Source organism: Ruminiclostridium cellobioparum DSM 1351 = ATCC 15832 (assembly GCF_000621505.1).
Lineage (GTDB): Bacteria > Bacillota > Clostridia > Acetivibrionales > DSM-1351 > Ruminiclostridium > Ruminiclostridium cellobioparum.
Genome location: NZ_KK211290.1, coordinates 1 through 50587 on the forward strand (window position 1 = coordinate 1; position 50587 = coordinate 50587).

The 50587-nt window shown below is 42.9% G+C and carries 47 protein-coding genes and 1 riboswitch; of the genes, 27 read left to right on the top strand and 20 right to left on the bottom strand.

What is annotated here, in order from left to right; all coding sequences use genetic code 11:
- Window positions 1-805, top strand: an 805-nt coding sequence (locus T344_RS0120655; RefSeq protein ID WP_027629997.1) for an IS30 family transposase, incomplete at its 5' end; no start/stop codon positions are given.
- A gap of 421 nt (window positions 806-1226) precedes the next feature.
- Here T344_RS0120655 and T344_RS0120660 read toward each other — a convergent pair.
- Window positions 1227-1787, bottom strand: a complete 561-nt coding sequence (locus T344_RS0120660) for a hydrolase (RefSeq protein ID WP_027630264.1) — start codon at window positions 1785-1787, stop codon at window positions 1227-1229.
- 81 nt (window positions 1788-1868) lie between these two features.
- On the bottom strand, window positions 1869-3050 hold the full coding sequence (locus tag T344_RS0120665; protein ID WP_027630265.1) for a MalY/PatB family protein: 1182 nt from the start codon (window positions 3048-3050) through the stop codon (window positions 1869-1871).
- 291 nt (window positions 3051-3341) lie between these two features.
- On the opposite strand from T344_RS0120665, the gene cysK reads away from it, so the two are divergent.
- From cysK to hydE, 5 genes are all read left to right on the top strand, one after another.
- Window positions 3342-4274 (top strand): cysteine synthase A, encoded by a 933-nt coding sequence (cysK, locus tag T344_RS0120670; RefSeq protein WP_027630266.1) that lies wholly within the window; start codon window positions 3342-3344, stop codon window positions 4272-4274.
- 262 nt (window positions 4275-4536) lie between these two features.
- On the top strand, window positions 4537-5322 hold the full coding sequence (locus T344_RS0120675) for a phosphopantothenoylcysteine decarboxylase domain-containing protein (protein ID WP_027630267.1): 786 nt from the start codon (window positions 4537-4539) through the stop codon (window positions 5320-5322).
- Between the two features lie 52 nt (window positions 5323-5374).
- Window positions 5375-5917, top strand: coding sequence for a bifunctional phosphopantothenoylcysteine decarboxylase/phosphopantothenate--cysteine ligase CoaBC (gene coaBC, locus T344_RS0120680; RefSeq protein WP_027630268.1), 543 nt, complete (start codon window positions 5375-5377; stop codon window positions 5915-5917).
- Window positions 5917-6891, top strand: a complete 975-nt coding sequence (locus T344_RS0120685; protein WP_027630269.1) for a P1 family peptidase — start codon at window positions 5917-5919, stop codon at window positions 6889-6891. The genes coaBC and T344_RS0120685 overlap by 1 nt, the downstream gene beginning before the upstream one ends.
- Window positions 6892-7112: 221 nt before the next feature.
- Complete coding sequence (hydE, locus tag T344_RS0120690; RefSeq protein WP_027630270.1) at window positions 7113-8150, top strand: [FeFe] hydrogenase H-cluster radical SAM maturase HydE; 1038 nt, start codon at window positions 7113-7115, stop codon at window positions 8148-8150.
- Between the two features lie 155 nt (window positions 8151-8305).
- Here the strand turns inward: hydE and T344_RS0120695 are convergent, their stop codons facing one another.
- Both T344_RS0120695 and T344_RS0120700 read right to left on the bottom strand, forming a co-directional pair.
- Entirely contained in the window at window positions 8306-9406 is a 1101-nt protein-coding gene (locus tag T344_RS0120695) for a sugar kinase (RefSeq protein WP_027630271.1), read from the bottom strand.
- Between the two features lie 24 nt (window positions 9407-9430).
- Window positions 9431-10078 (bottom strand): bifunctional 2-keto-4-hydroxyglutarate aldolase/2-keto-3-deoxy-6-phosphogluconate aldolase, encoded by a 648-nt coding sequence (locus T344_RS0120700; RefSeq protein ID WP_027630272.1) that lies wholly within the window; start codon window positions 10076-10078, stop codon window positions 9431-9433.
- Between the two features lie 473 nt (window positions 10079-10551).
- On the opposite strand from T344_RS0120700, the gene T344_RS0120705 reads away from it, so the two are divergent.
- Complete coding sequence (locus T344_RS0120705) at window positions 10552-11223, top strand: GntR family transcriptional regulator (RefSeq protein WP_027630273.1); 672 nt, start codon at window positions 10552-10554, stop codon at window positions 11221-11223.
- Here T344_RS0120705 and T344_RS0120710 read toward each other — a convergent pair.
- The 5 genes from T344_RS0120710 to chvE all read right to left on the bottom strand — a co-directional run bounded on the left by T344_RS0120710 (window position 11144) and on the right by chvE (window position 19246).
- Window positions 11144-11944, bottom strand: coding sequence for a DUF2238 domain-containing protein (locus T344_RS0120710; protein ID WP_027630274.1), 801 nt, complete (start codon window positions 11942-11944; stop codon window positions 11144-11146). The genes T344_RS0120705 and T344_RS0120710 overlap by 80 nt on opposite strands.
- Before the next feature lie 279 nt (window positions 11945-12223).
- Entirely contained in the window at window positions 12224-14827 is a 2604-nt protein-coding gene (gene adhE, locus T344_RS0120715; RefSeq protein ID WP_027630275.1) for a bifunctional acetaldehyde-CoA/alcohol dehydrogenase, read from the bottom strand.
- Window positions 14828-15240: 413 nt separating this feature from the next.
- Complete coding sequence (gene mmsB / locus T344_RS0120720; RefSeq protein WP_027630276.1) at window positions 15241-16413, bottom strand: multiple monosaccharide ABC transporter permease; 1173 nt, start codon at window positions 16411-16413, stop codon at window positions 15241-15243.
- 67 nt (window positions 16414-16480) lie between these two features.
- Window positions 16481-18016: a multiple monosaccharide ABC transporter ATP-binding protein gene (gene mmsA / locus T344_RS0120725; protein ID WP_027630277.1), complete on the bottom strand. Its 1536-nt coding sequence runs from the start codon at window positions 18014-18016 to the stop codon at window positions 16481-16483.
- Between the two features lie 150 nt (window positions 18017-18166).
- Window positions 18167-19246 carry a multiple monosaccharide ABC transporter substrate-binding protein gene (gene chvE, locus T344_RS0120730; RefSeq protein WP_117407532.1) on the bottom strand — a complete coding sequence of 360 codons (1080 nt, stop codon included), beginning with the start codon at window positions 19244-19246 and terminating at the stop codon, window positions 18167-18169.
- Between the two features lie 437 nt (window positions 19247-19683).
- Between chvE and T344_RS0120735 the strand changes: the two genes are divergently transcribed.
- The 3 genes from T344_RS0120735 (at window position 19684) to T344_RS0120745 (ending at window position 22864) form a co-directional block, all read left to right on the top strand.
- On the top strand, window positions 19684-20466 hold the full coding sequence (locus tag T344_RS0120735) for a DeoR/GlpR family DNA-binding transcription regulator (protein ID WP_004631053.1): 783 nt from the start codon (window positions 19684-19686) through the stop codon (window positions 20464-20466).
- Window positions 20467-20489: 23 nt separating this feature from the next.
- Window positions 20490-22004, top strand: coding sequence for a sugar ABC transporter ATP-binding protein (locus T344_RS0120740; protein ID WP_027630279.1), 1515 nt, complete (start codon window positions 20490-20492; stop codon window positions 22002-22004).
- A gap of 221 nt (window positions 22005-22225) precedes the next feature.
- Window positions 22226-22864, top strand: a complete 639-nt coding sequence (locus T344_RS0120745; protein ID WP_027630280.1) for a corrinoid protein — start codon at window positions 22226-22228, stop codon at window positions 22862-22864.
- A 153-nt stretch (window positions 22865-23017) separates the two neighbouring features.
- On the opposite strand, the gene T344_RS0120750 is transcribed toward T344_RS0120745, so the two are convergent.
- Entirely contained in the window at window positions 23018-23251 is a 234-nt protein-coding gene (locus T344_RS0120750; protein WP_004631209.1) for an HPr family phosphocarrier protein, read from the bottom strand.
- Window positions 23252-23501: 250 nt separating this feature from the next.
- On the opposite strand from T344_RS0120750, the gene T344_RS0120755 reads away from it, so the two are divergent.
- Genes T344_RS0120755 through T344_RS0120765 form a run of 3 tightly spaced genes read left to right on the top strand, consistent with a single transcriptional unit; the run spans window position 23502 to window position 24782 of the window.
- Window positions 23502-23699 carry a helix-turn-helix transcriptional regulator gene (locus tag T344_RS0120755; RefSeq protein ID WP_027630281.1) on the top strand — a complete coding sequence of 66 codons (198 nt, stop codon included), beginning with the start codon at window positions 23502-23504 and terminating at the stop codon, window positions 23697-23699.
- Window positions 23700-23701: 2 nt separating this feature from the next.
- On the top strand, window positions 23702-24118 hold the full coding sequence (locus T344_RS0120760; RefSeq protein ID WP_027630282.1) for a hypothetical protein: 417 nt from the start codon (window positions 23702-23704) through the stop codon (window positions 24116-24118).
- Window positions 24119-24155: 37 nt separating this feature from the next.
- The gene (locus tag T344_RS0120765) at window positions 24156-24782 is read left to right on the top strand and encodes a hypothetical protein (protein WP_027630283.1); all 627 of its coding nucleotides are present in this window, start codon (window positions 24156-24158) and stop codon (window positions 24780-24782) included.
- A gap of 9 nt (window positions 24783-24791) precedes the next feature.
- On the opposite strand, the gene cobS is transcribed toward T344_RS0120765, so the two are convergent.
- The 6 genes from cobS to T344_RS0120800 all read right to left on the bottom strand — a co-directional run bounded on the left by cobS (window position 24792) and on the right by T344_RS0120800 (window position 31137).
- Window positions 24792-25541 carry an adenosylcobinamide-GDP ribazoletransferase gene (cobS, locus tag T344_RS0120770; protein WP_027630284.1) on the bottom strand — a complete coding sequence of 250 codons (750 nt, stop codon included), beginning with the start codon at window positions 25539-25541 and terminating at the stop codon, window positions 24792-24794.
- An 8-nt stretch (window positions 25542-25549) separates the two neighbouring features.
- On the bottom strand, window positions 25550-26110 hold the full coding sequence (gene cobU, locus T344_RS0120775; protein WP_027630285.1) for a bifunctional adenosylcobinamide kinase/adenosylcobinamide-phosphate guanylyltransferase: 561 nt from the start codon (window positions 26108-26110) through the stop codon (window positions 25550-25552).
- Window positions 26111-26178: 68 nt separating this feature from the next.
- Window positions 26179-27411: an ABC transporter ATP-binding protein gene (locus T344_RS0120780; RefSeq protein ID WP_034862572.1), complete on the bottom strand. Its 1233-nt coding sequence runs from the start codon at window positions 27409-27411 to the stop codon at window positions 26179-26181.
- Between the two features lies 1 nt (window position 27412).
- Window positions 27413-28450, bottom strand: a complete 1038-nt coding sequence (locus tag T344_RS0120785; protein WP_027630287.1) for a FecCD family ABC transporter permease — start codon at window positions 28448-28450, stop codon at window positions 27413-27415.
- 16 nt (window positions 28451-28466) lie between these two features.
- Window positions 28467-29513 (bottom strand): ABC transporter substrate-binding protein, encoded by a 1047-nt coding sequence (locus T344_RS0120790; protein ID WP_027630288.1) that lies wholly within the window; start codon window positions 29511-29513, stop codon window positions 28467-28469.
- A 129-nt stretch (window positions 29514-29642) separates the two neighbouring features.
- Window positions 29643-29835, bottom strand: a riboswitch (cobalamin riboswitch).
- A gap of 123 nt (window positions 29836-29958) precedes the next feature.
- A complete protein-coding gene (locus T344_RS0120800) occupies window positions 29959-31137 on the bottom strand; it encodes a phosphopentomutase (RefSeq protein ID WP_027630289.1) in 1179 nt (392 codons plus the stop codon).
- A 251-nt stretch (window positions 31138-31388) separates the two neighbouring features.
- Between T344_RS0120800 and T344_RS0120805 the strand changes: the two genes are divergently transcribed.
- Together T344_RS0120805 and T344_RS0120810 are read left to right on the top strand one after the other, a co-directional pair.
- Window positions 31389-32876, top strand: a complete 1488-nt coding sequence (locus T344_RS0120805) for a CapA family protein (RefSeq protein ID WP_027630290.1) — start codon at window positions 31389-31391, stop codon at window positions 32874-32876.
- Window positions 32877-32943: 67 nt separating this feature from the next.
- Window positions 32944-34764, top strand: a complete 1821-nt coding sequence (locus tag T344_RS0120810; protein WP_027630291.1) for an LTA synthase family protein — start codon at window positions 32944-32946, stop codon at window positions 34762-34764.
- 4 nt (window positions 34765-34768) lie between these two features.
- On the opposite strand, the gene T344_RS0120815 is transcribed toward T344_RS0120810, so the two are convergent.
- Complete coding sequence (locus tag T344_RS0120815; RefSeq protein WP_027630292.1) at window positions 34769-35782, bottom strand: nucleoid-associated protein; 1014 nt, start codon at window positions 35780-35782, stop codon at window positions 34769-34771.
- A gap of 241 nt (window positions 35783-36023) precedes the next feature.
- Here T344_RS0120815 and T344_RS0120820 point away from each other — a divergent pair, with 241 nt between their 5' ends.
- Window positions 36024-36728, top strand: a complete 705-nt coding sequence (locus tag T344_RS0120820) for a tetratricopeptide repeat protein (protein ID WP_027630293.1) — start codon at window positions 36024-36026, stop codon at window positions 36726-36728.
- 63 nt (window positions 36729-36791) lie between these two features.
- On the opposite strand, the gene T344_RS0120825 is transcribed toward T344_RS0120820, so the two are convergent.
- A complete protein-coding gene (locus T344_RS0120825; RefSeq protein ID WP_027630294.1) occupies window positions 36792-37484 on the bottom strand; it encodes an SGNH/GDSL hydrolase family protein in 693 nt (230 codons plus the stop codon).
- A 242-nt stretch (window positions 37485-37726) separates the two neighbouring features.
- Here T344_RS0120825 and T344_RS0120830 point away from each other — a divergent pair, with 242 nt between their 5' ends.
- From T344_RS0120830 to trpA, 10 genes are all read left to right on the top strand, one after another.
- Window positions 37727-38308, top strand: coding sequence for a DUF1836 domain-containing protein (locus tag T344_RS0120830; RefSeq protein ID WP_027630295.1), 582 nt, complete (start codon window positions 37727-37729; stop codon window positions 38306-38308).
- Between the two features lie 104 nt (window positions 38309-38412).
- Window positions 38413-39039 carry a sporulation membrane protein YtaF gene (ytaF, locus tag T344_RS0120835; RefSeq protein ID WP_027630296.1) on the top strand — a complete coding sequence of 209 codons (627 nt, stop codon included), beginning with the start codon at window positions 38413-38415 and terminating at the stop codon, window positions 39037-39039.
- Window positions 39040-39909: 870 nt separating this feature from the next.
- On the top strand, window positions 39910-40116 hold the full coding sequence (locus tag T344_RS0120840; RefSeq protein ID WP_154669465.1) for a hypothetical protein: 207 nt from the start codon (window positions 39910-39912) through the stop codon (window positions 40114-40116).
- Between the two features lie 559 nt (window positions 40117-40675).
- The gene (trpE, locus tag T344_RS0120845; RefSeq protein ID WP_027630298.1) at window positions 40676-42142 is read left to right on the top strand and encodes an anthranilate synthase component I; all 1467 of its coding nucleotides are present in this window, start codon (window positions 40676-40678) and stop codon (window positions 42140-42142) included.
- Window positions 42142-42735 carry an anthranilate synthase component II gene (locus tag T344_RS0120850; RefSeq protein WP_027630299.1) on the top strand — a complete coding sequence of 198 codons (594 nt, stop codon included), beginning with the start codon at window positions 42142-42144 and terminating at the stop codon, window positions 42733-42735. The genes trpE and T344_RS0120850 overlap by 1 nt, the downstream gene beginning before the upstream one ends.
- Window positions 42732-43748: an anthranilate phosphoribosyltransferase gene (trpD, locus tag T344_RS0120855; protein ID WP_027630300.1), complete on the top strand. Its 1017-nt coding sequence runs from the start codon at window positions 42732-42734 to the stop codon at window positions 43746-43748. Before T344_RS0120850 ends, trpD begins: the two co-directional genes overlap by 4 nt.
- A 15-nt stretch (window positions 43749-43763) precedes the next feature.
- On the top strand, window positions 43764-44561 hold the full coding sequence (trpC, locus tag T344_RS0120860; RefSeq protein WP_027630301.1) for an indole-3-glycerol phosphate synthase TrpC: 798 nt from the start codon (window positions 43764-43766) through the stop codon (window positions 44559-44561).
- A complete protein-coding gene (locus T344_RS0120865; protein WP_027630302.1) occupies window positions 44558-45193 on the top strand; it encodes a phosphoribosylanthranilate isomerase in 636 nt (211 codons plus the stop codon). Before trpC ends, T344_RS0120865 begins: the two co-directional genes overlap by 4 nt.
- On the top strand, window positions 45194-46378 hold the full coding sequence (gene trpB / locus T344_RS0120870) for a tryptophan synthase subunit beta (RefSeq protein WP_027630303.1): 1185 nt from the start codon (window positions 45194-45196) through the stop codon (window positions 46376-46378).
- Window positions 46371-47144 carry a tryptophan synthase subunit alpha gene (gene trpA / locus T344_RS0120875; RefSeq protein ID WP_027630304.1) on the top strand — a complete coding sequence of 258 codons (774 nt, stop codon included), beginning with the start codon at window positions 46371-46373 and terminating at the stop codon, window positions 47142-47144. The genes trpB and trpA overlap by 8 nt, the downstream gene beginning before the upstream one ends.
- 76 nt (window positions 47145-47220) lie before the next feature.
- Here trpA and T344_RS0120880 read toward each other — a convergent pair whose 3' ends face one another.
- Window positions 47221-48531 (bottom strand): nucleotide sugar dehydrogenase, encoded by a 1311-nt coding sequence (locus T344_RS0120880; RefSeq protein ID WP_034862580.1) that lies wholly within the window; start codon window positions 48529-48531, stop codon window positions 47221-47223.
- Window positions 48532-48670: 139 nt separating this feature from the next.
- Window positions 48671-49621 carry a glycosyltransferase family 4 protein gene (locus T344_RS28940; protein WP_034862683.1) on the bottom strand — a complete coding sequence of 317 codons (951 nt, stop codon included), beginning with the start codon at window positions 49619-49621 and terminating at the stop codon, window positions 48671-48673.
- A gap of 253 nt (window positions 49622-49874) precedes the next feature.
- On the opposite strand from T344_RS28940, the gene T344_RS28945 reads away from it, so the two are divergent.
- A partial coding sequence (locus tag T344_RS28945; protein WP_034862684.1) for an NTTRR-F1 domain occupies window positions 49875-50587 on the top strand: 713 nt, incomplete at its 3' end.

The following is a 50587-nucleotide window of genomic DNA, read 5'->3' on the forward strand; positions in this document are numbered from 1 at the left end:
TCCACTTGTTAGAAAGGGACAATCCATCCATCAGATATATGCAACTTATGTGGATGAGCTTATGTGTAGTGAAAAAACAATTTACAACTATATTGATGCCTGCCTTTTTGATGTAAGGAACATTGATCTCCCTCGTAAAGTGAAGTACCGTCCTCGCTATAAAAAGCCCGAATTCAAAGTAGATAAAGGTTGCCGGATTGGACGTAACTATGAGGATTTTCAGACATTCATTGAGAAACATCCAGATATCTCTGCCGTACAGATGGATTCAGTTATTGGAAGCAGGGGTGGTAAAGTTTTATTAACTATACATTTTGTTGAAACCTCCTTTATGCTGGCTTTTTTACGGGATGCAAATACTTCTCAATCCGTTATTGATATTTTCAGTAATATCAGAAAAATCATCGGAAAGGAAAATTTCCAAAAGCTGTTTCCGGTAATTCTGACGGATAACGGGAGCGAATTTTCCAATCCAAAAGCCATTGAATATGGTCCTGACGGACTTCTTCAAACGCGAATATTTTACTGTGACCCAAGCAGTCCTCACCAAAAAGGTGCTATCGAAGTAAACCACGAGTTAATTCGAAGAGTACTTCCCAAAGGAACATCATTTGATTGGCTTACGCAAACGGACATCATGTTGGTAATGAATCATGTAAATTCCTACAAAAGGAAAAAGCTAAACAACCTGAGTCCCTATCAGACGTTTAGCTTTTACTATGGAGAAGATTTGCTAAAACAGTTTGGATGTTCACCAGTAGCTGCTGAAGACATCATACTGAAACCAAAACTTCTCAAAAGATAACACATAAAAAAGTTAACGCCACCAGCGAGGTAAAGTTAATAGATTACACATAAGGGGTAGATTTTCCGATTACAAAAAAATCGACCGTAAGTTCACCTCTGGTCTTTATGCACTTTTTTATGTCTAAGCAACGTCATTATAGCCAATTTTCCTAAAAATATTACATAGAAGCTGGAATCCAATTTACAAAACGAGATTTTCAGCTTCAAAACGGGATTTTTGATTACAAAATCAGAAACTTCTTTTCAAATTGGGATTCTCGCAATGCAAATGGGAATCTGGTACTACAATTCACCTCCACACCTGAATTATACTCCAACTCATATCAAAAAACAACATTTAATTATCGTTTTTCAATAATTAAATGTTGTTTTTTAATAACCCTTCCTTAAAACTCGATTCACAGGCTCAATCAGCAAGCCTACTCCACAACCTCACATTCCCTCATTGCAAAAATAGTCTGCTCAATCAGGTAATCCAGCTCCCAGCCAAGCATTGCAGCTCCTCTCTCAATTACCTCACGGGAACAGCCTGCCGCAAAATTGGCAGTTTTGTACTTTTTCCTTACCGATTTTACCTCCAGATCCGATACACTCCTGGACGGCCTCATCAGTGCCACTGCCCCGATCAGTCCGGTCAGTTCATCAACGGCATACAACACCTTCTCCATTTCATGCTGCGGTTCAATATCCACAGTAAGCGCATAGCCATGGCTGGCAGTCGCACGGATGATTTTGGGGTCAATGCCCCTTTCCCGCATGATTTCCTGCTGCTTTATACAGTGCTGCTCAGGATAGAGCTCAAAGTCCAGATCATGGAGCAGGCCGACTATTCCCCAGAAATCCTCCTCATTTTCATAACCTAATTTCCTTGAAAAATACCGCATTGTACTTTCAACTATCAGGGCATGTTTCAGATGAAATTCCTCCCTGTTGTACTCCGTGAGCAACTCCCACGCCTCGCTTCTTGTCAGTTGACTCAAATTTGATCACCTCTTGATAATTAAAATTATATTAGTAGTCTGTAACATCTAAATTCATACACTGGAGCAGTATCCGGTATATCACTTCCGCAGTCTGCTGACTGCCGCCTCCAATTGTTCAAAGGCCCTCACCAGTATCTGTCTGGGGCAGGCGATATTTATCCGCTGGAAGCCCCTCCCCTCCTCACCGAACATCAAGCCGTTGTCCAGCCAGAGCCTGGCCTCATTTGCAACAAGGTCTTCCAGAGCGTTGTCCGACAGGCCCAGCTCATTGAAATCCAGCCAGATAAGGTAGGTGCCCTGGGGTTCTACAAGTTTTATTTCGGGAAGCCTTTCAGTCAAAAAGCTTCTCACAAAGGAAAGATTTCCGGCAAGATAGGTTTTGAGCTGTGAAAGCCATTCTGCTCCATATTCATAAGCAGCATGACATGCAGCCAGTCCCATTGTATTCAGCTGGCTATAACCGCTTTTCACTATCTCCTGCTCAAACCGGAATTTCATATTGGCATTTTGAATAAATATGTTTGAAACCTGAAGGCCCGCAAGATTGAAAGTTTTACTGGGTGCGGTACAGGTTATTGTCATGTTTGCGAATTCAGGCTTCAGTGCAGCAAATATCAGATGTTTATACCCCTCAAAAATGAAGTCCGCATGAATTTCATCGGATACTACCATCACACCATGTTTTAAGCATATTTCCCCCAGCCTTATCAATTCCTCCCCGGTCCATACCCTGCCCACGGGATTGTGGGGATTACACAAAATGAATACCTTCACATTACCCGAAACTATTTTTTCCTCGAAGTCTTCAAAATCTATTTTATAAACACCCCCGTCATAAACAAGAGGACTATTTACAAGCACTCTTTTATTGGCTAATATGGCCTCCGAAAACGGATAATAGACAGGCTGCTGGATTATGACACCGTCTCCCTTTTGGGTAAAGGCTCTGATTGCCATAGCAATGGCAAAAACAATTCCGGGAGTTTTGACCAGCCATTGGGGCCGGATATTCCATCCAAAGTTATCGGAATACCACTTATATAATGTAGAAAAGTATTCCTCTCTTACTTCGGAATACCCAAAGATACCATGCCGGCTGATTTTAACCAGTGCATCGGTCACCTGCGGAAGTGTTTTGAAATCCATATCTGCCACCCAGAGAGGAATTGCATCTTCAGGCTTTCCCCTCTGCTTTGCAAAATCATATTTTATTGAATTTGTATTCCTTCTGTCGATTATTTCATCAAAATCATATGTCATATGCATTCTCCTTGTGATAGCAGCAGCGCTTATTTTAATTATGGACTTGCAAAAATATATCCAACCGCCAATTAAAATTTTTTATTATCCATTATATTACTCTGTTAAAAAAGTAAAGTCAATATCATACTAAACATATATTAATAATATATGTTTATATTTATTGTTGACATTTCATATGAGTTGTTTTATAATCAAATCATAGTAATTATATATGAAATATAGGAAATGTATTAAACTGTATAAAAAGAAAATATAATAAAATAATTAATTATAAAGGAGAGTATTGATATGTCCAAAATTTATAAAAGCCTCACTGATTTAATAGGTAAAACACCTTTATTGGAACTTTCGAATTATGAAAACAAGCATGACCTCAAGGCCAAAATAGTAGCCAAGCTGGAATATTTTAATCCGGCAGGAAGTGTTAAGGACAGAATAGCCAAAGCTATGATAGATGATGCAGAAGCAAAGGGAGTATTAAAACCCGGAGCGGTAATTATTGAACCTACCAGCGGTAACACAGGAATCGGCCTTGCATCCGTTGCTGCTGCGAGAGGCTATAGAATAATTCTCACAATGCCTGAAACAATGAGTATAGAACGCAGAAACCTTTTAAAGGCCTACGGTGCCGAACTGGTGCTTACCGAAGGTGCAAAAGGAATGAAGGGTGCCATTGCCAAGGCTGAGGAACTTGCACAGGAAACACCGAACAGCTTTATCCCGGGACAGTTTGTCAACCCTGCAAATCCGGCTGTTCATAAAGCTACAACAGGTCCTGAAATATGGGAAGATACCGACGGAAAAGTTGACATTTTTGTGGCAGGTATCGGAACCGGCGGAACTATCAGCGGTGCAGGAGAATACTTAAAGTCAAAGAACCCCGACGTAAAAGTAATAGCTGTAGAACCTGCCAGCTCTCCGGTGCTTTCAAAAGGAACTCCGGGACCGCACAAAATTCAGGGAATCGGAGCAGGTTTTGTTCCGGACACTCTCAATACTAAAATTTATGATGAAATTATAACTGTTGAAAATGATGATGCATTTGCTTCGGGCAGAGAAATATCCAAAGTTGAAGGCTTGCTGGTGGGTATTTCATCGGGTGCCGCTCTCTGGGCAGCCGTGCAGTTGGCAAAACGTCCCGAAAATGCAGGTAAGACAATTGTTGTTTTACTTCCTGACACCGGTGAAAGATATCTCTCCACTCCATTATTCTCGGAATAAAACTATATTGTTTAAAAAACAGGCAGCAGCAAGACTTGATCAACTTGCTGCCGCCTGTTTTTTTCTTGCCCGTTTGTTAAGAATAAGTAATAAAAGCTCCAAAAAAGTACTAAAAAGCTGAGCACTGCAAAATTTCTTATGTTAAAATATATACTAATAGTCTGTACCGTCTGAAACCTGAATTGTCCGGCGGGGAAAGTTTTCTCAGGGCCGGGCGGATGCTGCTACAGACTCCAGCAGTTTTTAAAAAGGAGCGCTGACTTTGAATATATTAATAACAGCCGGTGGTACAAGTGAAAAAATTGATAACGTCAGGACCATAACCAACAGCTCTACCGGAAAACTGGGCTCGGCAATAGCCCTGGCATTTGCTGAAACCTATACTCAGCCCACCGATAGGATATATTACCTTTGCGGACAAAATGCGGTTATACCCGAAGCAGACCGTATCGGTATAATCAGGATCGGAAGCGTAAATGACCTTATGGAAAAATTGACCGGGATACTGACAACCGAAAGAATTGATGCAGTGATCCATTCCATGGCCGTCAGCGACTATACCGTTGACACACTGACCACCAAAAGCAGTATTGCCTCTTCCATAGCCGATTTTATAAGCCAAAACGGACCGTCAGCCGCCCTGGAGCCGGAGGAGCTCACTGCGCAGCTTATTGAGAAAGCCTTCTCCGGGACAGACACCCTGGGTTCTGAAAATAAAATCAGTTCCGACATAGAAGACATGGTTATTGTAATGAAAAAAACTCCAAAGGTTATCGGCATGATAAAAAAGCTTCAGCCTGCAGTTCTTCTGGTTGGTTTCAAACTGTTAAGCAATGTATCTCTGGAAACCCTGATCGATACAGGGTATAATCTTTTATTAAAGAATAACTGCGATTTGGTGCTGGCAAATGATCTGTCCGGAATAAACGAATTAGGACACAGGGGCTTCCTGATTTCCCCCGATAAAACCTATGAAACCTTTGAAACCAAGACCCAGATCGCCAAGGGCATAGTAAAGCGCGTACATGCAATACTAAATAATCAGTAATATTTAAATCATATAAAATCAAATATAAAATGATGTAAAGGAAGCAGTTTTTATGAAAAATATTATTTTAGGAGTTACGGGCAGTGTTGCCGCCTATAAGGCAGCCGACATTGCAAACAATCTTACAAAAAAGGGCTACAACGTGGAGGTCATAATGACCGGAAGTGCCCGGGAATTTATAACTCCCCTCACCTTTCAGTCTCTGACTAAAAACAAGGTATATTATGACATGTTTGAAGAAATCACTCCAAAGGATATCAAACATATATCCCTGGCCAGGAAGGCCGATCTATGCCTTATAGCACCCGCATCGGCAAATATCATAGGAAAGCTTGCAAACGGCATAGCCGATGATATGCTCTCAACGGTGGTCATGGCTATGAACAATGTCCCGGTATATATCTGTCCTGCAATGAATACCAATATGTACATCAACCCTATAGTTCAGCGGAATATCAAGACTCTTACGGAATTCGGATATCATTTCATAGAACCCAGGGAATCGGTACTGGCCTGCGGAGATCTGGGCACAGGGGCCCTGGCCGATGTAGATAAAATCGTCAACACCGTGGAAGCCCACCAATGGAGGGCATAATGGAAAAAATAGATATAACCCGGCTGCAGGGCATACATATCGGACATGCCCAGAATACAGGGGCAGGGACCGGCTGTACCGTTATCTTATGCCCCGAGGGCGCTGTCTGCGGCGTCGACGTCCGCGGCGGTTCGCCCGGCACAAGAGATACCGATGCACTGAATCCGGTCAACAATAGGAAAAGTGTTCACGGCATACTGCTGGCGGGCGGAAGTTCCTTCGGGCTTGACGCCGCCGGCGGGGTCATGCAGTTTCTGGAGGAGCGCGGCATTGGAAGGGACGTTGGTAAAACCATGATTCCCAACGTGTGTGCCGCCATACTGTTCGACTTGAAGTGCGGAGACCACAGGGTGCGTCCCGACAAGGAAATGGGGTACAGCGCCTGTGCCGACGCCTTTCTCCAGCACAGCTTCAAAAGCGGCAGCGTAGGTGCCGGAACAGGTGCGGTTCTCGGAAAGGTCAGGGGCAGCACTCATGCAATGAAGGGCGGTGTGGGAAGTGCCGCTTTCAGTTATGGAGAGCTTATGGTGGGAGCAGTTATAGCTGTAAACTGTGTGGGCGACGTATATGATTCCAGAGCGGGTAAAATAATAGCAGGTGTGCTTTCGGATGACCTGAGCAGCCTGGCTTCCTCCGAAGAACTTATGCTTCGGGAATATGACAGCCACAGGGATTTCTTCAGTGAAAATACCGTTATCGGCTGTGTTATGACAAACGCCATGTTAACCAAAGCACAGGCCACAAAGCTTGCGGCACTGGGCCAGAATGGGATCGCACGTACAGTGAGGCCCGCCCATTCCATATTTGACGGAGATACCATATTTGCCCTTTGCACCGGGCAGGTAGACGCAACTTTTGATTCGGTGGGCATTCTGGCTGCAAGAGCAGTCGAAGCGGCAATAATTGATGCTGTGGTAAGTGCCGAATCACTGCATGGTTTCATTTCCTACAGGGAGCTGAATGGAAAAATTTAGATCTGTCTCTTGACAAGTATACTTTTTTACAGGCATATTTTGCCGGTATTTTTTTCGTTATAATATTAACAATCTTGTTACAAAGTATGGTTCAGGCATCCTTTCGGTGGTATAATGTAATTATTAAGCGTGCCGGCATGCCGGCCGGAATTGGTACAATATTCTGCATATTGTACCAATTGCCTGCTGTTTGAATATTCCTGAGAGGTTACGATAATTATATGAAACATTTAATTGATAAACTGTATGAAACACATCAATTGTCACAGGATGAATATATATATATTCTCAATGGCATTGATGCCTCAGCAAATGAATATCTTTTCGAAAGGGCCAGAGAAGTTACCCGCAATAATTTTGGTAACGCAATTTATACAAGGGGTTTGATTGAATTTACAAATTACTGTAAAAACAATTGCTATTATTGCGGAATAGGTTCGGGCAATACCCGCGCAGACCGGTACAGACTCACTCTGGAGGATATACTGTCCTGCTGCGGTACGGGGCATGAGCTGGGGTTCCGTACCTTTGTGCTCCAGGGAGGTGAGGATAACCACTATTCCGATGAGGATATGGTTGATATAATCACTGCAATAAAGCAGAACTATCCTGACTGTGCCATAACCCTGTCAATCGGAGAAAAGAGCTATGACTCCTACAAGAAGTATTATGAGGCCGGAGCCGACCGCTACCTTCTCCGCCACGAAACAGCTAACGAGGAGCATTATAAAAAGCTTCACCCGCAGAATTTATCTTTGGCCAACAGAAAACAGTGTCTGTACAATCTGAAAGAAATAGGCTTTCAGGTTGGAACAGGTTTTATGGTTGGTTCTCCTCATCAGACCACCGAAAACCTTGCCGAGGATCTGCTTTTTCTTAAGGAATTCAACCCACATATGGTAGGTATCGGCCCTTTCATACCTCACAGCGAGACCAGGTATGCCCGTGAAACTGCAGGCAGCCTTGATTTAACGCTGGTTCTGATCGGCCTGATCCGCCTGCTGCTTCCAAAAGCACTTATTCCTGCAACCACAGCGTTAGGCACTATTAATTCCCTGGGCCGTGAAAAAGGTATTCTGGCCGGTGCCAATGTCGTCATGCCAAATTTATCGCCGGTAGCCGTACGCAAAAAATACTCCCTGTACGACAATAAGATTTGCACCGGCGAAGAGGCTGCCGAATGCAGATTCTGCCTTTCCAACAGAATGAAGAATATAGGCTACGAGCTGGTGGTGGACAGAGGCGATTACATTGGATAAACAACAGACGTGTCGCAAAACTAACATTATTTAAATACTTGTAATACATTTAATAGTGCTCCCGTACCAACATCAAAAAATGAAAAGCTTACAAAGTACGCTATTATCATTTGTCCTGTTTTCAGACAGCCCCCTGCCATTGTCACATGCTGTGCTTATCTGACAACCCTTGCCCCCAGCCCCTTCATTACACCTTCAACTTCTTTCAGGCTGGCCATGGAAGTGTCACCGGGAGTGGTCATGGCCAACGCTCCATGTGCTACCCCGTAGTTTACAGCCTTCTGTGCATCATCAGCAGTCATCAGCCCGTAAACCAGGCCCGATGCAAAACTGTCTCCACCGCCCACTCTGTCATATATCTCAAGTGCCGGGAACTCGATTGATCTGTATATATTGCCCCCGGCCCAGCAAATGGCGCTCCAGTCGTTTACCGTTGCAGTCTTAACCCCTCTGAGTGTGGTTGCTACCACCTTCATATTGGGATATTCCTTTACAACCCTGTCGATCATTTTTTTGTAGCCTTCAATATCCAGCTCCTTCAGATTGGAATCATTTCCTTCCACCTCAAAGCCCAGACATTGAGTAAAATCTTCTTCATTTCCTATCATAACATCAATATACTTTGCTATTTCCCTGTTGACTTCCTGAGCCTTTTTGTTCCCGCCTATGTAGTTCCACAGGGAAGGCCTGTAATTGAGGTCGTAGGAAACAATGGTATTATATTTTTTAGCGGCCTTGACGGCTTCAATTACCACCTCCGGAGTGGTTTCCGACAATGCGGCGAAAATACCTCCGGTGTGGAACCATCTTGCTCCCAGATTTCCAAATACATATTCCCAGTCTATGTCCCCTGCCTTCAACTGCGATGCAGCCGTATTGGCCCTGTCGGAAACCCCCAGGGCAGCTCTTATGCCAAAGCCTTTTTCTGTAAAATTCAGACCGTTTCTGACGGCACGTCCTATTCCGTCAAAAGGCATCCACTTGACTAAAGAGGTATCCACCCCGCCCTGCAGTATCAAATCCTCGATCAGTTTGCCGATATCATTATCTGCAAATGCCGTCACAACGGCACAATTCATTCCGAAGCACTTGCGGAGTCCTCTGGAAACATTGTATTCTCCTCCGCCCTCCCAGGCTTTGAATTCTCTGGTGTTCTTAATTCTGCCGTCTCCGGGATCAAGCCTCAGCATTACTTCTCCCAGGGATATGCAATCATATTTATAACTTCCTTTTTGTTTTAAGTTAAGAATTGACATAACCGACCTCCTAAGATTTATCTGTTACTTTGAAGCTCTTGCCTGCTTTACTTTTTCAACAAACTGCCTTCCTATGGTAACTATGGATTCATAATCACCCTTTTTAGCGCCGGCTGTCAGATTCCCTCCAACGCCAACCGCAACACTGCCCGCTTTGATCCATTCGCCCACGTTATCCAGATTTACACCGCCTGTAGGCATAAGCTTTATGTATGGCAAAGGTCCTTTGAAAGCCTTTATGATCGCCGGCCCGAATAACTCTCCCGGAAATACCTTTATAATATCCGCACCTGCTTCCAGACCTTCTACGGCTTCCTTCACCGTCATTGCCCCCGGCATGCAGGCAACCTGGTATCTGTTGCAAACCTTAACCACTTCGGTATTCAGGCATGGACTTACAATAAACTGCGCTCCTGCCAGTATTGCTGCTCTCGCGGTTTCAGGATCAAGAATTGTTCCTGCGCCGATAAGGATTTTTCCGTCCTTGTTGGATTCAGCAAGTTTTTTAATGACCTCCAGGGCACCATCTACGGTAAAAGTTATCTCAATAGCACATATTCCGGCTTCAACGCAGGAATCAGCTATTTTCATGGCCTGATCGGCACTTTCTGCCCTGACAACGGCCACTACTCCACAGTCACAGATCTTTTGCAAAACATCGTTTTTGTTCATAACCTGGCTCCTTTTCCCAAACGGGTGATTTTATTTATTCTATTGAAAGTTATTGATAAATCATCTCTTATATATTAATATACTAGTATACAAGTTAGGTGTCAACCACAATAAAAATACTTAACAGAAAAAAACATGAAGAATACAAAGTATTTCATATGGAAATTTTCGCAGTTACTCAATTTTATGTAATTGTAAAATCAGTTATGTTAAAATAGAAAGTGCTATGTAATAATACAAACAGGGAGTTTGCTTGAAAGACTTCTCTAATGCTCGTCTTCCAAGCCAACCATTGAATTTATGGCCGCGCGACATATTCAAAGTATTAATGGCATATTTTTGAAATAATTAATTTGACAAAATACTTTGAAAGCGCGCATGGCCAATTAACCTCCTTTATTCGCCACATTGCGATAAAGGATACTAACTTACATTACAATTTGTGACCACAAATGTGGCTCATGGAGGTTAATATGAACAGAATGGAACGGAATGTGCTTCCCTTGAAGGAAGTAATTTATCAGGAGCTAAAAAATAAAATACTTAATCTTGAATATAAACCCGGTCAGATGATCAGCGAAACCGAGATATCAGATCTGCTGAAGGTCAGCAGAACACCCGTCAGGGAGGTTTTTATCAGGCTGTCCCATGAAAAGCTGATAAATATATACCCGCAGAAGGGCACCTTTGTGTCCTTGATAGACCTTTCCTATGTCAGCGAAAGCGTCTTCATGCGGAATCTTCTGGAAAATCAAATTGTACGTGAGATAATGGAAAAGGGTGCCGAACTGCCCCCGGAGATAAGGAAAAATCTGCGCCAGCAAAAGGAAGTAGTTGAGGAGGCCGGCACGGTGCAGGAATTTCTTGATCTTGATAACGAATATCACAGAATGATATTCAAAGCCGCAGATCATGCTGTCTCCTGGGATATTTTGAGCACAACCCGGATTCATTACAATAGATACAGGGTTTTGACCATGTATTTGCCTGAAATGCTGGGAAAGGTTTATAATGAGCACTGCCAGCTGGTTGAGCTTATCCGGGACCGGGATACCGCCTGCTATTCTATTTTAAAACGGCATCATTATTCCGGTCTGGATCATCCGAAAGCTCTGAAGGAGAAGTATCCTGACTATTTTCTTTAGGAAAATACCGGGTAACCTCGAACTTATCAAGCCAGCCCTTTTTGAATTTAAGGGAAATATAGCCCATTATGCTTGTACCCAGGGCGCCCAGTGCATCGACGATCAAATCCTTCATGGTGTCCGACAGGGCGTCCCTGCCCATTCTGAGAGTGCCATCCTCATAGGCGAACTTCTGCATGTTCAGACCTAAAAGTTTGTCAAAGGAAAATTCGTAGACCTCCCAGAGCGCTCCAATAGCCAATGCAAAAGAAAAGGCAAAAACGGCAACAAACAGGGGACTTAAATTGATATCCACTTTTTCAGAATCATTTAACAGCCTGACAACCGAAAACCCCAGCGCTCCTATCATAGCACCGCTGAAGGTATGTAACACGGTATCCCAGTGCGGTATGTGGTAGTAAAAGCTCCTCACTTCCCCCAAATATATGGCAGCGTAAAGGAATATGACAAAAACAATATGCATGAAGCCCGGTACGTTTATCTTCCATCTTCTTTCGAGCATTGAAGGCAGGAACATAATGATCATACCCATTATGCATTGGATGAGCATGAGAACATAATCGGTCTTGAGCTTTTGAAATTTTACGTGCTGGACGGCACCCGAAGGTGACAGGATAACGTTTATAAGAGAGAATATCGTTGAGGCCACAAGAGTTGAAAACACAAACCAAAAAGTTATTTTCTCCCAATTAGCATTTCTTAAACTAAATTTTTTCTTCATATATCTATTGGTTTTCCTTATCAATTTAATATAAACAAATAAACAAATCTATTTTTTATATTATAGCATTTATTCATTTGTTATGAAAACAGAAATAACTGCTATAAAAATAACTGCTGGAATCTGACCCCATGTGTAAAAATAACCGCCTGCCGGTTTGAATGGTCAAACTCTGCAAGCGGTTATTTTTTAATGCTGTTAAAGGAGATTGTGAAATTGGCAACAATGAAGAAAGCATTTCAGTTTGTCCTGCCAACGGATATCGGCTAAATTACTTAACTACTTACCATAATACGCTCTCAAGTACATTTCCTTTAATTCGCTCATTAACGGATATCTGGGATTTGCACCTGTGCACTGGTCGTCAAAGGCCTGCTCAACCATTTCATCAAGGGTCTCGAGGAATTTGGCTTCGTCAACTCCGGCAGCTTTGATTGTAGCAGGAACTCCGATCTTTGCCTTTAATTCATCTATTTTTACAAGCAGCTTATTGAACTTATCTTCATCGCTTGTACCGTTTATTCCCACAAAAGATGCTATTTCAGCATATCTCTTCAATATTTCGGGGTATTTGTACTGCGAGAAGGTACCCATTTTAACAGGGGCTTCGGCAATATTAAACTTCATGACTTCATTGATGAGAAGTGCATTTGCAATACCATGGGGCAGGTGATGGAAGGCACCCAGCTTGTGGGCCATGGAGTGGCAGATTCCCAGGAAGGCATTTGCAAATGCCATACCGGCCATGGTTGAAGCATCAGCCATCTTCTCTCTTGCCACAGGGTCCTTTGCGCCGTTTTCATATGCTGAAGGCAGGTATGCAAATATACTCTTTAAGGCTTGCAGAGCCAGTCCATTTGTATAATCTGTAGCCAGCATGGATGCGTATGCTTCAACCGCATGGGTCAGGGCATCAATACCCGAAGCAGCGGTCAAGCCCTTTGGCATGTTCATCATTAAATCAACATCAACTACAGCCATTTTAGGCATTAATTCATAATCGGCAAGAGGATATTTTACACCTGTCTGTTCATCGGTGATAACTGCAAAGGGAGTTACCTCGGAACCTGTACCTGCCGATGTTGGGATGGCCACAAAGTAAGCCTTTTCACCCAGCCGGGGGAATGTATAAACTCTTTTTCTGATGTCCATAAATCTCATGGCAAGATCCTGGAAATCAACTTCCGGATGCTCATACAAGGTCCACATGATCTTTCCTGCGTCCATTGCAGAGCCGCCGCCGAGGGCTATGATAACATCCGGCTTGAACTCCCTCATAGCTTCGGCACCCAGCTTTGCACATGCAAGAGTAGGATCGGGAGCCACATCGAAGAAGGTGTGATGCTTGATGTCCATGGCATCCAACAGGTCTGTAACAGGCTTTGTGTAACCGTTATTAAAGAGGAAGGAGTCGGTAACTATAAATGCTCTCTTTTTATTCATAACGTCTTTAAGTTCTCTTAAAGCAACTCCCAGGCAGCCTTTTTTGAAATATACCTTTTCAGGGCTTCTAAACCAAAGCATATTTTCTCTCCTTTCAGCAACAGTCTTAATATTGATAAGGTGCTTAACTCCTACGTTTTCAGATACGGAGTTTCCACCCCATGAGCCGCAGCCAAGAGTAAGTGAAGGAGCCAGTTTGAAGTTGTAGAGATCTCCTATTCCGCCATGTGAGGACGGAGTGTTTACAAGAATTCTGCAGGTCTTCATTGCAGCTGAGAATTTATCTATTTTTGCTTTTTCATTGACAGCATCAACATATAATGAGGATGTATGACCGAAACCTCCGTCGGCAACCAGCTTTTCAGCCTTTGCTACAGCTTCGTCAAAAGTCCTGGCTTTATACATGGCAAGTACCGGAGATAGTTTTTCGTGTGCAAAGGCTTCAGACAATTCTACCGATTCAACCTCGCCCACCAGTATCTTTGTTTCAACAGGAACGTCAAAACCTGCCAATTTGGCAATGGTGTGGGCAGTCTGACCGACTATCTTTGCATTAAGGGCACCGTTTATCAGCAGTACTTCCCTTGTCTTCTGAGTTTCCTCCTTATTGAGGAAGTAAGCGCCTCTGACCGTAAATTCCTTTTTAACTTCGTTATATACCTTATCCAAAACTATTACTGACTGTTCGGAAGCACATATCATACCGTTGTCAAAGGTCTTTGATACAAGTATGGAGCTTACGGCAGTTTTCACATCGGCGGTGTCATCAATGATTGCAGGTGTGTTTCCCGCTCCCACTCCGATGGCGGGTTTTCCTGAAGAATAGGCCGCTTTTACCATTCCGGGTCCGCCCGTAGCCAGTATTATATTTGCCTCTTTCATTACTCTTTCGGAAAGCTCTATGGTAGGCTCATCGATCCAGCCTATGATTCCCTTTGGTGCTCCTGCGGCAACTGCTGCCTCAAGTATTATATTTGCTGCTTCTATTGTTGATTTTTTCGCCCTTGGATGCGGGGAAAAGATGATTCCGTTTCTTGTTTTAAGAGCCAGCAGGGCCTTAAATATAGCAGTCGAAGTTGGATTGGTGGTCGGTACGATTGCCGCTATAACGCCTAAAGGTTCGGCGATTTTGGTTATTCCGAAAGCTTCGTCTCTTTCAAGAACACCGCAGGTCCTTGTATCTTTGTATGCATTATAGATATACTCTGCCGCATAATGATTCTTTATGACTTTATCTTCTACAACACCCATGCCGGTTTCAACCTGTGCCATTTTTGCCAGAGGAATTCTTTTTTTGTTTGCAGCCAGAGCAGCAGCTGTAAATATTTTGTCAACCTGTTCCTGTGAATATGTGGCAAACACTTCCTGCGCCTGTTTTATTTCAGTAATTTTTTCCAAAAGAGTGTCAACGCTGTTTACTATCAAATTCTTCTTAGCCATAATATTCAACCTCCATTTAAATTTTGTGTTATCGTTATTTTTTTAACAATCACTTTTAAAAAATTAAGCCACTAATATTTTTTCATACATGGCTTAACAGAGTTAAAGCTTCAAGTTGTTATGCCGTATAGTGTTAATTATTTAACAATGTTTTATGATATTATTTTAGCTCTTTGTTAATTATTTGTCAATATCATTTTTAATATTTTTTCTTATTTTTTTATGTAACCATATTATAGATAAGGTTGAATATTATGGCATATTACAGCTGTCTTGCAGCACTATGCCACCCGCGTTGGAGGAATTAAAAAAGGCATGGTGCAGAAAGCTTTAATTCTGAACCGTGCCTTGAATTTTATATTGCATGCTATTGTAAAAAACTTTAAACTGCCGGGTTCCCGGAACACAGGATATCAGTCAGCGTTGGACTTTGATTTCGTGTATACGTCAAATGCCACAGCTGCAAGGAGAACCAGGCCCTTGATTGCCTGCTGCCAGTCTATGCCCACACCCATGATTGACATACCATTGTTCAATACACCCATTACAAGCGCACCGATTATTGCTCCTATTATTGTACCGATACCGCCCGAAGCTGAAGCTCCGCCTATGAAGCAGGCTGCGATGGCATCCAGCTCAAAGTTGGTGCCGGCCTTCGGTGTGGCAGCGTTCAAACGTCCCGCAACCACCAGCCCTGCAAGTGCGGCAAGCAGTCCCATGTTTACATATACCCAGAACATAACTCTCTTGGTTTTGATACCCGAAAGCTTGGCTGCCTTTTCATTTCCGCCCAGTGCGTAGATATGACGTCCTGCAATGGTCTTCTGTGTAATGAAAGTATATATGGCAATAAGTGCAACTATCAGAATAAGAACTATTGGGATACCCTTGTAAGCGGCAAGGCTTACCGTCAAAAGGTTTATTGCAGCTACTATGACTGCTGTCTTGCCTATGGTTATGGGGAGAGGAAGTGTTTCAAAATTATATTTCTTCATGCTTTGAATATTTTTATATTCAAGGAATATGAATACCAGGGACAGTATAATACCTGTTATCACGGCTATCATGTTCAAACCGCCCACCTTGAATACATCTGAAAGGAAAAAGCCGTTTGCCATGGCCTGGAAGGATTCTGCATAAGGTGATATGGTTTGGCCCTTGAGAAGCACCATTGTCAAGCCCCTGAATACCAGCATGCCTGCAAGAGTTACAATAAATGCCGGAATCCGGATATATGCTATCCAGAAGCCCTGCCATGCCCCCACCAGCGCACCGATAATCAGACAAAGGATAACTGCGATCACCACAGGCATGTGCATCTGAACCATAAATATTGCGGATATGGCCCCTATAAAAGCGGCTACTGATCCAACAGACAGATCCACATTGCCTGTCAGTATTACCAGAAGCATACCTATTCCAAGAATAAGTACATAGCTGTTCTGCAATATAAGGTTGGTGATATTCAACGGTTTAAAGAGTATTCCTCCGGTCAGTATCTGGAATAGTACCATAATAACAACAAGAGCCAACGCCATGGCATACTGGCGTATGTTATTTTTAATAAAAGATTTAAAATTTGTCATTTATAACCTCCACGTGACGCAAGAGCACGTCACTTACATATAAAGTAAAGATTGAATATACACCTGCTCACGCTGTTCCTTTGGCGTGGTTCATTATACATTTCATAATGCTTTCCTGGGTAGCCTCCGAACGGGGAAGCTCTCCGGCAATTTCGCCTTCGTTCACAACGTATATTCTATCGCATAAGCCAAGTAATTCAGGCATCTCGGAGGATATTACAACTATCGATTTTCCGCTGTCTGCCAGTTGGTTTATTATGGTATATATTTCATACTTTGCGCCGACGTCTATACCTCGCGTAGGTTCATCAAGAATCAGGACATCAGGATCGGTAAAAATCCATTTGCTCAATACCACCTTTTGCTGGTTGCCCCCGCTGAGATTGCCGGCCTTCTGCATTATGCTGGAGGATTTGATGTTGAATTTTTTACGGAAATCTTCAGCAACCACATTCTCATCATGTTCTCCAACAACTGAATTTTTGCTTACCTTCCTGAGATTAGCCATTGTAATATTATTCTTTATATTATCTATAAGAACAAGACCATAATTCTTTCTGTCTTCGGTCACATAAGCTATACCCGACTCTATTGCCTTACTCACACTCGACAGCTCCACAGGCTTTCCCTTCAGCTTGATGGTTCCGGTAATTTTGCTGCCGTAGCTCCTGCCGAATATGCTCATGGCCAACTCGGTGCGCCCTGCTCCCATCAGTCCGGCAAGCCCTATTATCTCGCCGCTTCTCACCTTCAGATTAACATTGTTTATTACCTTCCGGTCATGTATCGGATGGGTAACATTCCAATCAATGACTTCCAATATGGTATCCCCGATTTTCGGCTCTCTGTGCGGGAACCGGTGGGACATGTCGCGGCCGACCATTCCTTTGATGATCCGGTCCTCGGTAATCTGATCCTTGCCTTTTTCAAGGGTTTCAATGGTCCTGCCGTCTCTGATGACGGTTATCCGGTCGGAAACCTTTTCTACCTCATTAAGCTTATGGGATATCAATATGGATGTAATTCCCTTTGCCTTCAGGTCGGTAAGCAGCTCCAGAAGCTTGTTGCTCTCTTCATCGTTCAATGCCGCCGTGGGTTCATCAAGAATGAGCAGCTTGACATCCTTGGCCAGGGCTCTTGCGATTTCCACCAACTGCTGTTTACCCACACCTATATTGGTTATAAGTGTGTTGGGACTTTCATGCAGACCCACAAGTGATAATAATTCATTAGTTCTTGTAGTCGTTTCATTCCAATCTATGACACCGGTCTTTGCCTGCTCATTTCCTAAAAATACGTTTTCAGCTATGGACAAATAGGGAATTAAGGCAAGTTCCTGATGAATTATAACAATACCAAGTTTTTCGCTGTCTTTTATTTCTTTAAAGTGACACACATTGGAATCAAATATTATGTCTCCCGAATATGTTCCATAGGGATAGATACCACTTAAAACATTCATGAGGGTCGACTTTCCGGCACCGTTTTCACCAACCAAAGCATGTATTTCTCCGCTTCTTACCGTCAGGTTAACATTGTCCAATGCTTTGATGCTAGAAAACGTCTTGGTAATATCTTTCATTTCGAGTAATAGTTTAGACATTTTCTCAGCTCCCTATCCTTTATAAATTTTGTAAACTATCCTGCTGCTTATTACAGAGAGCGCCATCTCACCAACTGAAGCTCTTTATGGATCAGTTACCGCAAAATGGCGACTCTGCAATCTATAAAAATTATTTTTTAGGGGATGCTGTTATTTTAAATCTGCTTCCTTGTAATATCCGCTGTCAATCAATGTCTGCTTGTAGTTTGACTTGTCAACCGGTACCGGCTCACAAAGGTATGATGGAACAACCTTCTTACCGTTATCGTAAGTCTTTGTATCATTAACCTCAGGTTCCGAACCGCTGAGAACTGCATCCACCATCTTAACGGCTTTTTCAGCAAGAGTTCTTGTGTCCTTGAAGATTGTTGAATACTGTTCACCTGCAATTATTGATTTTACGGATGCTACTTCTGCATCCTGTCCGGTTACTATTGGCATTTCCTTATCACCTTTGCCGTAGCCGACACTCTTAAGGGCTGAAAGTATGCCTATTGAAATACCGTCATATGGTGATAAAACGCCATCAACCTTTTCAGTTGTGTAATTTGCACTTAGGATGTTCTCCATACGGGACTGGGCTGTGGCTGCATCCCAGCGGAGAGTTGAAACCTTATCCATACCCATCTGGCCGCTCTTTACCACCAGAACGCCTTTATCGATTAACGGCTGTAATACCGACATTGCACCGTCATAGAAGAAGAAGGCATTGTTGTCATCGGGTGAACCTCCGAACAATTCGATATTGAACGGGCCCGGCTTGGTGTCGGCTTCCAATCCCTTTACCAGGGAAGTAGCCTGCTGAACACCAACCTTGTAGTTGTCAAAGGTAGCATAGTAGCTTACATTTTCGGAATTTCTGATCAAACGGTCATAAGCTATAACCTTTACATCTGCATCTGCTGCCTTTTTAAGCACGTCTGTGAGAGCAGAACCGTCGATGGAAGCAACAACCAAAACCTTTGCTCCCTTTGAAATCATGTTTTCAATCTGTGCAACCTGGTTATCGATATTGTCTTCACCATATTGAAGATCAACTGTGTAACCCTTGGCTTCGAGCTGCTTTTTCATGTTGTCACCATCCTGGATCCATCTCTGGGAGGATTTTGTCGGCATTGCAACTCCAACCAGTTTGCTGTTGTCCTTGGTTCCGCAGGCTGTAAAGCCTAAAGCCACTGAAAGAGTCATAACCATGGAAAGAGTACCTGCAATAATCTTTCTCAATTTCATTTAAACACTCTCCTTTTCCCGCAAACGCTTTCTTTTATGATCGTTTGCTTTCGTTTTGTAAATACATGTTATCACCAGCATGTATAATTGTCAATAAAATTGTGCATAATTTATAGTTTACATATTTTTATATAAGCTGTTTTGTGCATCATTACCACATTTTATTAATTTAGCTTACGAAAAGTATTGTTTTTGAGCGTTTGTGAATGTTTCCACAATGATTTAAAACGTATCCGGCACTGAAAACCGTTAAAATCATAACATAACTTATAATTTCAACAATGTTATTTATTGATTTTAGTTGGGATATGCTTTATACTCAAAATAACTCCTTTCGATAGGTTTCATTTTATTATTGTAATCACTCAATCCGGTAGTCTGTAACAGTTCTTTAAATAGATGAAACTGATAATATTATTGTTAATAAGGAAGAATATATGTTTGCTATTGAGAGAATAAGAATAATTAAAAACTATCTGCTGGAAAATAAACAGGTTGAAGTAAATCAGCTCAGCCAGATGCTGGGAGTATCAGAGGTTACAATACGCCGGGATCTTGAGAAGCTGGAGGGTGAGGAGTTTCTTACGCGGACTCATGGCGGCGCGGTTCTGGGCAGCATAAAGGACGCTGTCTCGGAGAATATGGAAGCCGGGTCCTTCCAGGATTATTTTGAAATCTCAAAAATTGCCATCCGCATGATTAACGACGGCGATGTAATAATGCTCACCAACGGAGCCATTAACCTGGAAATTGCAAAACAGCTGAATTCCAAAAACCGGGTCACCGTCCTCACAAACGACCTGAATATAGCGTTTCACATAATGGAAGCACAATCTGCAAAAGTAGTCCTCCTGGGAGGGGATATTGATTATAATACCAAAGCCGTTTTCGGAACACTTACTGTAAACAATCTCAACAATTTTTTTGTAAACCGCCTTTTCATAGAAATAGACGGCATATCAAACAACCTTGAACTGACTGTATCCAATATCGACATGGCAACTTTCATTAAAGAAGCTGCCAAAAGTGCAAATGAAAAAATAATCGTCTGCACATCCTCGGCCTTTGAGAGGAACTCTTTTTACAGAGCCGGATTAATAAAAGATTTATGTGACAAACTAATAACCAATCATACATTATCGGATCAGCATAAAAATAATATTTTTAATGCAAACATACAGTTATTTACCTCTATAGATTTGTTTGAAGGTAGAGTTTAATCTTCTTTTGGAGGTTGTCGACCATGAGAATTCCCAAACTGGAAGTCAGGAATATAAGTAAACACATCAGTGACGCTTTTTCTCTGCACAATGTCTCATTGGATCTATGTTCCGGTGAGGTGCACGCCTTCATAGGTGAAAACGGCTCAGGTAAATCCACTGTCATCAAGATCATAAGCGGTGTCGTCAAACAGGACAGCGGCGAAGTTTTGATCGACAATGAGCCGGTCGTCATAGAAAGTGTGGCAGAGGCAAAGCGCCACGGAATATATTGCGTATGGCAGGACATTAACCTGTATCCCAATCTGTCTGTTGCTGAGAACATTTACATGGATCATCCCAAAAGTCAGAACAGCTTTTTGGCCCGCAACAAGTTCAGAATGTTCCGGGACTGCACCGATATATTCGATGAATTCGGCATTAATATCGATATCCGCACCAATGCCGGAGAATTGGGTTTTGCACAAAGGCAGCTTGTGGAAATGGTGAGGGCCTATGTTTCCAATGCCCAGATTGTCATATTCGATGAGCCTTCAGCTGCCTTCACCTCCAAGGAGAAGGACATATTGTACAGGATAATCCGGGCATTGAAGGAAAAGAACACAGCCATCCTGTATATAACACATCTGTTGGATGAAATCGAGCTGATAGCCGACCGGGTTTCAGTTATCCACCAGGGCAGGATGATTGGAACCCAGACAGTCAACACTACCTCCAAGGATGATATTATCAGGATGCTGGCTGTTCCGGCAGAGAAGAACCGCTATCCCAAACTGAATATTTCGGTTGGAAAGGTGATAATGTCTGTTAAAGATCTCAGTGCGGCCAACATTCTGAACTCAATCACCTTTGACCTCAAAAAATCTGAAATTCTGGGAGTTACGGGGCTTATGGGCTCGGGGAGGTCCCTCCTGGCGCAGTGTCTTTTTGGCATTACTCCCATCAAAAGCGGAAGTATAGAAATCAATGGCCAAAAGGTAAAATTATCGTCACCGGAGGATGCCATCAGGAACGGAATAGCCCTGCTGCCCGAAGACCGTGCCTCAAGCTCAATTTTTGGCTGCCTCAATCTTGAAAATAATGTGACTCTTTCATCCCTCAAGAGATTTGAACAGTATAAATATCTGCATAACAAGATTATGACCGATGTTACGGATACATATATAAAAAAGCTGAGTATCCGGCCGGGCAATCTTCATGATCTGCTGGAAACTTACAGCGGCGGTAACCAGCAGAAAGCTGCCGTAGCCCGGTGGATGATGAGCCGTTCAAAAATATTTATTCTTGATGAACCTACCAGGGGTGTTGATGTCGCATCAAAGACAGATATATATAACTGTATCCTGGATCTGGTATCCAAGGGTGCTTCAGTCATACTCATCTCCTCCGATATTGAAGAAATACTCGGGATGTGCGACAGGGTGCTGGTATTGTCCGAAGGTGAGATATCAGGTGAATTCCGGCGCAGCGAAGCCACCAAGGAAGCTATAATGTACAAGGCAACCATAAAAACAGCCGGCAGTTTAAATCAAAAGTAATAAAATGTTTATACAAATATTCAAATTTGTATTACAATATATATCAAACTTATATTACAATGTATATATGTATAATAGCATTAATGTACTAAAGCGACTTAAGACGAATGTATTTTAACACAAATGTATAGAGCATTGATCGTACCTCTCACGCAGCAAAATCCGCAAAGCGGCTTTTCACTACTATTTGTGTACGGCTATGCACGCAGATGGGAGACAATATGAGTATACTTAACGAAATTTCGCAAAATCTTCAGATAGGTAAGGCAAAAGTTGTAAAAGAGCTTGTACAAAAAGCCCTCGATGAGGGTTACAAGCCTCAGGAGATACTGAATGAAGGGCTCCTTCCCGGAATGGCCGTTATCGGAGAAAAGTTTAAAAATGATGAAATTTATGTCCCGGAGGTCATGATTGCGGCAAGAGCCATGAATATGGGAACAGAGCTGCTCAAGCCCCTGTTGGCCTCAAGCGGTGTCAAGGCCGCAGGAAAGGTTGTCATCGGCACTGTTGCGGGAGATCTGCATGATATAGGAAAAAATCTTGTTAAAATGATGATGGAAGGCAGAGGCCTGGAGGTAGTTGATTTAGGAGTTGACGTATCTGCCGGCCGTTTTGTTGAAACAGCCATAAATGAAAATGCCCGGATAATTGCATGTTCCACCCTGCTCACCACCACAATGGCGGAGATGGAAAATGTGGTAAAGGCGGCCGAAGAAGCCGGGATTAGGAATAAAATATCCATAATGATAGGCGGAGCGCCTGTGACCCAAAACTTCTGTGAGACAATTTCGGCAGATTTTTATACCGCCGACGCAGCTTCTGCTGCCGACGTGGCGGCAAAAATCTGCGAAAACCCGTAGCAGGCACCCGTACATGCTGTTTATTACTCACCCCAAGGCTGTAACCAAAGGCTGTAAAGTATACTGAAAATTACTTTTACAGCCTAATTTAACCTGTTGTGCTACTTGAAATCCTGTATTGCTTTACAGAAAGATTTAATCAGCAACTGGTAACTAATAAATGTGCATGTACTCGTCCAGTTCCTTAAACAGCTTGCCGGTATCCTCATCATCAGGTACTACAATTGACAGCGGCTCATCCAGCTTGAGGATGAACATTCCCAGTATAGACTTTGCATCAGCCATACCGCTTTTTCCATGAATCCAGATGTCAAAGGGATACCGGCTGACAATCCTGTTGATATTCTCAATGTCCTCTATTCTTTTGATTTTAATTGGTCTTACCATTTTAAACTCCTTTCTGCCTGTTCAAAATCAGGTCTTTCAGCGTAAAATGTAAGTATTATTGTATGCATAATCCTTATGTATTATGAATTGCTTATTATTTACCCGTTAACACGGAAGATGAAACACCGTGCCAAGATTAAAAATTCAAATTTAAATTTGCGTATGGAAAGTTTACTTGACATGAAATAGCTATTATGTTATTTTATTTATGGAAAGCATGCTTTCCATTTTGCATTATAAAGAGGTATATATGAAGAACAGACTCGAAAAAATACGTAAGCAGCGCGGAATCAAACAAGAGGACCTGGCATCAGCACTGGAGGTATCCAGACAAACTATAGGCTCTCTGGAAAACGGGAGGTACAACCCGTCTATTACTTTAGCTTTTAAAATTGCCCGTTATTTTGGCATGAGCATTGAAGAAATTTTTATCTACGAGGAGGAATAACAGTGAAAAAGAAATTTCCCTTTGGTATTTTACAGCTGATTACAGGTATTTGCCTCATAATACTCAGCTTCCTGTTAAAAGCTGAAATTGCAAAGCCCATATGCGGTGTTTTTATTGGTGTTGGAGGAGGTCTTTCGGGACTGGGAATAATCAGGCTGATTACATATCATATTGAAAGCAGTAACCCCGCAATTAAAAGGGCGAAGGAAATTGAAAATAATGATGAAAGAAACACAATGATCCGAAACCGTGCAAAAGCTAAAGCCGGTGACATCACCCAGTGGCTCATTATTGCAATCACTTATGTTACCATACTGATTTCGGCGCCTTTATGGGTGTCATCCTTTGTAGTAGCCGTATATGTACTTTACAATCTGATAGTTGTTTTTCTGATTAATAAATATCAAAAAGAGATGTAAATGCAAATATCCTGGAATCCAAAGGAGGAAATTATTAATGGGTTTTTTACGGAAAAAGCTAAGCAGCGGAAGTTTGAAAGAGAGAATACTGTTTTGTTATTTGGTTTTTTTTGTTTTATTTTTCGGAATAACAATAATTAGCTATTATTTTCTGCCGGAAGGTATTCTTAAAAATAAAAATCCATTACAGGATTGGGAAACCTCAAAAAACACTTTTATCTCGACTTTACAGATTTTCTTTTATAATCAGCTATCTGTCATTGTTGTTATTTTCGGAAGCTTGTTTGGCAAGAAGAAGAAGAAGAAGGATATTAACTATTTTTCTATAGGATACCTTGCATTTTTTACACAGATTTGCATTAACGGCGTCGTTTTGGGAACATGGTCTTTTTCTATGGGAACCGAAGCTGTTCCGCTTATATCAAGAATTACCCGTACTTTTGATCTTTTGCATAGAGCAGGCCTTTGGGAAATGTCGGGACAATTGCTCATCACTTGTGCGGCTGCCCATATCTCAACGGTCCTGACCAATGGAAAAAACACAATTACAAAAAGCTTCAAAGACATACAACTTTCAAAAGCAGAAAAACTCGTTCTTTTTACAGGCTTGGTTCTTATGCTGACCGGTGCTGTTGTCGAGAGCATTGCCATAAATGCTTTATAGAACAGTATTCTAAAGTAATATCCCGCATGCCGCCACCAGAAATATGCACTGGTTCAGTTCACATACCGCTCCAAGTATATCTCCTGTGGCACCGCCTACCTTGCTGCTGAAATATTTTACCGTTAAAAGAGCTGTCAGCGGCGGAAGCAGCAATATAATCCACAGTTTGAGATCAAAAGTCAGTAAACTGATCACAGAATATATGATTAATCCCCATATCAGCTCCTTTTTGCCGCAGAAATCTATAAAGGATTTTCCAAGGCCCTCCCCCAGTCTGGCATAGCCCGAAACGGCAGCTCCGACAAGAGAACCTGCTCTCCCGGCCATTGGCATGAGCAATATTATTCTCAAAAAGTATTCTTCATTTATTTGAGTCAGCGCAGTAAAGTCCAGCAGCAATACACTGGCAACGGCAAGGACAGCATTGGTGCCCACCCTGCTGTCCCTCATTATCTCCAGAATCCTTTCCTTGGGACGGTTGGAGAATATACCGTCAAAGGTGTCACCCAGACCGTCAAGGTGAAGTCCCCCGGTTATTGCCATATAAAGCACAAGTACAAGTGCCGAGACCATTACCCTGGGAAAAATAAAAAGCAAACCGTAGGCGGCAATTGTCAGCACAGCCCCTATCACAAGTCCCACAAAAGGCGCAAATACAAGGCCTTTTCCAAAATCCGAACTATTGGCGGTTATTTGTATGTTTATAGGTATTCTCGTAAAGAACTGCAGCATCAATACCAGTCTTTTTAAAGCTTTCATTTTAACCCCTATCCCTTGATCTTCACAGGTATGCCCGAGACACAGAAATAAACCTCGTCGGCTGTTCCGGCAAGAAGCTGGTTCATCCTTCCGGCTATATCCCTGAAGTCCCTTCCCATTGAATATGCCGGCACAATTCCCATACCCACTTCATTTGTTACCAGAATGAAAGGCATCTCATTCATTTTCACAAGACTTACAAGTCTTTCCAGCTGGTGAAGTATTGTATCCTCAATCTCATCCGCCCTGTCCCTTGTGAGGCTGTCCCAATCACAGCTCCCATCCAGCATGAGATTTGATACCATAATTGTTATGCAATCCAGAAGAACGGCACTTCTGCCTTTCAGCAATCCCTCAAGGGCCATGTCCAGATTTTTATAGCCTTCATAGGTCTCCCATTCAGCAGGTCTTCTTTCCCTATGTCTGGCTATTCTCTGTTCCATTTCCTCGTCTGTACGTTTTGCGGTTGCCACATACAGCACATTGTTTCCCTGCTCTGCCGCTTTTTTTTCGGCAAAAGTACTTTTACCGCTGCGGGCGCCGCCTGTCACCAGGATCAATTTTCCCATATATCCATATATCCTCCGAAAATTCTGCAAAGTAATATTTTGGGGCTTGCAAACTTATCAAATAAATTCTATAGAACTTCATGCAACTGGGCTGATGTGATAACCGCAGCAGCAGTTTCTTTTAACCGCTTGTAAAGCGCAGTTGCCTTTCCGTCCGTAAAATCCCTTATTTCGGGCAGTTCATCCTCAATAATGACCAGTTTGTTTGCATTCAGTGCCGCTTCAAGGTTTCTGAAATTTTGAAAACCAAAGGGCATATTGCACAGGATAGTAATTTCAGAATCTTTAATATATGAAATATTTCTGGCATGAATTTCATCCGATATTTCGGTAAAAGGCTTTTCCATCAGGTGTTCCATCCCGAATACCTCGGCGCTGCCAATATCACTGTCCCCCTGGGAGAAAACTCCTGCCGTGGCACGGTAACCCTGCTGGTATAACTGTCTCAAAACTCCCGCGGCAGAGCCTCCTCCGCCTATAACATGTACCAGTTCGGATTTCTTGCCGGCAGTATCCCTGTTGATATAGAGATCCAGCAGTCCAGTTATCCTGTTTTTATAAACCAGTGCATTTATGCCGTAAACACGGGAGAGATTTTCCGAGGTAAGCACCTCCTGGGGCAAACCGTCGGCAACAATTTCTCCGCAATTCATCAGGACCAGCCTTGTACAGTATCTGGCAGCGATCTTCAGATCGTGTATTGCCGCAACAACAGTGGTTCCCGTTGATGACAGCTCCCGCGAATATTCAAATATCTGCTCCTGATAGGTGATATCCAGGCTGGCGGTGGGCTCGTCCAACAGAATTATATCCGTTTCCTGGGTGAGGGTTTTTGCAAACAGCACCCTCTGCCTTTCTCCGCCCGACATTTCAGTCACAGGGCTTTCTTCAAGACTGCCGGTATGGGTATAGTCCATATTCCTTCTTGCTATGGTGTAATCCTCTTTTGACTCGGCCCTGAACCTCTTAATATAAGGATACCTTCCCATAAGGACAATATCAAGTGCCGGGAACGGAAACCCGACGGTGGTATTCTGCTGCATCAACGCGACCTCTTTTGCCAGCAGCCTCTCAGTGTACTTATTGATATCAATGCCCTTGATTTTTATATGGCCTCCGGCTTTGTTCAAACCGTTGATGCACTTTAACAGCGTTGTTTTACCTGCGCCGTTGGGCCCAATCAAACCGATGAAATCCCCTGCCTTTATATTCAGGTCGATACCTTTTAATATTTCCTTGTTGTTTATTGAATAATTAAGATCGTTTATTTCAATGATACTGTCCGCATTATAACTATCCATATTATATCAGAGCCCCTCCCTCTTTTTTGGATCTGAGAAGAAGATAGAGGAAGTAGGGCGCTCCAAGCAAAGCTGTGATTATACCCACACCCAGTTCGTAAGGTACCGCCACCACTCTTGATATCAGGTCGCAGGCAACAAGGAATATGGCACCGCCTATTGAACTTGCGGGCAGAAGTATCTTGTGGTCAGGTCCCACAAGCAGCCTCATAATATGGGGCACTATCAGCCCCACAAAGCTTATTGCTCCTGTCACGCATACGCTGCTTGCAGTTGCTGCCGAAACAAGTACCAGTAATATGGTTCTGAGTCTGTCGGTGTTGAGTCCCACCGATCTGGCCTCCTCCTCACCCATGAGCAGAACATTCAGATCCCTGGAAAACAAGTGCATAAGCACTACACTGACCAGCACAGGAATGACAATCAGCTGAAAATGTTCCCACCTTCTGCCTTCAAGCCCACCTGTGGACCAGAACAAAAATTCCTTGACCTGGTAATCATAGGACAGGGTCAGTACGATATTTGTTATTGCTCCGAGGAAAGTGCTGACTGCAATACCTGATAGTATCAGGGTCAGAACGGGAACCTTTCCCTTTCGGTAGGATAATATGTATATTGCCATTATTGCCAAAAAAGCTCCGGTAAATGCCGAAAGGGGCAATACAAATATGCTGGCTGCCGCCAGTCCAAGCTTAATGGACAGCACCGCACCCAGACCTGCACCGCTGGATATTCCAAGTATTCCGGGATCTGCCATGGGATTTCTGAACATCCCCTGCATCACGGCACCCGAAGTGCCAAGGGCTGTGCCGGCAAGGGCAGCCACTGCCACCCGCGGAAATCTCACCAGAAAGATTATGGGTTCCTGCCCCTGGACAAAGGTTGCATCCGGCAGGAATCCAAGGTTTTTAAGTATTATCCTGAAGGTGTCAAAAAACGGCACATATACGGCACCGACTGCAGTACCTGCTATCATCACAGCAAGCAATACCATAAGCATTACCGGTATTATTCCAATTTTTAATCCTGCCCTTTTCACATGATCCTCCACCTATCTATTTAAACAAGTCCGGATATGCGGCTTTTGCCATATCCTCAACAGCCAGCACGGAATAGTGCGACGTAGCACTTAAATGGTTGTAAGGCACTGAAATAATCCTGTTGTTTTTTACCGCTTTCACACCCGCTAAAGATTTATCTTCCCTGATGGATTTGGTCAGGCTTTCAGGTGTTGCCTTGCTTGTATCATAAAACCATGAGGGTACGCTGATAATATCGGGATCATATTTAACTATCATTTCCTTTGAAAGCTGCGGCCAGCCTGTCAGGCCTTCTTTCGACACAGGGTTTGTCAAGCCTGCTCTTGTAACTATATCGTCAAAGTTTGTATCCTTGCCGCTTGTGCTGCCCATCTCACTGTAATCTATAATGCTGAGCTTCTCTTCCTCCTTTAGTACAGACAGCCTGTCCGAAACCGACTTAAGCTTTTGGTCCATCCAGTTTGTCAATTCTTCGGCCTTACCGGCATTATCGGTTATATCGCCCAACAGCTTCAGCATTTCCTTCTCCTGGTCTATATTGGAAGGGGTTTTTAAAACAAAGACATTAATGTTCGAATCCCTCAGCAGCTTTATTATATTGGCATCCGACCAGGCATCGGCCAGAACCAGGTCAGGCTGCAGCGCCAGTATCTTTTCAGCATTGAAATCCATCCTCTGCCCTACTCCCCTGGCAGCATCGGTGATATTTGATACTCCCTGGTCCTCCACAAAATATGTCATTGCAGCTATCTGGCTCTTATCTGTCAATGAGATCAGCATTTCACAGACCCCCAGGGGAAAAGCGGCAATCTTGGCAGGCTTTGCTGCTATAGTTACTGAAGTTCCGCCGGCATCCTTCAGGGTCAGGGGATACCGGACAGCCTTTGAATCTATCCCGGTACTATCGGCTGCCGCACCCGGTGCGGCTGTTGTTGATAGTGCTGCCGATTGGGCGGCGGTACCGGCTGATGAGTTTCCGGAAATATCAGCCTGGCCGCAGCCTGCAAACAGCCCTGCTGCCAAAACAAAAACCATAAAAAGTGACAATATTTTTATCTTCATTTTATTTTCCTCCATTTAAAAAACCCCGTAAACACAAGGTGTTCAGGGGCTTAGATACTTTATTTGCAAAGTTATCAGCTATTACACCTTCCCTATCTCTCGTAGAGTTGCAGTGTCAGGAAATGGCGAACCACTCCCCGGCTGCAGACAGGTATTCTGACTCAGGCTTCATCACTCTCCAAGCCTTCCCGGCTGTTAACCAGTGGCAAATCATGGAGAACTCCTCCAACACAGCGGCGGGACCGTGCAGGGCTCAAACCTGCTTCCCATATCTGCATCCGTGTATTCAATTTAAGGGTTTACCAGAATTTAACGTAACGCGTTGTTCCGGTTAACTTTGGTAAATACATGCTACACTATTATAATAGTACATATAAATACTATTGGCAAATTTTAATTATTCAACCTCTTGCTTAGCTCAGATCATTGCAAATATCCCAACCGTTTACTTTGCTATCAGGCCATGGAAGCTTTCACCCGGAAATTCATTTTTGATTCCGAAAGCTTCGGCAATTGTACTGGCAAGGTCGGCAAAAGTTTTTCTGGTTCCCAGATTTACATCCTGCTTTATATTCTTTCCGTATAGGAGCAGCGGCACGTGTTCTCTGGAGTGGTCGGTGCTGGGAGTTGTGGGATCGCAGCCATGATCGGCGGTTATTATCAACAGGTCATCGTCCCTCATGGCCCCAACTATCTCAGGAAGCCGTGCGTCAAACTCTTCCAAAGCCTGCCTGTATCCCTCTGCATTGTTTCTATGTCCAAAAAGCATATCAAAATCAACAAGGTTTGTAAAAATAATACCCTTATTGTTTTCCTTCATATATTTCAAAGTGACGTCAACACCATTCATGTTGCTCTTGGTGTGTTCAGCCACTGTAATACCCTTCCCTGAAAAAATATCTTCTATTTTTCCCACTGCAATTACGTCCAGCCCTTTTTGCTGCAGCTTGTCAAGGATGGTATCCGCTGTGGGCTCAGCCGAAAAATCCCTCCTGTTCGTTGTACGGGAAAAGTCCCCGGGCCGGCCGGTAAACGGGCGGGCAATGACACGTCCTACCATGTTTTCCCCCTGCAGCATATCTCTTGCTATCCGGCAAATCCTGTACAGCTCTTCCACCGGAACAATCTCTTCATGTGCAGCTATCTGGAATACGCTGTCTGCCGAAGTGTAGACAATGAGCTTTCCCGTCCTCATGTGCTCTTCACCGTATTCTTTGATTATCTCTGTGCCTGACGCCACACAATTTGCCAGGACGCCCCTTCCTGAGAGCCTTTCAAATTTTTCAAGGATTTCCTTTGAGAAGCCGTTGGGATAAGTGGGAAAGGGATACTCCAGCTGCAGCCCGGCAAGCTCCCAGTGGCCGGTAATGGTATCCTTGCCTTTCGACACCTCGGCCATCCTGCCATAGCATCCGGTTATACTCCGGGGCACCGGAAGATAATCAATGCCGTCAACCTTTCCCAGTCCCATATTTTCCATATTCGGCAGCTTTATTCCGCCGCAGCTTTTTGCTATATTTCCCAGAGTATTGCTTCCCGTATCACCGTAATCCGGTGCATCCGGAAGTTCACCAACTCCTACGCTGTCCAATACAATCAGAATTGCTCTGTTAATGTTCTCCATATATAAAAACCTCCATAACCAGTTAATCTACAATATTTCCAATCATTTTATTAATACCAATCTATCACAATTTTAAACCAAAATACAATAAAAATACGTCTTCAAATTTGTTTTTTTAAATTATTTAAAGGTTATTGCTCAATTTTTAACATTTAAATACCAATTTGTGATATAGTCTTATTGTTGATTAATTATTTGTTAATTTATTAAATTTATATAATTTTTTTGTTTTTCAGGAAGGTACATAACAAATGAATACCAAAATACGTCTTTTTAAGTATACTTTTATTGTTTTAAGTATAATGTGCTGCATTATGCTGGGAAGTACTCTTATTATTAACGCTTTGGGCGATATAAATGCCTTTGGAGTTTCGTCCGGGCGGACAGTGGCCGAAAAGCAGTCTGATTCAACAGTTACAGCCTCTACAGGCACACCTGCTAAAGCATCGGCAGCCCCCGCACCCAACGTCTCAACTGATACTGCTGCAGCCGCACAGACCAATGCCGCAATTGACACGGAAACTTCAACCACGGCCCAACCCCCGGTACAAGTCCCTGTACAACCCCCTGTAAAGTCGCCGGCTGTTACCGAGGAAAGTCAGAAACAAAATAGCAGCACTCCCCCTGCCGATAATACCCAGGCACCTGAAAATGAGGCTGCGCCGCCCCCTGACGACAAACCGGTGCAGGAGCCGGCTCCCGCCTCTGTTACCATATCGGCGGTGGGAGATATAATGGCACATCAGAGCAACCTGAACAATGCTTACTCGCCCAAGACAGGTACATATGATTTCACGGGCTTTCTGGAATATGTAAAGCCATATCTCACAGAAGCGGATCTGACCATAGGTAATTTCGAAACCGTAACGGCCGGACCGAAAACAGGCTATACAAGCTATCCGAGTTTCAACACGCCCGATGCCATACTTCCTGCATTGGCAGGAGCAGGGTTCGATATATTGTCAACAGCCAACAATCACTGTCTGGACAGAGGAATCAGCGGTTTGACCCGTACAATTCAAATGATAAATAAAAATAAGATGCTGAATATAGGCAGTTCGACAAATGGGAAGAATAAATATGTAATCAAGGACATTAACGGCATAAAATTGGGGATACTGTCTTACTCCGGAATGTATAACGGACTGGACAAAAAACTCAGTGCGGCGCAAAAAGCCACTTACCTGAGTCCAATAAATGAGTTGCAGATACAAAAGGATATCAAGGCTGCCAAAGCGGATAAAGCGGATGCAGTAATAGTTATTGTCCACTGGGGAACAGAATACAAGCGGACACCGGATAATTCACAGACTGCGCTGGCTAAAAAAATGCTTTCCTGGGGAGCCGATATTATTCTCGGGTCGCATCCCCATGTTATTCAAAAGTCTGAGATTGTAAAAGTAAATGGAAAGGATAAATTCATAATCTACTCCATGGGAAATTTTATTTCAGGCTACAGGCGTGTGGATAAGGCCAACAGGCCCAATAAGATTTATACCGAAGATGGAATAATTGTAAATCTCAAGCTGGAGAAGGATGCATCAAACGGTATTGTAATAAAAAGTGTGGATTATGTACCCACCTGGGTGGACAAATACTATGTTAATAATAGACCTGTATTCAAAATCATTCCCATACCGGATGAAAATATATCCGGAAAATACATAACAGATTATAACAGGCCGTTTATAAAGCAATCTTATAAAAACACCATGGGAATCATGGCAAAAATGAAATAAATAAGGAATCAAAGATTTCAAGATTAAAACAATCAAAAAATCAGAAAGGAACATTGGCAAGTTGTTAATGCTTAAGAATTTTTTTGTTGAAAACTTCAGTAAAGTTAAGAATTCTTTTAAAGATAAACCTTATAGAAATGCATTTACTGTAATTGTTCTCTTTATATTAATAAATGCTTTAAAACTCAGCTTATACAACTATTTTCTGATACCGCAGGCTACCAGGGAAGTATTTGTCTATAAATTCTGGTTTACTTTGCTGTGCAGTATTATAGTATTTACTATTATATTCAGCTTTAAATCAAGATACCTTTTTTTAATTGTAATGGTTGCACAGGGTATTTACTGCTTTACAAATATATCCTATTTCCTTTATTATCACAGCTATCTTCATTTTCTGCAGTGGATTTCCCTCTTCAAGGAGGCATTGATTTCGGCTACCCATCTGGCTAATCCAAAGAGCATGCAGCTGCTGGTAGTTTTTATTGACGCACCCCTGGCTTTGTATATTTTCTTCAAATACTTTAAAAAGGATGTCAGAAAGTTCTCACTGCCATTAATGAAGTATACCTTACTCATCGCTTCTCTCGTAATTCTTTTAGTTGTGGAAATCAACAACTACCATGCTCAAAAGTCCATTGTACAGTATATGGACGACAGGTACACCGGGGAAACGGAAATTGTCGCAAGATATGGCACGCTTGTAAACAGTGCTGTAAACATTATTAAAAATAATAGTGAAACAAAGCTGATAGGTCAGCTCAACTATGGAAGGAAGCAAACAAACAGCGACATAGTCGGTGCGGAAAAAGATCCCAACAAACCATTTTTAAATTCCAAAAATCCCAATTTTGTAATAATTCAGGTTGAATCCATGGATGCCAATATAGTCAGGCAAAAGTACAAGGATTCTTTTGTAATGCCCTACCTGAATTCGTTGACAGCTAACAGCATATATTATCCGTATACTTTAAGCTACCACCAGGGCGGAGGTACCTCCGACACCGAGTTTTCGGTTATAAACAGTGTGGAACCGCTGGATTCCTTCCCTGCCATAAAGCTTACCTCTTACGGTTACCCCAACTCTTTTGTTTCAAAACTGGCCAAGGCCTCCTATGATACCATGGCCTTTCACGGTAATGTCGGAACTTTTTATAATAGAAACATTGCTCTTTCAAAAATGGGCTTTAAGAAGTTTTTTGACATCGGCTCCATGAATTATGAGGACGAGGGCTGGGGTGCTCCCGATGACAAAGTATTTTCGTTTGCTTACGACAAAATGGTAAAAGCCAGGGAGCCCTTTGTTTCATATGTTATTACAATGACCAGCCACGGTCCTTTTGAAAGTGCACGGAATTACTATAATAATCCCCTGTACGACGATATTGAAAACGAAATAGTCAAAAACTATTTTAACTCCTTCAGCTATGTGGATGAATCCATAAAGGACTATGTAACCGCCGTTCAGAAAAAGTTCCCCAACAGTTATATAATAATTTACGGGGATCACACTCCGAACATAAATTCGGAGGATTTTGCGCAGGCTTCCTTTATTGATGGAGACAAATACTTTGAGTTTGTTCCGTTGTTTATTATTACACCTGATGGGCAGAAACACAGAGAAAACTCGGAAGTGGCCTCCTTCCTTGATATTTCACCCACATTGCTGGCAGCCTCTGGCATACCCTACTCTGTGTATTCGGATGGTTCAAATCTCCTTAAAAATAATATAAATTATTTGAATATCCCTTTAAAGGGCTCATCCTTTGACAGAGCCTGGCTGTATAATAAAATATCAACTTACAAATTCACCGAAGATGAGCCTTTGTGGAAAAAATATCTGCCTTCCTTTATCTCTTCAAATCTGATTGAGAAGCACAGGAAGTGAGGCATCACTTATTGGTAATTTTACTTACGTTCTTGATTATTATGGAAATTGAACCGTCAGGGTTGTTGAAGAACTCGATCATATCCCTGTCGTCATAATAGCTCAGCGGAAAGTTTATTTCTATTCCGGTATCGGTTTTTATTTTATGTGTTTTAAATTTCTTCTCCGCAATTTTTTCAGGGATCTCGATGGTTTCATCCTTGAGTCCGGCCTTCTGGATCTCCTGAATGTATTCTTCCCTCACTGCCAGATTTGTTTCAAATATTTCTTCAGCAATGGCATCCACTCTTATTTCCTTGTTTTCATCGAGACTGTCCGAAACCACCTTTTTAAGCTTTGCAACCTTGTCGAAATCCTCATCATAATACTTTTTGTTGATTTTTTGTGTTACTTTATCTATGATTTTAAGCTTTTGGTTCTGGGACAGGTCTGTAGAGCAATTGAAAATGTATTGGGACAGATAAAATTCCTTTGCCCCGTTTATTTCGTAAAGCCTCTCCAACAGCTTCAGTTGGCCTGTTTCCATACTTATTAAAACGGCCTCCTCCACCTTTTGCCCGTCGGAAGGGAGTAAGGTTTTATGCCTTATTATGGAATTGCTGGCCCCCTCCTCCAACTGATTTACATAGTGGGTATATCCGGTTTTATAGTTTAATTTCAAAATACCCAGGTATTGTTCATTATTTATGTAGAACAGACAGCATATCAGGTCTGCCGGCGTAATATCAACATTTTTAAGCATCATGTCGAATATCATGCCTCCCAGTGCATTGCTGGCTTCCAGAAAGCAGCCTTCATCATCTTTAACTGCGGCACAAACATCTCTTGCCGGATTAGTCTCTCCAACAAATTGCGCCTTCTTTAGATTTGTATCGTCTAATATTTTAGCTAAATGTTTTTCAAGAAATTCCGAAATCTCACCATCAAGCTCCAGCTCGCTGTTTGAAAATACCGGAAAATTAATACTTGTGTCCAAAATATGCAGTACTGCCTTTTTTATATGAATATCATACTCCATTTTGAGAAATCCACCTCACCCATTATTTAAACCCGCCGGTTTTATAATTCAATATAACTTAAGCTGGCGGCCAATCCCTATTATAACACATATGTTCAGATAAATTTTTTCGGCTGTAGAAAAAATTTATCTGAACATATGTGTTTCAACAAGGCAAAATACCTGTACATTTAGACACCATTTGATATAATTAAAATCAAAAAAACATAAAAAATGCAGGTTGCGGATTTGTGGAGGAAATATGTTATTCGGAAAACTCAAGTGCACATATTATATCTTAAAAGCCAACAGAGCATATACCGCCGATAATGCGGAGGGTACCATAAAATGGATGCAGATGGCTTATAATACTGGAGCTGCCAAGTCAAATACGGTTACCACCTATGGGTATCTCCTGTTAAAGAACGGCAGGCTGGAAGAAGCCATGAAAGTATTCGAGGATCAGTTAAACTCGTCAAAAACAACAAACAATGAGCTTTATAATATAAAATCCAACTATGCCCTAGGTCTCTGGAAACAGGGAAAGCTTGATGAAGCCATAGAAACATTTGAAAATATCATACCAAACTATAAAACCACCAATGTTTACGGAAGCCTTGGCTACCTTTACAATTTGAAAGGGGATCTTGAAAAGGCTCTGGCATTTAACCTGGAAGCCCTGAACTATAACAGTACCGGTACTGTCATACTTGATAACCTGGGTCAAACCTATTATCTAATGGGAGAACAGGAAAAGGCCCTGGAGATTTTCAACAAGCTTATGGCACTGAATCCCAAATTTCCGGAAGCCTTTTATGATTATTCACTGATTCTGGAAAAGCTGGGTGACCGCGAAAAAAGTATCGAAATGCTCAGAAATGCTCAAAATTACAAAATAAATTATCTGTCGGCCGTAACAAAAGAGGATATTGATTCAAAGCTGGCAGAACTTGAAGCTCAACAATAAGGATAAAATCACGGGACCCGGGATAATGGCTGTTACAGCCGCTCTCCCGGGTCCCGAGTTTAATTAAAATGCAAAATTCAGGAGTGAATCCAGTATTTTGTTGTGTCCTTTTTCATTGGGATGTATTCCGTCGGCACAAAAATGGGAACTGTAGTTTTTGCTTATTAAAAAGCTTTCCCGTACATTTATAAGCCTGCAGCCGTTTTGCAGTGCCGCCCACTCCACCGCAGTGTTGTAAGCTTCCTGCCAGCGGTATATCTTGGCAACATCGCCAAGCCAGCGGAGTATATTATCCTTGTTTAAACCTCTGGAAAGCCAGTTGAAATATTTCTCGGGCTCCAACGGAGGAAGGTTCATTAGAATGGGATTTACGCCCTTTTCCTTGAACAGGGTTATCATATTCTGAAGTGAATTTTTAAAGGCAGCAATGGTTGTCCTGGGAAGATGTTCGTCTTCAGGTGAGTTTGAAATCTCTGTCCAATTGAAATCACAGTCATTACCGCCAAATTCCAGTATAACAATATCCTTATTGTCTATAGGCTGTTTATCTATGGAATTTGCTATTTTGTTCAGTGCTTTGGTTGAGGTCATCCCAAAATAAGCATTGTTCTTCAGGGAGCAGCCGGTTATTTCAGCAAAATTGTTTACACTGCTGTTTTTCAATACCTTGTATCTGCCGTCCTGTTCATCCAGTACTACCCCTTTTAAAATTGAATCCCCCCATATTGTAATATTCCTGTTACTTAATTCCAGCATGCAATCACCTTCCGTTTCCGCAATTCTTTTTATGTATATTTATTGTTCCCCTTTACAAAGTCGGTTATTAATATAATTTTTAACAACTCGGCCTGCAATGTTACGCCATATATAAAATTCATCTAGTTTTGATTACTATGTTACCCGCTTATCATTTGAATGTCAAGGGCTTTTATCAACCAGATTGTAAAAATAATTTGATATGATATACTTATCATAGCGATTATTCGGAGGTTTTAAGCTTGAAAACAGACAAAATAAATTCAATCAAACAGGAATTATCAGATTTTTCACATACTTTAAGCTCTTTTACAACCGAGAGCTGGAGCCAATTTCCCGGTATAGACCTGTATATGGATCAGGTGGTCACATATCTTGAGCGGCTTTTGAAGCTTTTTGATACCGATGCTTCCGGAAAAGTAATAACCTCAAGTATGGTCAACAACTACGTTAAAGAGGGCTATCTCAAACGCCCTGTCAACAAGAAATATGACAGGGTACACCTGGTAACTCTATATATTATGTCCATGTTGAAGCCCATTTTACCCATACCTCTTATAGCCGGGTCCTTAAGCAATCTAACTGATGAGCAGAAATACCAGAGTTTTTTTGAAGAGCTCACAAAGCTTCAGGACGAAGCCTTCGCCAATATATCAGGGAAATTGTCCGCTACTCTCGAGCAATTATCCGCGGAGGATTACGAAACCACTTTGCGTTTATTTGCATTGCAGCTTACCAGTGAAGCAAATGCCCGGAAAATTGTAGCAGAAAAAATACTTCTTGCCCTTAGCAAAGACACCGGGAAAGCTGCCGAAAAAAAATAAAAGGCGGGTATTGTCCATATATCAATCATATGGCAGCAATTTTCCCCGGGACAGACACTATCACCTCATAATGTCAATATACTGACCAGTGAGGTGATTTTTACGTGGTTTATTTTCTATCGATATTTTTACTATGTTTAGCACCAAATCTCGATAATATGGTCATCGGCCTTGCTTACGGAGCCAGAAAAATTAATGTCCCATTCAGATCAAATTTTGCAATTGCTTTATTTTCAGGTATAGCGACTTTACTCTCAAGCCTGCTGGGCAGTGCACTGGCAAATTACATACCAAGCTATACGGGAAATATCATAGGTGGTTCCATAGTAGGTATTATGGGCTTGTACACAATAATCGGCCATTTGATAAAAAATAAAAAAAACACCGGGAATGAGTACCAGAACGGGAACCAATATATCGTGGAACTGCGTCATGTAATGGATGATCCCGGCATCGCCGACAAGGATTACTCGGGAGATATTTCTCTGAAGGAATCAATATTATTAGGCATAGCACTGGCTGTAAACTGCCTTGGAACCGGATTCGGTGCAGGAATGACCGGAGTAAATATTGCAGTTCTTACAACTGCGGTAATAATATTCAGTCTCACGACAATTTCTCTCGGAGCGGTGATAGGAAGGCGATGGGCGGCAAAATTCCTGGGTGATCAGGCAACAATTCTATCGGGACTGCTCCTGTTGGCAGTCGGAATATATCAGATTTTATTTTAATTTTAATATTTAGTTGTTATATTTACGCTGCTTTTTACTTAATAATTAGTGGATGTGGCTTGCGGAGCTACTACTGTACTCCTGCAGCGAGCTCTACAAATACGAGCTGCTGCTTTGTGTGCAAAGTAAAACGACCGAAGCATGTGCCAAGTACTCATAACCCTTAACAAGTACTATAATGAAGTATCATAAAATTCTCTCACTTATAAATTTATGATGCCTCAATATAAAGGATTTATTTGTACGCGAGTACAGCTTTGGGACAATGTTTGCACGGTTAAAAGCAGGTGCCGTATTTGTTGGCGAGGCACAGGCAGATTCTTTGCTTGCATAGTAAATCGACCGAAGCATGTGCCAAGTACGCATAGCCCTTAACAAGTATCATAATATATTTTCTAAAATGTTAAATTTATGATACCTCAATATAAAGGATTTATTTGGTACGTGAGTACAGCTTTGGGACAATGGTTGTACGGTTAAAAGCAACTGCCGTATTTGTTAGTGAGACGTAGGCAGATGCTTTGCTTGCATAGTAAATCGACCGAAGCATGTGCCAAGTATGCATAACCCTTAACAAGTATCATAATATACTTTCTAAAATGTTAAATTTATGATGCCTCAATATAAAGGATTTATTTGTACGTGAGTACAGCTTTGGGACAATGGTTGCACGGTTAAAAGCAACTGCCGTATTTGTTGGCGAGGCACAGGGCAGATGCTTTGCTTGCATAGTAAATCGACCGAAGCATGTGCCAAGTATGCATAACCCTTAACAAGTACTATAATGAAGTATCATAAAATTCTCTCACTTATAAATTTATGATACCTCATATAAAGGATTTATTTGTACGCGAGTACAGCTTTGGGACAATGATTGCATGGTTAAAAGCAACTGCCGTATTTGTTGGCGAGGCACAGGCAGGTATGGCCGGCAAAGCGGCAGGACGCCGCTTTGAGCCCAAGAGACACACGAGGTGGCTTGTTGGGCGACGGCTTTACGCCTGTGACGAGCCTTACAAATACGAGCAGCTGCTTTGTGTGCAATCCATTGGCCCAAAACTGTACGGAAGTACATAAATATAATTTTTCTACAGGTATCATAAATCTTTAATCTATGAACTTTATGATACTTATGGAAATTTATTTGTATGTCTGCACTGCTTCGACAAATTTACTTAAATTTCCTTATTGACAAAAATTTATAACCGAGTTACTCTATTATTAATTAAATATCTGCCCTTTAAACCGTTGAAGTGGAGATAACGGTGTTGGAATTTTAAATATTCCGGACGTGCACTTACAGAGAGCGGGGGAAGCTGAGAGCCCCGCAGAACGCAGTACATCAAATGGACCACTGAGGGCGCAGTCAAATGAAGAGCTTATTCTTCAAAGTATTCTGCGACGCAGCACATGCGTTATATGTGGGAAATATGCTGGTATTTCTGTAAAGCGTGTAAGGTTTATTTAACTTACAAAACAAGGTGGCACCGCGGGTGAATTATTATACACTCGTCCTTGACTATATTTCAGTCATGGGCGGGTGTTTTTATTTGCATCAGTGTTGCCGCAGCGTTGGTTGCTGTCTAACAGCAATTAACCAGGTCAAGTTAAATAAATCTTATAAAGGAGTGGTAGAATGTATAAACCAGGTCTGGAAGAGGCAAGGAATTTATCTGAAGGCTATACCGTAATACCGGTCAGCCGCGAAATTTTTGCCGATATCAAAACCCCTATTGCAGTATTGCAGAATATCAAAGCCATAAGCAGCCGGTATTACCTGCTGGAAAGCGTCGAGAGCGGCGAAAAATGGGGCCGTTACTCATTTCTGGGTTTCAATCCTGTTGTGGAATTAAAATGCAAGGACGGTTTGCTGGAGATTAGAGGCTATACGACAGTAAATATTGAAACAAATGATCCAAACAGCTATATCAGAGAAATATTAAAGGAGTATAAAAGTCCGAAACTTGACTTTCTGCCCCCATTCACCGGCGGTTTCGTAGGTTATTTTGCCTATGACTATATTAAATACAGTGAGCCTGTTCTGAAGCTGGACGGAATTGATGATGCCAGATTCAATGATGTGGATCTAATGCTGTTTGACCGGGTTATTGCCTTTGATCACTTCAGGCAGAAGATCATCCTTATGATAAATATTAAAACAGATAACCTTGAGGCCAATTATGCAGAGGCTGTAAATGAACTGGACAATATGACGGCTTTGATCAAAGCCTCTGTGCCTGCCTCTTCCTCCCCTTCAGGACTGAGGTCACCCTTCAGGTCTGTATTCAGCAAGGAAGAATACTGCGGGATTGTAAATAAAGTCAAATCACATATCTTTGAGGGTGACATTTTTCAGGCAGTCCCCTCAAACAGGAGATATGCCCGGTTTGAAGGAAGTATTTTTGACGCATACAGAGTTCTCAGAACCACAAATCCTTCCCCATATATGTTCTTTTTGAAATTTGACGAACTTGAAATAGCAGGCACATCTCCAGAGACCCTTATCAGGCTTCAGAATGGAAATTTATCCACCTTTCCCATTGCAGGTACCAAGCCCAGAGGAAAATGCGACTCTGAGGATGCTCAAATAATTAAAGAACTTCTCAGTGATGAAAAGGAGCTGGCAGAACATAATATGCTGGTGGATCTGGGGCGCAATGACCTTGGACGCATAAGCGAATTCGGAACTGTGGAGGTCAGGGATCATCTCAGCATAAGGAAATTTTCACATGTAATCCATATAGAATCAAAGGTGGCAGGAAAACTCCGCAAGGATCTGGATCAGCTGGACGCAATAACAGCGCTTCTGCCGGCAGGAACCCTGTCGGGGGCTCCCAAGATACGTGCCTGCCAGATAATAAATGAAGTAGAAGGGCACAAAAGGGGAATATATGGCGGAGCCATAGGCTACATTGATTTTACCGGAAACATGGACACCTGCATAGCCATCCGTTTTGCCGTACTGAAGGACAATACGGTATATGTCCAGTCAGGCGGCGGTGTTGTGGCCGACAGTGTACCCGAAACGGAATTTACCGAGACGGCAAACAAGGCCCGGGCAATCATCAATGCGCTTGAGCTGTCGGGAAAGGAGCTGGACTGATGATTTTATTGATTGATAACTATGATAGCTTTTCCTACAACCTGTATCAGCTTGTGGGAGTCATAAACAACGATATAAAGGTAATAAGGAATGATGAGCTCACCCTTCAGGAAATTGAAGAGCTTAAGCCCTCTCATATAATTCTTTCCCCGGGGCCGGGACGGCCCGGGGATGCTGGTATATGTGAAGATGTCATACGCCGTTTCACGGGAAAGGTTCCCATTCTGGGCGTCTGCCTGGGACACCAGGCCATCTGCGAGGTATTCGGAGCAACGGTATCCTATGCCAAAGAGCTTATGCACGGCAAAAAAAGTTCAATTCACATAGCAAACGGCAGTGAGCTTTTCAAAGGCCTCCCTCCCATCATCGAAGGAGCCAGATACCACTCACTTGCCATGGTCCGGCAGACACTTCCCGACCAACTGCTGATAATAGCCGAAGACTCCTCAGGTGAGGTTATGGGAGTCAAGCACAGAGATACCGATGTTTATGGAGTTCAGTTCCATCCTGAATCCATATTGACCCCAAGAGGCAAAACAATACTTGAGAATTTTCTTAATATGGGCATTTCGGACAGGAGGTTTGCATTATGATTCAGGAAGCTATATATCAGGTGATAAACAAACAGGACTTAAGTCTTGACCAGACAAAAACCGTCATGGAAGAAATAATGGAGGGGCGCGCCACAAATGCTCAAATCGGCTCCTTCCTCACCGCAATGCGCATGAAGGGGGAAACAATTGAGGAAATCACGGCCTGCGCCACTGTTATGAGGGATAAATGTACAAAAATACAGCCTGACAAGGATGTTCTGGATATAGTGGGAACGGGCGGGGACGAAGCCAATACCTTCAACATTTCCACTGTTTCCTCCTTTGTTGTGTCGGCAGGCGGTGTTCCGGTGGCCAAACACGGGAACAGGTCGGTATCCAGCAAATGCGGAAGTGCCGACCTGCTGGAGGCCCTGGGAATAAATATTGCCCTGACGGCAGAGCAGAGCGCGCGAATACTTGAAAGTATAGGGATATGCTTCATGTTTGCTCCCACCTACCATGCCTCAATGAAATACGCCGCACCGGTCCGCAAGGAATTATCGGTCCGGACTATTTTCAACATACTGGGTCCGCTGGCAAATCCCGCCGGGGCAAACATGCAGCTGCTGGGAGTTTATGATGAAAATCTCGTGGAGCCTCTGGCCAGAGTGCTTGCAAACCTTGGAGTAAAACGTGCCATGGTAGTCCACGGTCATGACGGGCTTGATGAAGTGACCCTCTGCGACACAACCACCATCTGTGAGGTCAATAACGGCAAGCTGAACAGTTTTTTTCTCAGTCCCGAACAGCTTGGACTTGAAAGGTGCCGGTCAACAGATCTGGCAGGCGGCGATCCCGCGGAAAACGCAGGGATAGCTCTGGATATCCTCAATGGAGCCAAAAACCCCAAAAGGGATGTTGTTGTTCTGAATTCGGCACTGTGCCTTTACATGTCCCATAACCAGATAACATTGAGGGAATGCGTGAAGATGGCGGAGGAACTGATTGATTCGGGAAGAGCCCGTGCCCGGATGGAAAATTTCATTGAACTGTCCAATTCTTTTAAGCACTAATATGGAGGTCCTCAAATGATACTTGATAAAATAGTAGCTGAAACCCGCATAAGAATAGAGGAATTAAAAGCAGTAAAATCTTATGCAGCAGTAAAACAGGAAGCCCTGGCTGCCCCGGTCAATTCCCCTTTTTCCTTTGAAAATGCCTTGAAAACAGATGACATGTCTTTTATTTGCGAGGTAAAAAAAGCCTCTCCTTCCAAAGGCATAATTTCAGAGCATTTTCCTTACCTTGAGGTTGCCCGGGAATATGAACGTGCCGGCGCCGCCGCAATCTCGGTGCTGACTGAGCCCGCTTTCTTCCTTGGCAGCGATGTGTATCTGAAGGAAATAAAGCAGGAGGTAAAGCTCCCCGTGCTCAGGAAGGACTTCACTATTGACCCGTACCAGATATATGAAGCAAAACTGCTGGGCGCCGATGCAGTGCTGCTGATATGCGCCATACTGGATACCGGAACAGTCAGGGAATACATTAAAACAGCTGACCTGCTGGGTCTTTCCTGCCTTGTGGAGGCGCATGACGAGAAGGAACTGAGCAGTGCGTTGGAAGCCGGGGCAAGGCTTATCGGTGTAAATAACCGTAACCTGAAAACTTTTGAGGTTGATTTAAATAACAGTGTCAGGCTGAGAAAGCTTGTGCCCGAGGATAGGATATTTGTATCCGAAAGCGGCATAAAAACTCCCGGTGACATATCACTGCTTGGAAAGAACGGTACAAATGCCGTGCTTATAGGCGAAACCCTGATGAAAAGCGGTAATATATCAGAGGAACTCAAGCAGTTAAAAGCCGGGATTCACCAGGAGGGCGTATGAGCGAAACTAAAATCAAGATATGCGGCTTAAGCCGCATACAGGATATTGAATATGTTAATGAGTCACTTCCCGACTTTATCGGCTTTGTTTTTGCAAAAAGCCGCAGACAGGTGGAACCTGAAGCCGCAGAAAAGCTTAAGGCTGCACTGGACAGAGGCATCAAAGCCGTTGGCGTTTTCGTAAATGAGGATACTGCTTTGATACAAGGTCTGTGCAAAGGCGGAATAATCGATTATATTCAGCTTCACGGCGATGAAGACAATGAATATATTGCGAAACTGAAAACACAGCTTGAAAAGGCCGGCTGTTCAAAACCCATAATAAAGGCCGTCCGGGTGAAAGATACCGAGACTTTGAATACGGCCGGACAGTTTGACACCGATTTTCTGCTGCTGGACACCTTTGCCGGCAAGGAATACGGAGGCACTGGAAAAACCTTTGACTGGAAGCTTGCAAACAGCATCAGCAGACCATTTTTTCTGGCCGGGGGCCTGCAGTATGATAATGTACTTGAAGCGGTAAAAACGGCCCGGCCCTTTTGTGTTGACATAAGCAGCGGTGTTGAAACCAACGGCTTTAAGGACGGGGTTAAGATCAAAGAAATTGTAAAACTTATAAGGAGTGTGAAATAAATGCTGAAAGGAAGATATGGCAAGCACGGAGGACAATACGTGCCCGAAATACTTATGAATTCGCTGATTGAACTTGAAGAAAGCTATAATTTCTATAAAAACGATTACAATTTCAATCAGGAACTGAAAACCCTTTTGAAGGAATATGCAGGAAGGCCTTCCCTTCTCTACTATGCGAGAAAAATGACCAGAGAGCTCGGGGGAGCAAAAATCTACCTCAAGCGTGAGGATCTGAACCATACCGGTTCCCACAAAATAAACAATGTTTTGGGTCAGGTACTGCTTGCAAAGAAAATGGGAAAAAAACGTGTTATAGCCGAAACCGGAGCAGGACAGCACGGTGTTGCAACTGCTACCGCAGCCGCACTGATGGGGCTGGAATGTGAAATATTCATGGGCCTGGAGGATACAAAACGCCAGGCGCTCAACGTGTTCAGGATGGAACTTCTGGGTGCAAAAGTCCATCCTGTTACCAGCGGGACACAGACACTCAAGGATGCGGTAAATGAAACCCTGAGGGAATGGGCAAGCCGGGTCGATGACACCTACTGTGTCATGGGCTCTGTAATGGGAGCCCACCCGTTTCCGAAGATAGTAAGGGATTTCCAGAGTGTCATCGGCAAGGAGGTCAAGGAGCAATTGATGGAAAAGGAAGGCAGGCTTCCCGATGCCGCCATAGCATGTGTGGGCGGCGGAAGCAATGCCATGGGACTTTTCTATGATTTTATCAATGACAATTCCGTTCAATTGATTGGCTGTGAAGCCGCGGGAAAGGGTATTGACACCGACCTGCATGCCGCGACCATTGCCAAAGGGCAGCTAGGCATTTTCCATGGAATGAAATCCTATTTTTGCCAGGATGAACATGGGCAGATCGCACCTGTTTACTCAATCTCCGCAGGACTGGATTATCCGGGCATAGGCCCCGAACATGCCTATCTGCATGATATAAACCGTGCGAAATACGTACCGGTAACCGACGTTGAAGCGGTTAATGCTTTTGAGTATTTATCAAAAACCGAAGGCATCATTCCGGCAATAGAAAGTGCACATGCCGTGGCCTATGCCATGAAACTGGCACCGGAGATGGCCAATGATCGGATAATCGTTGTGTGCCTTTCGGGCCGCGGTGATAAAGATGTGGCGGCAATCGCCAGGTATATGGGGGTGGATATTAATGAGTAAAATCAAGAATGCTTTTGATCACGGCAAAGCCTTTATCGGGTTCCTCACAGCAGGTGACCCTTCTCTGGATAAAACAAAAGAGTTCATACTTTCAATGGCAGATGCAGGCGCCGACCTGATAGAAATAGGGATACCGTTTTCAGACCCCATTGCTGAGGGAGAGGTCATTCAAAAAGCAAATTTACGTGCACTTTCAGCCGGAACAAATCTGCCGAAGATATTTGAGATGGTAAAGGAAGTACGGATGAAAACAAAAATCCCACTGGTATTTCTAACCTACCTCAATCCCGTATTTACTTACGGCTATGATCACTTTTTCAAGGATTGCAGCGAAACCGGGGTCGACGGCGTTATAATACCTGATCTCCCCTATGAAGAAAAAGGTGAACTCCAACCCTTCAGCGATAAATACAAGGTGGATATTATTTCACTGATTGCACCTACCTCCGAAGCACGCATAGCTCAAATAGCCTCCGGGGCAAGAGGTTTTGTCTATTGTGTTTCCTCAATGGGTGTAACAGGTGTGAGACAGGAGATAAAAACCGATATCCCCTCAATTGTCAAAGCCATTCGCTCGGCAACCAATACTCCTGTGGCTGTGGGCTTCGGAATATCAACTCCTCAGCAGGCTCTGGAAATAGGCCAATTCTCGGATGGTATTATAGTAGGAAGTGCTATTGTAAAGCTGATTGAAGAGCACCGTGAAGCATCCGCCAGGCCTTTGGCAGATTTCGTGAAGAAAATGAAGCAATCTATCAGCGTATAGTCTCTGCGGAGTTGACATAGTACCAGCCGGACGGTTATAGGATAGAAGCTATAGCATCTGGCTGGTTTTGCCATCTTTAAAGCAGTTCTATATTCTTTCTTTCTTTTACATGCTTCATGGCATTTCTGGTATCAAATATAAATCTGGAATTCTCTTGAATAAAATCATAGTCAAAGCTTCGATGACTGGTAATGACCAGAACCAAATCCGTTTTCTGCAGAATATCCCTTGTCAGCCGGATACTTGTATACTCTTTACCTCCGTGAGAGAATCCCGGAATATGAGGGTCGGAGTATTGTATTTCGGCCCCTTCCTCCTCCAGTAATTCAATAACCTTAAGTGCCGGACTTTCCCTGTAATCTGCCACATCCGGCTTGTAGGCCACACCCAGCACCAGAACCCCAGATCCATTCAGAGGTTTCCTGAATCTGTTCATTATCCTGTAAATACGTTCAACAACATATTGAGGCATGTATTGATTTATTTCTCCCGACAGCTCGATCAATCTGGTATGATAGTCAAATTCCCTGGCTTTCCAGGTAAGATAAAAAGGATCCAGCGGAATGCAGTGGCCTCCGATGCCGGGACCAGGATAGAAAGCCTGAAAACCGTAAGGCTTTGTTCTGGCGGCATCAATAACTTCCCATATATTTATCTTCATCTGCTCGCAAATGATAGCCATTTCATTTATCAAAGCAATATTTATATTTCTGTAGGTATTTTCAAGCAGCTTTTCCATTTCCGCAACGGCAGGACTTGAGACTTCAAAAACTCCGCCTTCAATAACATTCCTGTACAGAGCCGAAGCTGTTTCAGTGCTGTCCTTACCTATGCCTCCAACCACCTTGGGAGTATTTCTTGTTTTGTACGTATTGTTCCCGGGATCAACCCGTTCAGGAGAGAATGCAAGAAAAAAGTCCCTGTCACATATAAGCTTTGATTTTTCTTCCAGAGCAGGCCGGAGCAGTTCTTCTGTCGTGCCCGGATATGTGGTGCTTTCAAGCACCACAAGTGTATCTTTCTGAAGATACCTGCCTATTTCAACAACGGCAGACTTTATAAAACTCAAGTCAGGCTGCTTGTTTGAATCCAGCGGCGTAGGCACACATATAACTATACAGTCAACTTTACTTATGAGACCGAAATCAGCTACAGCCAGAAGTCTCCCCTTTTGCACAACGTCTGCCAGTTCCGCGTCTTTAACATCACCTATATAATTTTTGCCGGCATTCACCTTATCAATTATTTTAGCATTAACATCTATACCAATGACCGTATACCCTGCTTTTGCAATTTCCACCGCCAATGGCAGACCAACATACCCCAGTCCGACTACACTTACGACAGCAGTCCTGTTTTCTATTTTGTTCAGAAGGTCTGTTTTCATGTTAATCCCCCCACCTGAGTGCCGATGTACATTAGCGGTATGGGACATCCGGATACGTACCCCGCCGGGCAATAACGTTTTAGATGTTACGTACCAATGTGTACCTGCACCAATAAAATCTCAAAGCAATATTTTTTTGCTATTTCAACAATACGTTCAAAATATCCTTAATCATCTCTATTTGTTTATCAATTGTATAATTATTTTCAATGAAAGCCCTGTATTCCTCTGAAGTGTAATTCCTGTCAGTAACCATAGCTACAGCTTCCCCGATAGTATTCCAGACATATTTATCAGGATAGATCCCTTTCGCTCCGGCGAAATTATGAATGACAGGCTTTATACCCTTGGCCATCGCCTGCATTACACTCATATTCTGTGATTCCAAAACACTGGAGCATATTATATAGTCCTTATCTTCCAGCCATTTGTCAATATCCGCCTGCCAGCCCTCAAAAAAGAAATTGTTCTCAAGACCAAGCTCCTTGAGCATCTGGTTGAAATATAGCCTATACCTGGGATCCTGGTATATTCCCGCTATATAAAGCCGGTATCTGTTATCTGCATCGTAAATTGACTTAAAAGCATGCAGGAGGAGCATGGGGCCTTTTTTGTAGTTTATATATCCCACATAAGCAACTTTAAATCCCGGACTTCTTTGTCTGTAAGTTAAGTTGACAAGGTTTACTCCGTTTGGAATGACTGCAGTAATTTCCTTTTTGATTTTAAAATTCTCAGTGACATATTTCTGAATATCATTGGAAACAAAAATAAGTTTGTCAACATTACACCAGTTGACCCTTGACGGGTAATATGTAAAGGCTTCATAACTGTGCAATCTGCATATAATCTTCCTTTGACCTGCCAATCCGAGTTTGCTGCCATAGGCAATCAGATCATCACACCATTCAAACCAGCTGATATCAGACCATTCCATCCATTGGTCCATAAGTTTATAATCCTGCGCTGATGCTACTGTAACTAATTTTGTTTCAAATTGATCAGTCAGCTTATTTAAAATATCACTAATAAATTTATTATCACCTTTTGAGAAAAAGACAATTTTAGCTTTATCCTTATCCTGTCCCATGCATTTCTCCCCAGCTTCCTCGTAACCTCCATGAGCCTTATGCGGCCATAAACAGTTATGAAATTTGTCATTCCTCTATAATAAATACATCTTTTTTATATATATGACCGGGAACTCCATAACGTCACATTTTGCGGAGCTAATCTTTACACAAGTTACCAAACAGGGAACTCGTTCATATAATGTTTACATAGTAACCTATATATTTAGCAGCATGAACAACTCTAAACTTTTCAGGAGGTGAAATTTTAAAATGGCTGAATTAATCGTAAACGGTGGCTTTGAGACAGGCTCATTTCCTCCCTGGCTTGTAGACAATGCAAGTATCACTTCCCTGTATAAGCACTCCGGAAACTTTTCCGCACTGCTTCAAAGTGGTATCTCCGTGATATATCAGATTGTTGAAGGAAATTTCAGCAGCAGCTGCAGTTTTTCCGTATATCTTGGAAAAATAGGAGCCCTGCCCAATCCGCTTACAACAATCACTATTTCATATTTTAATGCTTCTTTTAGCTTTCTTGGTCTGGGTTTGATAATAAGTATACCGCCAAACACCCTTCCCGATGCATCCCTGGGCAACTGGCAGGATTTTACATCCACAACCACTCCGGCTCCTGCAGGTACAACAATGGCAATAGTATCCATAAGTAAACAGGGTGACCCCGGCACAGCCAATGTAGTTGCAGATGATGTATCATTGACATCCGGAGGAATAAGCCCGACCGGACCTACGGGTCCAACGGGGCCTACCGGTCCAACTGGTCCGACGGGACCTACCGGGCCTACTGCTCCGACAGGTCCAACTGGTAATACTGGAGCAACTGGTGTTCCCGGGCCTACCGGTCCAACGGGGCCAACCGGCGCTGCTGGACCAACCGGTGCTCCTGGACCGACTGGTGTGCCTGGACCGACCGGTGTTCCTGGACCTACTGGTGTTCCTGGACCGACTGGTGCTCCTGGACCGAC

What these genes read in the sequence shown, in the direction of transcription:
- T344_RS0120750 (WP_004631209.1), bottom strand. Translation starts at nt 23,251, where the DNA reads ATGGTAAGACCAATTAAAATCAAAAGAATAGAGGACATTGAGAATATC.
- trpA (WP_027630304.1), top strand. Translation starts at nt 46,371, where the DNA reads ATGAGTAAAATCAAGAATGCTTTTGATCACGGCAAAGCCTTTATCGGG.
- T344_RS0120825 (WP_027630294.1), bottom strand. Translation starts at nt 37,484, where the DNA reads ATGCTGGAATTAAGTAACAGGAATATTACAATATGGGGGGATTCAATT.
- T344_RS0120850 (WP_027630299.1), top strand. Translation starts at nt 42,142, where the DNA reads ATGATTTTATTGATTGATAACTATGATAGCTTTTCCTACAACCTGTAT.
- chvE (WP_117407532.1), bottom strand. Translation starts at nt 19,246, where the DNA reads ATGAAATTGAGAAAGATTATTGCAGGTACTCTTTCCATGGTTATGACT.
- cobU (WP_027630285.1), bottom strand. Translation starts at nt 26,110, where the DNA reads ATGGGAAAATTGATCCTGGTGACAGGCGGCGCCCGCAGCGGTAAAAGT.
- T344_RS0120695 (WP_027630271.1), bottom strand. Translation starts at nt 9,406, where the DNA reads ATGTCAATTCTTAACTTAAAACAAAAAGGAAGTTATAAATATGATTGC.
- trpC (WP_027630301.1), top strand. Translation starts at nt 43,764, where the DNA reads ATGATACTTGATAAAATAGTAGCTGAAACCCGCATAAGAATAGAGGAA.
- trpD (WP_027630300.1), top strand. Translation starts at nt 42,732, where the DNA reads ATGATTCAGGAAGCTATATATCAGGTGATAAACAAACAGGACTTAAGT.
- cobS (WP_027630284.1), bottom strand. Translation starts at nt 25,541, where the DNA reads ATGAAAGCTTTAAAAAGACTGGTATTGATGCTGCAGTTCTTTACGAGA.
- T344_RS0120685 (WP_027630269.1), top strand. Translation starts at nt 5,917, where the DNA reads ATGGAAAAAATAGATATAACCCGGCTGCAGGGCATACATATCGGACAT.
- hydE (WP_027630270.1), top strand. Translation starts at nt 7,113, where the DNA reads ATGAAACATTTAATTGATAAACTGTATGAAACACATCAATTGTCACAG.
- T344_RS0120665 (WP_027630265.1), bottom strand. Translation starts at nt 3,050, where the DNA reads ATGACATATGATTTTGATGAAATAATCGACAGAAGGAATACAAATTCA.
- cysK (WP_027630266.1), top strand. Translation starts at nt 3,342, where the DNA reads ATGTCCAAAATTTATAAAAGCCTCACTGATTTAATAGGTAAAACACCT.
- T344_RS0120755 (WP_027630281.1), top strand. Translation starts at nt 23,502, where the DNA reads ATGAAGAACAGACTCGAAAAAATACGTAAGCAGCGCGGAATCAAACAA.
- T344_RS0120705 (WP_027630273.1), top strand. Translation starts at nt 10,552, where the DNA reads ATGAACAGAATGGAACGGAATGTGCTTCCCTTGAAGGAAGTAATTTAT.
- T344_RS0120735 (WP_004631053.1), top strand. Translation starts at nt 19,684, where the DNA reads ATGTTTGCTATTGAGAGAATAAGAATAATTAAAAACTATCTGCTGGAA.
- T344_RS0120780 (WP_034862572.1), bottom strand. Translation starts at nt 27,411, where the DNA reads ATGGATAGTTATAATGCGGACAGTATCATTGAAATAAACGATCTTAAT.
- T344_RS0120820 (WP_027630293.1), top strand. Translation starts at nt 36,024, where the DNA reads ATGTTATTCGGAAAACTCAAGTGCACATATTATATCTTAAAAGCCAAC.
- T344_RS0120880 (WP_034862580.1), bottom strand. Translation starts at nt 48,531, where the DNA reads ATGAAAACAGACCTTCTGAACAAAATAGAAAACAGGACTGCTGTCGTA.
- T344_RS0120865 (WP_027630302.1), top strand. Translation starts at nt 44,558, where the DNA reads ATGAGCGAAACTAAAATCAAGATATGCGGCTTAAGCCGCATACAGGAT.
- T344_RS0120710 (WP_027630274.1), bottom strand. Translation starts at nt 11,944, where the DNA reads ATGAAGAAAAAATTTAGTTTAAGAAATGCTAATTGGGAGAAAATAACT.
- T344_RS0120840 (WP_154669465.1), top strand. Translation starts at nt 39,910, where the DNA reads ATGATTGCATGGTTAAAAGCAACTGCCGTATTTGTTGGCGAGGCACAG.
- trpB (WP_027630303.1), top strand. Translation starts at nt 45,194, where the DNA reads ATGCTGAAAGGAAGATATGGCAAGCACGGAGGACAATACGTGCCCGAA.
- T344_RS0120765 (WP_027630283.1), top strand. Translation starts at nt 24,156, where the DNA reads ATGGGTTTTTTACGGAAAAAGCTAAGCAGCGGAAGTTTGAAAGAGAGA.
- T344_RS0120805 (WP_027630290.1), top strand. Translation starts at nt 31,389, where the DNA reads ATGAATACCAAAATACGTCTTTTTAAGTATACTTTTATTGTTTTAAGT.
- coaBC (WP_027630268.1), top strand. Translation starts at nt 5,375, where the DNA reads ATGAAAAATATTATTTTAGGAGTTACGGGCAGTGTTGCCGCCTATAAG.
- T344_RS0120790 (WP_027630288.1), bottom strand. Translation starts at nt 29,513, where the DNA reads ATGAAGATAAAAATATTGTCACTTTTTATGGTTTTTGTTTTGGCAGCA.
- trpE (WP_027630298.1), top strand. Translation starts at nt 40,676, where the DNA reads ATGTATAAACCAGGTCTGGAAGAGGCAAGGAATTTATCTGAAGGCTAT.
- mmsB (WP_027630276.1), bottom strand. Translation starts at nt 16,413, where the DNA reads ATGACAAATTTTAAATCTTTTATTAAAAATAACATACGCCAGTATGCC.
- T344_RS0120815 (WP_027630292.1), bottom strand. Translation starts at nt 35,782, where the DNA reads ATGGAGTATGATATTCATATAAAAAAGGCAGTACTGCATATTTTGGAC.
- adhE (WP_027630275.1), bottom strand. Translation starts at nt 14,827, where the DNA reads ATGGCTAAGAAGAATTTGATAGTAAACAGCGTTGACACTCTTTTGGAA.
- T344_RS0120700 (WP_027630272.1), bottom strand. Translation starts at nt 10,078, where the DNA reads ATGAACAAAAACGATGTTTTGCAAAAGATCTGTGACTGTGGAGTAGTG.
- T344_RS0120810 (WP_027630291.1), top strand. Translation starts at nt 32,944, where the DNA reads ATGCTTAAGAATTTTTTTGTTGAAAACTTCAGTAAAGTTAAGAATTCT.
- mmsA (WP_027630277.1), bottom strand. Translation starts at nt 18,016, where the DNA reads ATGTCTAAACTATTACTCGAAATGAAAGATATTACCAAGACGTTTTCT.
- T344_RS28940 (WP_034862683.1), bottom strand. Translation starts at nt 49,621, where the DNA reads ATGGGACAGGATAAGGATAAAGCTAAAATTGTCTTTTTCTCAAAAGGT.
- T344_RS0120740 (WP_027630279.1), top strand. Translation starts at nt 20,490, where the DNA reads ATGAGAATTCCCAAACTGGAAGTCAGGAATATAAGTAAACACATCAGT.
- T344_RS0120745 (WP_027630280.1), top strand. Translation starts at nt 22,226, where the DNA reads ATGAGTATACTTAACGAAATTTCGCAAAATCTTCAGATAGGTAAGGCA.
- T344_RS0120800 (WP_027630289.1), bottom strand. Translation starts at nt 31,137, where the DNA reads ATGGAGAACATTAACAGAGCAATTCTGATTGTATTGGACAGCGTAGGA.